This is a genomic window from Luteolibacter flavescens, assembly GCF_025950085.1.
GTDB classification, from domain to species: Bacteria; Verrucomicrobiota; Verrucomicrobiia; order Verrucomicrobiales; family Akkermansiaceae; genus Haloferula; species Haloferula flavescens.
The window spans coordinates 344,625-401,214 of sequence record NZ_JAPDDS010000001.1; the positions used below are offsets into that span (position 1 = coordinate 344,625).

Here is a 56,590-nt window from a genome sequence, read left to right on the forward strand (position 1 = left end):
TCCATCTAACTTTCCCACCCATGGCCGTCGTCAAAGTCACACGTCCGAAACTGAACGCGGGGGAGAAAATCTACCTCGGCGCGGTCATCAAGGGCTTCTTCATCACGATGAAGCACGCCGTCGATTCGCTGCGGGGCAAGTCCCGCGGCGCGAAGGACATGGAGTCCTCCGGACTCGGCGTGACCATGCAGTATCCAGAGCAGAAGTGGGACGAGCACCTGCCCGAGCATTACCGTGGCGCGCCCGCTCTGGTGACCGACGAGCAAGGCCGCGAACGCTGCGTTTCCTGCCAGCTTTGCGAATTCATCTGCCCGCCGAAGGCCATCAAGATCACCCCGAGCGAAATCCCGTCCGATGACCCTTGGGCGAAGGTCGAGAAGCGCCCGCTGGAATTCGACATCGACATGATCCGCTGCATCTACTGCGGCATGTGCGAGGAGGTCTGCCCGGAGCAGGCAATCTTCCTCCGCAAGGACTACGCGATCACCGGCCTGAAGCGCGCCGACATGGTGCACGACAAGGAGAAGCTCTACGAGATCGGCGGCAAGCGCGTCGGCCTCGTCAACAAGTGGAACGAGCTGAAGTAACCAACCGGCCAGTCCTCATTGGCCAACCGGCCCCAACTCTTCCCTTCCATGCCCGTTTACTTATTCTGGTTCTTCGCGCTCGTCATGCTGTTCGGCGGCGTGGCGGTTGTCGCGCTGCGGAATCCCGTCGCATCCGCCTTGTCGATGGTGGCCTCATTCGTCGGCCTTTCCGGTCTTTTCATCGGCCTGAATGCCTTCTTCGTCGGGATCATCCAGATCCTCGTCTATGCGGGCGCGATCATGGTGCTGTTCATCTTCATCATCATGCTCCTCGACCTGAAGACCGAGGAGAAGCGTGCGCCGAAGCTCGCACCGCTGCTTGGCGGGCTCGGCATCGTGCTGGCCTTCACCATTCAGCTCATCGGCATCCTCTCGAAGTCTCCGAACATCAAGGCCGAGCCGCTCGATCTCGCCGCCGGTGCCGCCTACTACGCCGAGCGTAGCCCGGGCATCTCCACCAAGCTCGCCGAGGGCCACCTGCCCGACGTGAACCTGATCGGCGAGACCCTCTTCCGCGGCTACAACCTGCCGCTCCAGATCGTCGGTGTGCTGCTGCTCGTTTCCACCGTCGGCGTCGTCGTCCTTTCCAAGCGCCAAACCACCTGAGCCATGGCTTCCCTGCACGATTACCTGCTCGTCTCCGGGCTGCTCTTCGCCATCGGCCTCGCCGGCGTGGTGCTCCGCCGGAACATCATCGTGGTCTTCATGTGCCTGGAGCTGATGCTCAGTGCCGCGAACTTGACCCTGGTGGCCTTCTCGCGCTTCAAGGGCTTGAACGGTCTGCCCGACTACAACGGACAAATGCTGGTCTTCTTCGTGATCACCGTGGCCGCCGCCGAGGTCGCCGTCGGCCTCGCGATCATCGTAGCCCTCTACCGCTCGCGGCAGACGATCAATACGGAAGACCTCACCAGCATGCGTGGCTAAGCCCGCGGCCTGCGCACCCATCGCCAACTTTTCCCGAACATGCTGCCCTGGCTCCTCCTGTTCCTCCCGCTGATCGCCGCCGCGGCGAACCAGCTCTTCCTCAAGCGGAATGCCTACGTCGCCTCGACGGTGTCGGTCATCTCCGTGGCCGTGACCTTCGGCATCTCGGTGATGCTGCTGCTCAGCAACGTCCAGGCACCCGAGCCCATCAAATGGATCTCCGTCGGTAGTTTCCACGTGGAGGTGGGCATCACCTTGGACCAGTTGTCCAAGGGCATGATGATCGTGGTCACAGGCATCGGCCTGCTGGTCCACATCTTCTCGCTGGCTTACATGGCCGACGACAGCGCGAAGGCACGCTTCTTCACCTGCCTCTCGCTCTTCATGTTTTCGATGACCGGCATCGTCCTGGCGTCGAATTTCATCATGACCTTCATGTTCTGGGAGCTGGTCGGCCTCAGCTCCTACCTGCTGATCGGCCACTGGTATCAGAAGGAATCCGCTGCCGATGCCGCGAAGAAGGCCTTCATCGTCAACAGGGTGGGGGACTTCGGCTTCATGATCGGCATTCTGATGCTCTGGGGCATCACTGGTCACCTCGGCTTTGTCGGGATGAAGGAATGGGCCGCTGGCGGTGGTCTCGCCACGGTTTCCACCGGTGTTCTCGGTGCCGCTCTCTTGTGTGTTTTCTGCGGAGCCATGGGCAAGTCCGCCCAGATGCCGCTTCACGTCTGGCTGCCGGATGCGATGGAAGGCCCGACCCCCGTGTCCGCCCTCATCCACGCCGCGACCATGGTGGCAGCCGGTGTCTACATGCTCTTCCGCGTGCAGCTCTCTATCGGAGCGGAAGCGTTCAACAACTTCTCCGGCGACACCATCGCCTGGATCGGCGGCATCACCTCGCTGTGCGCCGCGCTGATGGCCACGCAGCAGAATGACATCAAGAAGATCCTGGCCTACTCCACGCTCTCGCAGCTCGGTTACATGGTCATGGCCGTGGGTCTCATGGTCGGCGAGGCTGGCATGTTCCATCTCTTCACGCACGCTTGGTTCAAGGCTCTACTCTTCCTCGGCTCCGGCGCGATCATCTACGCCTGCCACCATGAGCAGGACATCTGGAAGATGGGTGGCCTTCTCAAGAAGATGCCGATCACCGGTTTCACCTTCCTGATTGGTACCGCGGCGCTGATCGCCGTTCCGTTCGTCACTTCCGGTTTCTGGTCAAAGGAAGAAATTCTTGCGGCCGCCTACGGTGGGAACAAGTGGCTCTTCGGGATCGCCGTTTTCGTCGCATTCCTCACGACCTTTTACATGACCCGCGCTTTCGTGGTGACCTTCCTCGGGAAGACCCGCTCGGATAATGCAAGCCATGCTCACGAGGTCGGACCTCTGATGTTTGTCCCGCTCCTGCTGCTTGCGGGATTGGCGCTGGGTGCTGGTTCTGAATTAGTATCCAACGCGTTGGGTGCTTACCGCCCGATCCACGAGCATGGCCATGCCGAGGGACACGGTCTCATTCTCGGTGCGTCCATCGGCACTCTGATCCTTGGTCTTCTCGCGGGCTTCACGCTCTACAACGGCAAGGACAAGGACCCGGTCTCCATCCCGTTCTTCCGGGACCGCCTGAAGATCGACGCCTTCTACGACAATGTCGTGGTGCGCTACTTCCAGGATGCCTTCGCGGCCATCGTCCACTTCTTCGACGAGTTCCTGATCAATGGCCTGATCGTCGGCGGCACCAGCCGTCTGGCCGAGAGCTTTGGCGGCCTCTTCCGCCGCGTCCAGTCGGGCAATCTCCAGGGCTACGCGTTCGCCTTCGGCATCGGCGTCATCCTCGTCATCTATTTCACCGCGTTCTGAGCCATGCTCCTTGTCCTCGTCCTACTCCCGCTGCTGGCTTTCGTCGCGATGATCGCCGGTGCGCCCGCGCGCAAGGCAGCCATTGCCGCCGGTGCGGCCAATCTCGTGCTCGGACTCTGGGCAGCCACCTCGTGGCAGTCCGACCGGTGGTCGATCTCGCTGCCGGTGCTTGAGAAGCCCGCGCTCCACATGGCGCTCGGCTTTTACGACGGCATGAGCGTGATCATGGTGCTGCTGTCGGTGATCGTCACCCTCGCCGCCGTGCTTTCCGGCAAGTCCCCGGAAGGCCGCGAGACGCTCTACTACGGCTCCTCCATGCTGATCTCGGCCGGTGCCATCGGTGCCTTTGCCGCCACGGATCTCTTCTTCTTCTATGCCTTCCACGAGCTCGCGCTGATCCCGACCTTCCTGATGATCGGGATCCTCGGACGCGGCGACCGGAAGGAAGCCGCCTGGAAGATCACCATCTATCTCGGTCTCGGCTCCATCATCCTGCTCGCCGGTCTCGTCTGGCTCGCGAATCTCGCCGGGACCTACGAAATTCCGAAGATGCTGGATGCCGTGAAGAACGGCACGCTGGCGATCGACGCCGCCTCGCAGAAGGGCATCGCCGCGCTACTCATCGTCGGCTTCGGCGTGCTGGTCTCGCTGTTCCCGTTCCACTCGTGGGCTGCTCCGGCCTACGCCAGCGCCCCGGCACCGACCGCGATGCTTCACGCCGGTGTGCTGAAGAAATTCGGCCTTTACGGTCTGCTCCGTCTCGCCATCCCGATGGTCCCCGAGGGCCTGAATGCCTGGCTCGTGCCGCTCTGCGTGCTGCTGCTTGGCAATATCCTCTGGGTCGGCTTCGTGACCATCAGCCAGAAGCGCCTCGATGGCATGCTCGGCCACTCGTCCGTGATGCACATGGGCTACATCTTCCTCGCCATCGCCGCTCTCGCCGCCGCGGAAGCGAACGGTGTGGTCAATGAAATCGCCCTGCCAGCCGCGGTCCTCCTGATGTTCGCCCACGGCGTCTCCATCGCCATGCTCTTCGGCCTGGCCGACCGCATCGAGCGGAATACCGGCACGCTGGAGCTTTCCGACCTCGGCGGCCTTGCCAAATCCGCTCCCGGCCTCGCCTTCCTCTTCGGCATGGTCGGCATGGCATCCATCGGCCTGCCTGGTCTCGCGAATTTCGCGGGTGAAGTGATGGTCTTCCTCTCCGCCTTCCGGAACTACGTTCCCGCAGACGGCCTCGGCCCGGTGCAGATCACCTGCATCATTGCCATCTGGGGTGTGGTCATCAGCGCCATCTACATGCTCCGCGCCTACCGCCGGATCTTCCAGGGCGAAAGCGTCCGCGCCACCGACGGTGCCGCCGACCTGACCTTCGCCGACCGCATCCCGGCGCTGATCCTCGCGGTCGCGCTGCTCGCCGTGGGCCTCTATCCAAACCTGCTGCTCCAACTTCTCAAGTGATTCCCTCTGATCGCCGATCACCGATCACTTCTCACCTCTTCCCATGCCCGCCTACTACCTAGAAGCCCTGACCGTTTTCCTCGGCCTGCTGTTGCTGATGGTCGAAGCCTTCGGTCCCAGCAACTCGAAGAAGTTCGTCGGCTTCACCGCCGCTGCAGGGCTGGCTTTCATCCTCGTGCTGTCGTTCTTCGCCTACGGGCCGGAGGCAAAGCCGGATGCCGCCTGGGCCAAGTGGTCGCTGTGGAATTTCTACGCCTTCGACGGTCTCGCCCGCTTCTACAAGGGCTTCGCGCTCGTCACCACCATCCTCGTGGTGCTGATGTCCATCGACTTCCGCTCGATCCTCTCGCGCTTCACCGATAATCCGGGCTCCGAGGCCGGCACCGGAGAATATTACGCGCTGCCCGTTTTCGCCTGTGCGGGCATGATGTGGATGGCCTCGGCGAAGGACCTCGCCGGCGCATTCGTAGCGCTCGAACTGGTCACCATTACCTTCTACATCCTCGTCGCCTTCCTCCGCCGGAATGTCGGCTCGCTTGAGGCCGGGGTGAAGTACCTCATCCTCGGTGCACTCAGCACCGGCTTCCTCGTCTATGGCATCGCCTGGATCTACGGTGCCACCGGCACGATGAGCCTTGAAGGCATCGGTGCCCAGGTCGGCACGCTGACCAATACCGCGCCGCTTCTTTTCGGCATCGCCCTCATCCTCATCGCCCTCGGCTTCAAGATCGGTGCCGTGCCGATGCAGGTCTGGATCCCGGATGTCTATCAGGGCGCGCCGACTCCCACGACCGCCTTCCTCTCCGTGGGGTCAAAGGCCGCGGGTTTCATCCTTCTCATCCGTTTCCTCGAGCCGCTCATGCAAGCAGGTTCGCCGGTCGCAGGAAAGGTGACGCTGATGCTCGCGGTCATGGCCGGAGCCACGCTGCTTTTCGGTAATCTTGCCGCGATCTCGCAGACGAACTTCAAGCGCCTGCTGGCCTATTCCTCGATCGCCCATGCCGGATTCCTCGTCCTCGCGCTGGCAGCTTGGAAGCCGGAGACGGTTGATAGCCTCGGCTCGATCGGCAGCGTCTCCTTCTACCTCGCCACCTACCTGCTCATGACGCTCGCCAGCTTCTTCGTGCTGGCGCAGGTCCGCATCCAGAGCGAGTCCGAGCAGATCGACGCCTTCAATGGTCTCGGCAAGCGCAACCCGACCCTCGCCATCGGCCTGACCATCATCATGGCCGCCCTCGCCGGTGTTCCGCTCACCGCCGGTTTCCTCGGCAAGTTCTTCGTCTTCGCGCTCGCCGTGGAGGCAAAGCTCTGGTGGGCCGTCGCGCTCGCCGTGGTGGGTGCCGCCGCTGGCTTCTACTACTACTTCAAGATCATCCGCGCCATCTGGTGGGAGGCTCCGGCCGCTGACTCGAAGCCGCTGGTTCTCTCCCAGATCACCCGCACCTGCGTCGTCGCCCTCACGCTGGCCGTGATCGTCCTCGGCGTCTGGCCGCAGCCTGTCCTCTGGCTGCTGAATTGATCCGCTTCAGGCACCCGGTCGCATTTCTCCGGCCGGGCATCGACGTTTCCGGCTGAGTTTCCTATCCTCCGGCATGTCCCGTCCTCATGCCCGGTGGATGAATGTCGCCGCGCTCTCGTTGCTGGTCACCGCGCTGATCGTCTTCGTGGCGTTTCATTTCATGGTGGTCGACTACGCATCGAGCCCGATGGGGAAAAATACCATGGGGTGGCACCTCTGGCCCGAGCTCTACCGGTTCGTTAGGATGGGGAATTTCTCCGATTCGGAATCGACCATTGCGGCCACCTGCTTCCTTTGTGCGACCCTGTTGGTAGCGCTCGCCCCGTTTTCGATTTCCTTTCTCCAGAAATCGCGACTGGCGTGGTGGGTGGTCGTTATTCCTGCGGGCGTGGCCACCTTTGGTTTCGGCGGGACCATCGGAATCGAGCTTCTCAACTCGCCCGCCTCATTCGGTCCCGGCATTCCCTGCCTCATCGCCAGCTTCGCCCTGAACTTCACCGGGCTCCTCCTCATCCGCCGCGAACCCACCCCGGAGCCAGTGGTCGATGCCCCGACGTGATCACAATCGTCCTCGGCGCTTGCCATGCACCCACAACTCCGCCAAACCATCTGCGCCAACTGCGGCACGGGCCTGTAGCTCAGCGGTTAGAGCAGGGGACTCATAATCCCTTGGTCGTGGGTTCGAACCCCACCGGGCCTATAGTCTTCTGGTAGCCGTCGCTGGATTCCGGCGGTGCAGGTGTTCCCGAGTGAGGTGCGCTCGATTGGCTCCGTTCTTCAATGGATTGGGCTGCTTTTCATTTCGGGATTTTGTGGAGCCCTCAATTTCGAAGTGGCCGCCGAAAGGCTGGAGTCACAAGCGAACCCAAGACCTCGTGTCCATCTGATCTGATACATCAGCATTCCTCGCGTCGGCTCCGGATCATCCTCCACGGCTCCGTGGAGGCAATGGATCCCAGGGCTGCGAATAAGGATTCCGAGTCGGCGAATATTGGCTCATCGGGTGATGAGGGTGAATGGCAGAGACAGATATTGGCTGAATGATTGGATCGTCTGGCTGCAATCTCTCACTGCATCCTGCTCCAAGGAGAATGATCGGGGAGGGCTGTAAAGATGAACTCCCTCAGAGGGATCGGACTTCGAGCAATACCCGTGAATCGACCAACGCCAGCTTCCCGGGCCTGAGCGTGTCACCACGTGTTGCACACTTGCCCGGAGCTCGATGATACAGCTCAAGTCTGTCCGATGGGCCCACCATTTGCCCCACTTGTAGCCACATTCGCGCCGGTGGGAATCGATGGTGAACTTGAACGGAAGTGCGGCGATTCGAGTTTCCCAAGCCAGTCGCAAGAAAACCGCCGCGAAAATCAGACCGACGAGGGAAGCGAGATATGCCCGCGAGTCGGGAGGGGCCGCGCTGAGAGGTGGCGATATCGATCTCACCGAGAGGAATGCGGTCGTTATCGCCATCACCAAGAACGCGGTTCCGAACCCTGCATATGCCACCCGCCGGGCGGTAGCTAGAGATGGTAGGACCAGTTGCGCGGACATCTTCGAAAGGGAAATCGGGAAAGAGCTGATCTGATCTAGCCGCATTCCTCACGTCGGCTCCGGGTCATTCATCCCGCCGGGGGAGGGGCTGGCTTCCTGGCGCTTTTCCACGGTCCGGATGAGGCCGAGGTAGGCGACGGTGCCGAAGAGGTAGAGGACGGCGGTAGTGATGAAAACCTGCCAGTAGGGGAGATCGTGCGAGCGGAGGATCTGGAAGGTGCGCGCGGCGAGCCACCAGGCTCCGCTCCAGATGGCGCCGTTGCAGGCGCTGATGAGTTCGCGGTTCCGCTCGCCGACGTAGCTCATGGTGAGCTCGCTGGTGGAGGGGCCGGCCATGCTCATCAGCGGCTGGCGGAGGATGAAGCAGCCGATGGCCAGCGGGAGCGCCCAACTCGCGGCTTGTTGCAGTTCGGTCAGGCCCATCGCGGCGAGCAGCACCACCGCGATCGATTGGACGCCGAGGATCGCGCCGCGCCAGCCAAAGCGGCGTTTCACCTCCGGGACGATGAGCCCGGCGAAAAGCACCAACACGTTGCTGATCGAGCCATAGGCGGAGTAGGCTTTCGAGCTGAGGTGATGGACGTGGCTGAAGAAGAGATTCAGGAACTGGATGCTCAGCCCCGCCCCGGTGGCGATGCAGAGCGTGGGCACCAGCGAGCGCAGCAGCACTGGCCAGTCTTCGCGATGGACGTGTAGCCAGTGACGGGCCGCGCTTTTCTCCGGCACGGGGTCGGGCAGCCTCGCATAGAGAAACGGGGCGGCGCAGGCGACGATGCTCATGAAAAGGAGGGTGGCGTGTTCGTCGAAGATCACCGTCGTCCCGGCGATCTGCACCGTGCCGATCGCCTGCAGCGCCGTGGAAAGCAGGCCGCCGCAGATGCTCGCCGCCGCCCAGGTCGCGAATTGCAGGCTGAGCGCCTCGCTGGATTGCTCTTCTGGCACCATCCGCATCGTCATCGGCAGGCTCGCCACATTCAGCAGCAGTCCCGCGAAGCCGGAGATGAGGAAGGAAATCGAAGCGGCATTCATCATGCCGAGCCGCACCGTTTCGAGCGATGCGAGGGCGGAAAGCGGGAAGAGGATGGACCCGATGAGCAGCGGCAGACGCAGCGGCTTCCCCCGCAGCCAGAGCCCGGCCGGAATGGCGAGGAAGAGCGTGGCGACAAACCGCTGCGAGCCGAGCGCCGCGATCTCCGGGTCATCCAGCCCGCGCTGCTTCAGGTAGAGATTCAGCAGCAGGAATTGCGCGGTGGTGATCAGATTGATCAGGAATTGCCCCGCGGCAAAGAGCACCACCGGCCGCGGCAGGGCACGATATCTCTCCAACCAGGCAGGCAAGCGCGGCATTGCGGCGCGTTGATGAGGCTGGCCGACGACCGACGCAAGGGATTTGCCGATTGTGGCGATCCCCGCGGCGGCTTTGCTCAAGGGGCCTTCTGGAAGGTCAGGTAAACCGGGCTGCCACTGACCATCGTCTCCACCGAGTCCGGTGTCGGCTGCAGGGGCAGCGCACCTTGTGGAGCATTCGCGGTAGTCGGCATCATCGTCGCGGCGATCAGCTTGCCCGGGGTTTCATCGATCACGGTCAGGGCACCCTTGCTCTCGCCGGTAGGAGCCCACACCGCCCAGATGATTTTTCCGTCGCTTTCGTGGCGATACTCCTGAATGCGCAGCGCTGGGGTATTCCTCACGATCTTCGCGAAGCGGTAGTCGCCGAGTGTCGCCTGCAGGTGGCTCACGGCGTGGTAGGAGGGCTTCGGTTTGAAATTCCGCGTGAGTCCGGAGCTGGCATGCAGGCTCGCCTTGTCCTCGTCATTGAAGAAATAGAGATAGGCCCGCTCCACCGGCATCGCGGAAAAGACCAGGAAGGAGCGCACGAGCCACTGCGCCTGCTGCTCATCGGTGACGCCTACCCACTTGGCGAAGTCGCCGGTCTTCTCCTGCGGCTGGGTGGTGCTGTCGTAGCCGAATTCGGTGATCCACACCGGCTTGCCCTTGGCGTGCTGGTCGCGCCAGCGGCAGAGGTCCTCCACGTCCTTCAGGTAGCGGGGCAGGGCGGGGTCCTCGGGAAAGCTGCGCTTCCACGTCGGCCAGCCTTCCATCTGGGCATAGGTGTGGATCGTGAGCACGTCGGTGAGATCGGTCAGGCCGGTGAGGCAGGAGACGCTCTTCTCGTAGTCGCCGCTCTTCCCGGTGGTCAGGTTGCAGGTGGCGATTTTCAGCCTGGGATCACCGGCGCGCAGACCCGTGGCCATGGCCTTGTACATGCGGGAGTAGTCAGCATCGCTCCACTTGCCCGGCTCGTTGCCGATCTCGACGGACTCCACCAGCTTGCGATTGCCGGAGGGGCCGAATTCCCTGGCGAATGCCTGGCCATAGGCTTCGGCGTCCTTCTCGATGTCCTTCCATTGGTCCCGCGGGATGGACTCGAACATCAGGCAGGCATTCGTCACCCAGCCGTGCTTTTGCCACGAGCCATACACGCCGCTCCAGTCCACCTTGTTCTTCGCGAAAGGGAACTCCGGCAGCACCGGGGTCTCCTTGCCCAGGTCCCACTCCACCGGATGATAGTCACGGACGAGCCGCGCGGCGGGTTGGTAGAGCTCCGGCTTGAATTGCACCGTGTGGCCATTGATGCCGATGAAATCCTTCATCAGCGGCGGCTGGGCGGCGGAGAAGCCGGAGAGGGCGAAGATGAGTGCGGGAGACAGGCGCATCATGGCAAATACGTGACCGCCGGGAAATTCTTCGCTCCCGGGTGATAAATCCAGCGCCGCGCTCCGCTGTCCGGGTGAAAGCATGGCATCTCCCACACAGGACTGGAACGACTGGCTCGCGGAAAACGCGGCTCGCTTCCTCCTTTTCGCCCGCCAGCAGACGCGCTGCGAGCACGATGCGGAGGACGTGTTGCAGGAGTCGCTTGTGGAGTCCTGGCAGCGCGCCGGTGGCAGGCCGGATGCCCCGCTCGTCTTCGCAACCATCCGCCGCCGGGCCATCGACCTCGGTCGTTCGAATGACCGGCGGGTGGTGCGCGAGCAGGAGAGCAGCGAGCTTTTCAGCCCGGCGGGCAGCGATCGTGAGGCGGCCGAGATGCTGGCCCACGAACTCCGCCGCCTGCCGCCGGAGCAGCGGGACGTGCTCACGCTGAAATTCTGGGGCGGGCTGACCTTTGCCGAGGTCGCCGCCACGCTCGAGATCCCGCAGGGTACCGCGGCCTCGCGCTACCGGCTGGCGCTCGAGTCCCTGCGCGAAACCCTGACCCCTTCACTGACATGAACTCCGACGAAGACATCGAAGCCCTGCTCGGCCGGGTGGCCCCGGCTTCGCCGTCCACCGACCTGATGGCCCGTCTTCAGGCGGCCCAGCCACCGGTGAGGAAGCCCGCACCGATCCTCCGGCTCTGGCTGCCGCTAGCGGCCGCGGCGGGCATGGCGGTCGCCTGGCTGTGGCCAGACCCTCCTGCTGCTCCGCAGACCATCGCGAAGTCACCGGAACTGCAGCCGGTCGGCAGCGTGCAGCACCTCATGGAAGTCGCCGACCTCGGGATCGTGGTTGGAGAAAATGACCAACCCGTCCGGCTGATCCGCACGCGCTGGATCGATGAAATTTTCTACGCCCCGGTGAATGGAGGAGAACCCGTGAAGGAAGGCCGCGTCCGCGAGGAGGTGCTGCCTGTATCCTTGGAAATCTACTGAAAAGACAAACAACAACCAAACCACTGCCATCATTATGAAGACCACGACATGTCTGTTCATCGCCGCGCTTTCCGCAGCTGCCTCGGCGCAGGAGCCCCTGCTCGCACCGGGTGGGAAGGCGGAGGCCCGGATCATCGGTATCCGCAGCGAACCCGCCGCGGACGTCACCATCCTCACGCCGGAGACGGCGGAACTTGCCGAGCCGCTGCGCTGGGCCTTCGGTCAAACCACTGCCATGGGCCATGAGGTCGTGCGCACGGGGCCTGTCGGCTTCCTCGGGCTGAATGCGGTGATCCTGCCCGGCGAGTTGTCCTCACATCTCTCCATCCCGCAGGACACCGGCCTGCTGGTCCAGCTCGTTGCAAAGGACAGCCCCGCCGAAAAGGCCGGCATTCAGGCCAATGACGTGATCGCGAAGCTGGACGACCAGATCCTCATCGACCCGCGACAGCTTTCCGTGCTCGTGGCGAACAAGAAGGAAGGCGACATGGTGAAGATCATCTACATCCGCAAGGGCGAGACGCACGAGGCAGACGCGGTCGTCGGCCAGCGCGAGGCGATTGCCGCTGAGAAGCGATTCGGCAAGACTGGGGCCGATGTCTTGCTGGAGCGTGCCGGTGGTGCTCCGCTCCGCACCTTCGTCCGCCGTTTTGAGATCCCCGGCGGCGGCGAGATGAAGGTCGAGGGCTCCGTGGCCGAAGACATCACCGTCGTCCCCGCGACTCCCGTGGCACCTCCGGCGGCGGAGAGCGAGGATGTGAAGAAGCAACTCGAGGAGATCCGCGCGATGCTGGAGGCGCTGCAGCAGAAGGTGAAGTGAGGTAGCGGCAGGGCTCCTGTTTTTCAGTAGGCGATCCGGCGTGGTGGGAATGGTTCCTGCCGCGCCGGATTCGTTAGGGCGGGTTTCCTGACGGTCTCATCCGTCGGAGGGCGGAAGGAATGAGTCGCCATGGGAGCGCGTCCATGACTATCTCGGCTTGCTGTTGAAGCATGGATACGATGGCGAGCATGGAAATGAACCCGAAGGTGGACGCCGTGTTGGAGAAGGCTCCGAAGTGGCAGGAGGAGTTTGCGAAGTTGAGGGCGATCGCGCTCGGCTTTCCGCTCAAGGAGGAGCTTAAATGGGGACAGCCGTGCTACTCGCTCGATGGGGCGAATGTCTTGCTGATCCATGGCTTCAAGGACTACTGCGCCCTGCTGTTTTTCAAAGGCGCGCTGCTGAAGGATGCGAAGGGACTTCTCGTCCAGCAGACCGGCAACGTGCAGGCGGCGCGGCAATTGCGCTTCAAGGATGCCGGTGAGATTTCAAAGCTGGAGGCCGTCGTGAAGGCCTATATCAAGGAAGCGATGGAGGTGGAAAAGGCCGGGCTGAAGGTCGAGCTCAAGAAGACGACGGAGTTCGAGGTGCCTGTCGAGTTTCAGGCGGCGATGGGCAAGGATGCCAAGTTGAAGGCCGCCTTTGAAGCGCTCACGCCGGGTCGGCAGCGGGGATACCTCCTGCACTTCGCCGCGGCCAAGCAGTCGAAGACGAGGGAAGCGCGCATCGACAAATGCATGTCGCAGATTCTGGCGGGCAAAGGCCTGACCGATCCGCCTGCCGAGAAGAAGGACAGGCCCGGGAAGTTGGAGAAGAACAGCGACGGCGTGGTCCTCCTGTCGGGAGGAAATCCGCAGATCGCGAAGGGCTATGGCGATGCTCCAGTGCAGGCTTACATCGAGGCAATGCCCGGCTGGAAGCGCGACATCGGCAGACAGCTCGACGACCTGGTCACGCGTACCGTGCCCGGCGTGAAGAAAGCGGTGAAATGGAATTCACCCTTCTACGGAGTCGAGGGGAAAGGGTGGTTTCTCAATGTCCACTGCCTCACCAAATATGTGAAAGTCACCTTCTTTGCAGGGAAATCACTCAAGCCCAATCCTCCGGGCAGCACCCCGAAGAGCGGGGAATCGAGCTGGATCGACATCCACGAAGGCAAATTCGACGAAGCCCAAATGACGAAGTGGCTGAAGCAGGCCGCCAAACTGCCGGGCTGGATTCCTTGACCTGAGCCGCCGATGACCGTGCTTTTCTTACGAGCAGCGAAGTTTACTGAACGTCTTGAATTTTTATCAAGAGTTTCAAGAAGCCGGTGTCCAAGGGTTTGATTTAGTGTTTTGACGTTCTGAGATGAGACTGGTCCATGGCTCAATTGACGGGTCGTGCAAAATACATCATCGAAAATTGGATAAATGTCTTGAGGCTAACAAAAGCCGCGCTTAGTTGCCCAATCGTCATGAGCGCAAAGAAAACAAAAGGAAAGCGATACACCGAAGAAGAGAAGGCTGAGATTCTCTCGTTTATCGAAAACTATGGTGGTCGCGGTGCGCAGAGCGCTGCTGCCAAGAAATTCAAAGTCAGTGTTCTGACGCTTTCGAATTGGCGGAAGAAGGATGATGGCGGCGCTCCTGTCAAAGGCTCGAAGAAGGGTGCCTCTGCAGGTGCTGTCTCCGGCTTGGATCTTGAGATCGCCACAGCCAAGTGGCTCACCAAGCAGGGCTTCGAATACGAGCTTTTCCAGAGCCTCAGCAGCGGCACGATCGATCGCAAGGCGAGCAAGGGCATCGAGGCACTCGGCCTGTTCTCGGGCGGAGACTATACCTTGGCCCGTATCGGCAAGGGTGGCGAGCCGGTGGTGGAGATCACGCTCTCCAAGCTTCTTGAGCTTACCAAGACGAAGGCCTGATGAATTATTAGTTTTGATTCACTAAACCGGGGGCGGAGGACTTTGATTCTCCGCCCCCTTTTCTGTTGCCGATGAGGAGAGTTGGCTCCTTCTGCGTTGGCTTTGATGATGATTTTCGCTAGTCGCGGACGGTTGGCATAGCTGAAGTTGTTCCTCCTGTTTGTCATGTAGACTAAACCTTATTGTTTTAAAAATTTAAAGCCGCTATCGCGGTGATTTTAAAAACACAGGAAGGCACAAGTATTCTGCAAGTTTTGCATGGATGAGCAGGTCGCTCATCCAAACGACCGTGATCCTGTGCGAATTCGTTGATGATATGTTTTCGGTGCCGATGTGATGGTCCGGATGGGGTAGGTGCTGGAATTCCCGGCGTGGAGTTTGGACTCTGGCCGAGTCTTGGCGGCGAAATGCGTTTGATTATCAATCGCGGCCCGGCTTCGTGCTGTGGTTCTTCCCATTCCCAAACGCCCGGTGCACGGAATCGTCAGGATACCCTCATCGCGTGGTGGCGGCCCGGCTTTGGCGCTTGGCAAGCAGGGGGGATCACCTAGTTTTCACGCCCCTCCCCAAGCCCTGTATGGAACCGCCTCGCCGCCAGCTCCCGTTTTACGTCATCGGACACAAGAACCCCGATACGGACGCGATTTGCTCCGCCATCGGAAACGCTGCGCTGCTGCGTGCCACGGGCGAGCCGAATGCCGTCGCGGCTCGTTGTGGCGAGGTGCCGGCCCGAACCGCGTGGGTGCTGGAGAAGGCGGGCATCGAGACTCCTCCGCTGGTCTCCGACGTGCGGACTTCCGCCGGCCTGATCTGCCGCCGGGACGTGGTGCAGGTTTCTCCCACGGACACATTCCTAGTCGCCTACCGCCGGATGCTCGCCAGCGGCGTCCGCTGCGTGCCAGTGGTCGGAGATGATGGCTCGGTGCAGGGGATTCTCCGCTACCTCGATCTTCTTGAGCTTCTGGTCCCCGGGGACGGCAGCGGGCTGCAGGCGCGGACGGTGAATGTCTCGCTCGGCAAGATCGCCACGACCCTGCAAGCGGAGAGTGTCGGCGCGGAGATGCCCCCGCCGGATGTGGAGGAAGAGCTGGTCCTGCTCGTCGGCGCATCCTCGCAGAGCACCGTCGACCGCCGCCTGAAGCAGGCGGCGAAGGAGGGGAACGTGAGCAATTTCTTCGTGATCTGCGGCGACCGTCCCGTCGTCCAGCACTACGCCATCGAGAATGGTGCCCGTGCGCTGCTCGTCACGGGCGGGAATGGCGTCGAATCCTCGCTGCGCGACATGGCCCGGAAGCGTGGCGTGGTCATCCTGATGTGCAATCAGGACACGGCGAGCTGCTCGACGCTCATCCGCTGCTCGCGGACCGTGCGCCACGTGATGGAGACGACTTACTCCACGGTCCCGGAGGATGAGCCGGTCTCGCGCGTGCGAAAGGGACTCGCTTCGTTGGAGCAGGATCTTTTCCCGGTGATCGACCATCACGGAGAGATGATCGGTGTCCTCTCGAAGTCCGACCTGATCGATCCGCCTCGGACCCGCTTGGCACTGGTCGATCACAATGAATTTGCCCAAGCCGTCACGGGCGTGGAGGAGTGCGAGATCGTCGAGGTGATCGACCATCACCGCCTCGCAGGCGACCTCGTGTCGCGTGAGCCGATCCGCTTCCTCAATGAGCCGGTTGGTTCCACTTCCACACTGGTCGCGCGGAAATTCCGCCACCGCTATCTGGAGCCGGACAAGGGGACCGCGCTTTGCCTGTGCGCCGGGATCATCGCGGACACGCTTTGCCTCACCTCGCCGACCACCACGGAGCTCGATCACGAGATGCTCGGATGGCTGAGCGGACTCGCGGACATCGATCCTGCGAGCTTCAAGGAAGAATTCTTCGCCGTGGGATCGCTGCTGGCCACCGGGACGGCGGACTCGATTCTCAATGCGGACCGCAAGGAGTTCGTGGACGAAGGCGCGAAGGTTACCATTGCGCAGGTCGAGGAACTCGGACTGCAGGGCTTTGAGCCCCGACGGGAGGAGCTTGAAAAAGCCCTGAAGGCCTTGGCCGCGGACAATGCCTACGAGTTGGCCGTCCTGGTGGTGACCGACATCGCGGAGCACCACAGCGTGGTACTTGCCGCGGGAAATCCGCGCTATGTCGCGAATCTCCCGTATGCCCGCATCGATGCCAGCCTCTACGATGCACCGGGCGTGGTCAGCCGGAAGAAGCAAATCTTCCCGGCTGTCTGCCAAGCGCTTCGCAAGTCGGGCTGAGCGGCGGTTGCTTCACTTGCCGCCCAGGCCCGCGACAATGGCGGTCACATTGTGACGCATCATTGCCTCGTAGCTCTCGGCGGTGGATCCGTCTGCGATCAATGCCTCACCGAGCTTGATGCCGGTGTCCTTGGTCAGGGCTTCGAGGATCTTGGGGTTCGACTCCTTTTCAGGGAAGATCGCGCCGACCTTGTGCTCCTTCAATTCTGCTACCAGTGCGGCGAGTCGCTTCGGGTCGGGCATTTGCTCGCGGTTTACGCCTTGGACGGAGATCGGCTCGAAGTTGTGATCCTTGCAGAAGTAACCGAAGGCAGCGTGAGCCGTGGCGAGATGCCGCTTGTCGCGGGGAACGCGGGCGATCTCCTTACGGGTCCAGCGCTCGAGTTCGTCGAGCTTGGTTCGGTAGTCGGCGGCGTTCTTCTTATAGGTCTCGGCGCCGGCCGGGTCGGCCTTGGCGAAGGTGTCGGCGGTGATCGTTGCCGCGCGGCGGAAGAGATCGATCGAGTGCCACCAGTGCGGGTCGATCTCATGCTCGTGGTGCGAGTGATCGTGCCCCTCATGATCGCATTCGCCCTCGATGGAAGGGAGATCCTTGCCGATTTCCACGACTTCTGCCTTCGCGCCGAGAATGCCGCGGAGTGACTTGAGATAGCTCTCCATTCCCATGCCGGATGCCAGATAGAGCTTTGCGTCACCGGCTTTCTGGAGATCCGCGGCGGCGGGCTCAAAGTGGTGGGGATCGCCATTTTTCCCGATGAGGTCTACGACCTCCACGCGTTCGCCGCCCACTTGCTTGGCGAGATCGCCGATGAGCGGATGAAGGCTGGCCACTTTCAATTCAGCGGCAGCCAAGGGCAGGGTGAGGAGTGCAGCGAGAAGAGCGGTCAGGCGCATGGGCGAAGAATCGACCGGAATGGATTTTTCGCAAGAAAATTGCGATAGCGAAAGGTGTGAACAACTAAGGTGATAATCAAACGATTGTTGCGGACGCCTGATTTCGATGGATCCTAAAGGCGCTATTAATCAATGATATACAATTGCGTCCAGCCTTTTTGAGATGGCAGCGAAAGGGTCGTCATCTTGTGAATAACCTGTGAATTGAGGTGAAAAGCAGCCTGTCGATTCATTTTTTCTCATCGACTTGGATGTCCACTTCGCCGGATTTCTTGTCGCGCTCGACCTCGATGCTCCCGCCGGGAGTCTTGATATCTAGGACCTTTTCCTTTCGGTTGCAGCTCATGCTGGAGAAAGCGGCGAGGGAGCCAAGAGCGAGGGCTGCGATTTTGATCGGGGTTTTCATATTCGGGATGGGGTTGTTCTCAGGATCGTGAGTCGATCCCACTTGGAAGTTAGACCCGTTCCGGAAATGTGCCAGTGAAGGGCGGGACTCGTGACAATGTCGTGAGCCACACTGACTTGGAAACCTGTCGCCGTCGTTGACGCCGCCCGGTTTCCCTCCTGAAATGCGCGGCCCGGCAGGGTCCGGGTTTGTATATGGACTATTCGCAGAAAATCGCCCGTCAGATCGCAGGCATTCCCCGCTCGGGAATCCGCGATTTCTTCGAGCTCGTCCAAGGCCGCGAGGGAGTCATCTCCCTCGGCGTTGGTGAGCCCGACTTCACGACTCCCTGGCATATTCGCGAAGCCGCCATCTACGCCTTGGAGAAGGGCCACACTTCTTACACCTCGAATCTGGGCCTGCCCGCGCTGCGCAAGGCCATCGCCCGCTACGTCTCGGATTTCTTCCACGTGGACTACGACGGTCTCACCGAGGTGCTCGTCACCGTCGGCGTTTCCGAGGCCATCGACATCGCCCTGCGCGCCCTGATCAATCCGGGCGACGAGGTGATCTACCACGAGCCTTGTTACGTGTCGTATTCGCCGAGCATTGTGATGGCCTATGGCAATGCGGTGGGTGTCCACACGAAGAAGAGCGATGGCTTCTCGCTGAAGCCGGAAGAGCTTGCCAAGGTCATCACCCCGAAGAGCCGGGTGCTGATGCTGAATTTCCCAACGAATCCCACCGGAGCCACCGCCAGCCGGGAGGATCTGGAAGGCATCGCGAAGCTCTGCATCGAGCACGACCTCTTCGTCCTGACGGACGAGATCTACAGCGAGCTGCGCTACGATGCTAATGAGGAGCACGTCTCCATCGCCTCGCTGCCTGGCATGAAGGAGCGGACGGTGCTGCTGCACGGCTTCTCGAAGGCTTTCGCGATGACCGGCTTCCGCCTCGGCTATGCCTGTGCGCCGCAGCCGATCACCGAGGCGATGATGAAGATCCACCAGTACTCGATGCTCTGCGCACCGATCATGAGCCAGATGGCCGCGATCGAGGCGCTGGAGAATGGAGCACCGGAAGTCGCCAAGATGCGCGACGCCTATCACCAGCGCCGCGACTTCCTCGTGAAGCGCCTGAACCAGATGGGGCTGAGCTGCCACTCGCCGGGTGGAGCCTTCTACGTTTTCCCGGACATCCGCGAGACGGGGCTTTCCTCGAAGGAATTCGCCATGCGTCTGCTGGAGGAGGAAGGCGTCGCCGCCGTTCCTGGCAGTGCCTTCGGCGAGTCCGGCGAGGGCTTCCTTCGCTGCTGCTATGCGACCGGCTTCGACGATCTGAAGCTGGCAATGGACAAGATGGAGCGCTTCGTCGGCCGTCTTTGATTCCGAGCTTTGAATGAGGGATGACCGGGGAACAACGAGATCCTGACTCGCTACGCCTCGGTCATTCCGATGCTTGGGCGCGCGCCCATATCATACCCTTCGCGGTATTCATGGGCTTCCTGCTGCTCTTGCAGGTGTTTGCCAATTTTTTCGGATGGGAGCACCCCGCCGCACCATGGTGGCGGCACTGGCCTGAGCAGTGGATCTATCCACTGCAAACCATCGTGACACTGGTCCTCGTGGCCAAGTGGTGGAAGTACTACGAATTCCGTTGGTCGTGGAAGTGGTCCGCGGTCGGCGTCGTCTTCGGTGCGGTCGGCATCGGCTTCTGGCTGCTGCCGACGGTGATGTATGACCGCCTCGGTCTCACCGGTGAGACCACCGGGTGGATGAAGTGGCTGGGACTGGCAGAGCGGGAGAAAGGCTTCAATCCCGCAGAGGCATTCGGCGATGGCACGCCTGCCTATTGGGCGGCGCTGGTCATGCGCTTCGTGCGGGCGGCGGTGGTCGTCGCGCTGGTGGAGGAGATCATGTGGCGCTCCTTCATGATGCGCTTCGTCAGCGATTGGGAAGGGGACTACTGGAAGCGGCCCTTTGGACAGGCGTCATGGAAATCCTACCTGCTCGTCACGGGGCTCTTCATGGTGGCGCACTCGCCCACCGACTATGCAGGGGCTTTCATCTATGGCTCGCTGACTTACGTGCTCTGCATCTGGAGCAAGAATCTCGGGGCCTGCGTGGTGATGCATGCCGTGGCCAATCTTCTGATGGGCCTTTTCGCGATCACCTACGGCAAATACGGCCTGTGGTGAGCCCCGGGGTGATGCCCGGAATTCGATTGGCGCGACCGCGGAACGTGGCGGAGAGTCGCGACACATGGACGAAAATGCGAGCGAGGAGACCCTGCCGGACCTGGTTCCAGTAGGTGCCTGGCATTCCCTGCGGGAGGCGCAGGAGCACGCGCTGGTGGTGCTGGCGATGAACCGCGAATGCTGGATCTTCCCTGCCTCCGGCCAATACGCACTGCTGGCCCCGTCCGCCGAAGAGCCGGGCATTCGCCATGAGTTCGCGCTCTATGAAAGCGAGCAATCCCAGAGGCGCGAAAGGATCGAGCCGCCGGTGTTTCCCGCCGGGCTCGGGCTCGCCTTTCTCTGGGCGCTCTCGCTGCTTGTCGTCTTCTTGTGGCAAGGCCGGGACCCGGGGTTGGTAGATCGTTTCCTGAATTCTAGCCAGGCGCTCGTCGAGCATGGCGAGTGGTGGCGGGCCTTCACGGCGCTCTTCCTCCATGCGGATGCCGGGCACCTGCTGTCGAATATCGGCATCGGCGGAATCTTCTGCGTGATGGTGGCCCATACCGTGGGTGCCTGGCGGGGCTGGGCTCTCATCCTCGCCGGCGGAACGTTGGGGAATCTGGCAAATGCCTGGGCCCGCTATCCCGATCACTTCAATTCGCTCGGGGCGTCCACCGCCACCTTTGCCGCGGTCGGCGTATTGACCGGCGTGGCGATGATGCGTGCGTGGCGGCTTCACTCGTGGCGGGAGTTGCGCCTGCTGACCGTGCCGCTGCTGACGGGCTTCATCGTGCTCGGCCTCTGGGGTTCCGGTGGCGGCGGGCCGGATGCCGGGCGGGTGGATGTGGCGGGGCACTTCTCCGGTTGGGCGAGCGGTCTGCTGTTAGGCGCGGTGGCGCAGAAATTCGAGCGGACGAAATCGGATGCGTCGGTCTAGGCTCCCGGCATGAGCATTATTACCGGCCGCGGCGACGATGGGGAAACCGACCTTCTCTTTGGCCGCCGCATTGCGAAGACATCCCTGCGCATCGAGGTGCTGGGCACGGTGGACGAGCTGAATGCCGCCCTCGGGCTCGCGCGCGCGGCTGGGGCGACCGATGAGGTGGAGGCGATCATTGACCGCGTGCAAGATCTCCTTGTGGGCCTCATGGGCCAATTCGCCTGCCTGTCCTGTGACGAGACCCGCTATGCCTCGGCGGGCTATGCCCAGGTCACGGAGGCGGATCTGGATTGGCTGGTCGCCACGGCGAAGGACTTCGAGGCGCGGGGGATCGTTTTCAAAGGATGGGCACGCCCCGGCGTGGAGCACTCGATGGCCCGGGCTGGCATGGACTTCGCGCGGACAATTGCCCGGCGGGCCGAGCGATCGGTGCTGAAGCACCACGAGGCGGGCGGGGAGGTGTCACTGCTCCTCAGGCTCTTCTTCAACCGTCTGTCGGATCTGCTGTGGATCCTGGCGCGGGCGGCGTGAGTGGTGCAGGTGGCTTGAGGATCACCCACGTGGCACCCCAGCCGCCCTCGGCCGCGGGATAGTGGAACTCCGCGACCTCCGGCAACCGGCGGAGCAGGGAATGCACGCCTTCCCGCAGGGCTCCTGTGCCCTTGCCATGGATCACCCGCACGCCGCGGATCCCGAGCCGCTGGCACTCCATGAAATACTCCGGCAGCAGCTCACCGATTTCCGAGGGGCGGAAGGTGTGCAGATCCAGCTCATTCGAGATCGGTATCTGGTGCGGCTCGTCGTCGGTTTCCATGGTCCCGGGCATCCTCCGGCACCGGTATTTCGCGGCCAAGGAAAGAAGGTTGGCATCAAATGCAATTTTTCCCTTTGCAAGCCGGGGTGCCTTCGAATACTTCTCCGGCCCGCCGGTGAAATGGTGGCCGTAGTTCAATGGTAGAGCCCCAGATTGTGATTCTGGTTGTTGCGGGTTCGAGTCCCGTCGGTCACCCCACCTCTTTTTTCGGGAGCTTGGTTGCTCCGGTTTGAGGAGGAGGAAACGGGTGGTTTAGCCGTATGGAAAGTCTCGAGAGCCGCCTCGGATACAAGTTTCGCAATTCGCTTCTGTTAGCAGAGGCGATGACTCATCCGAGCCTCGCCTACGAGTCCCAGCGGCCTCACTTCGACAATCAGCGTCTGGAGTTCCTTGGCGATGCCGTGCTCCAGCTGATCCTGACCGAGGACCTTTACCGGATGTTTCCGGATTTCCCGGAAGGCCGTCTTACCAAGCTGCGTTCGCAGCTTGTCTCCCGCAGGGCGCTCGCGCGGTTCGCGCTGAGCATCGACCTGGGAAGCTATGTTTTGTTGGGCAAAGGCGAAGAGGCCACGGGTGGCCGCCGCCGCATGTCCACGTTGGCCGATGGATTTGAAGCGCTGATCGGCGCGGTCTATCTGGATATCGGCTATACCGGTGCCCGCGATCTGGTGCTGCGTCTTTTCCAATCGGAGATCGAGGCGCTGGCCGGTAGCCCGGAAGAGCGCAATCCGAAAGGGGAGCTGCAGGAGTGCCTGCAGTCGATCCATCCCCAGGCTCCGAACTACCGCATGCTCGGCGAGAGCGGCCCCGATCACCGCAAGGTCTTCCAGGCTGAGGTCTCGTGGCGCGGTCTGGTCCTCGCGACGGGGAAGGGGAAGAGCAAGAAGGAAGCCGAAGCCCGCGCCGCCGGCGAGGCGCTGCGGACGCGGCTGTGGGAGAAGCAGTGAAGCTTGACTGAGGCCCTCTTGTTAAGCTCGGGCGGGTTTGAGAAAAAGCTCGTGGAAGCCAGAGGCTTTCATCAAGCATCCGAGGATGCTCGCTCTCTTCAAAGTATCAAATATCCTGTCGGCATGGGGATCCGTGTTGCTTTGCCTGACTTCGTTCGCGGCAGCTCATGAGGACACAATATTAGAGGTTTCGGGAGACAAGCTCACAGGGCTTCCTGAAAAGTACGTTTCGAGCTCGATCGATTTCGAGAAGAACGAGCTTCTGATTGGCGGCAATAGACTGAAGCTCCCCGCCATCTTTGCCCGAGTCCTCAAAAGCAAGAGAACCATCAACGAGGAGGGTCAGGTTCTCTTTGAAGCAGGAGTCGTCTGGAGGTTGGAGATCTCGGCGTCATGGTATCATGACAAGTCTTATGAGGGCTCCTTGCCGGATTACCTACTCCTGAGCTTTCACCCGCGAAACAAGGACTACCATTTCAAAGTATTCGTGAATCTTGAGAAGCCCGAGGTGGTGGGCACGGAGGTGATTTTGACCGTCTTCTCAAAGGATGACGGCGACGTTTGGGTTGGTTCCGAAGTGCCTGATGGCCTCAGGTCGGCTAAGGAGATATTGGTGGTCGATGACTCGACAAAATCTTTGCTGGATCGACTGGAGGACCGACGTCCTGACGAGAAGCAGGAGAAGTAGGTCAAATCAGGTTTGATTTCTCATGCCTCCATCTTCTCCGGCTTCTTCGAGAATCTCCCGATGATCACGAAGAACAGCGGGACGAAGAACACCGCCAGCACCGTCGCCGTGGTGATGCCGCCGAGCACGCCGGTCCCGATGGCATTCTGAGCGCCGGAACTCGCTCCGGAGGCGAAGGCGAGCGGAATGACCCCGATGCCGAAGGCGAGCGAAGTCATGATGATCGGCCGCAGGCGCAGGCGTGATGCTTCCACCGTCGCGTCGAAGAGGCTCTTGCCCTCCGCATACAGGTCCTTCGCCACTTCCACGATCAGGATGGCATTCTTCGCGGAGAGACCGATGATCGCGATGAGACCCACGCGGAAGTAGATGTCATTTGGCATGTCGCGCAGCGCCACGCCCGCCACCGCGCCCAGGATGCCGAGCGGCACGGCGAGGATCACGGAAAGCGGGATGGACCAGCTTTCATAGAGCGCCGCCAGCGAGAGGAAGACGATCAGGATGGAGAGCGCGTAGAGGACGATGGCCTGCGAGCCGGACATCTTTTCCTCGTAGGATTGGCCGGACCACTCGTAGCCGATGCCTTCCGGCAGCTTGTCCACCAGTGCTTCCATCGCGGCCATCGCCTCGCCGCTGCTGCGACCCGCCGCGGCCTCGCCTGCGAGCGAGAAGGACGGGTAGCCATTGTAGCGCGCCAGATTCGGCGGGCCGGTGATCCAACTTGTCTCGGCGAAGGCGCCGATCTGCACCATCTCGCCGTCGGCATTGCGGACGCGCAGCTTCTTCACGTCGTCAATGCCCACGCGGCTCGGTCCGTCCGCCTGCACGATGATGCGGCGCACTTGGCCGTTCAGGATGAAGTCGCCGACGTAGTCGGAGCCGAACATCACGGCGAGCGTCGAGTTGATCGAGTCGATGGTGACACCCATCGCCTGTGCCTTGGCGCGGTCGATGTCCAGCTTGAGCTGGGGCGTATCGGGCATGCCGGCGAACATCACGTTCGACAGCGCGGGATCCTGCGCCGCCATCTGGATGAGCTGGTCGCGTGCGGCAACGAATTCCGTGTAAGGAAGTCCGCCGCGGTTCTGCAGGCGGAAGTCAAAGCCCGCCGTGGACGAGCCCAGCTCCGGCAGCGGAGGCGTGGTCAGGCCGAAGATCATGCCATTCGGACGCGCGCCGAATTTCGCGTTGAAGCGCTTCACGATCTCGGTGACGTGCGACTCGGGGTCCTTGCGCTCGGCCCATGGCTTCAGCGTGGTGAAGACCATGCCGCTGTTCGGCCCGTTGCCGAAGATACTGAAGCCCGCGATGGAGAAGCTGTAGGCCACCGGCTCGTTTTCCAGCATGTGCTCGTTGATCTCCGCGAGCACCTTCCTCGTCTCCGTCTGCGTGGTGCCCTGCGGCAATCCCACGGTGACGATGAAGGATCCCTGGTCTTCATTCGGCAGGAAGGACGTGGGCAGGCGCATGTAGAGCAAGGCGGTGGCGGCCACCACCGCGAGGAAGGCCACGGAGTAGCGCAGCGGGCGGCGGATCAGCGAACCGACGATGCGGGCATAGCGGTTGCTCGCCTTGTCGAAGGTACGGTTGAACCATCCGAAGAATCCTTTCCGCTCGTGGTGGTCGTGATCCACCGGCTTCAGCAGCGTGGCGCAGAGCGCGGGCGTCAGCGAGAGCGCGAGGAAGGCGGAGAAGGCGATGGACACCGAGAGCGTCAGCGCGAACTGGCGATAGATGTTGCCCACCGCTCCCGAGAAGAACGCCATGGGGATGAAGACGGAGACCAGCACCACGGTGATGCCGATGATCGCGCCGCCGATCTGCTTCATCGCCTTCACGGTGGCCTCGCGAGGACCGAGGCCTTCCTCCTTCATGATGCGCTCCACGTTCTCCACCACGACGATGGCGTCGTCCACGAGGATACCGATCGCCAACACCATGCTGAACATGGTGAGCACGTTGATGGAGAAGCCCATCGCGAGCATCACTCCCAGCGTCCCAAGCAGCGCGATCGGCACCACCAGCGTGGGGATCAGCGTGGCGCGGAAATTCTGCATGAAGAGATACATCACGATGAAGACGAGGCCGATCGCCTCGAAGAGGGTCATCACCACTTTCTTGATCGATGCCGCAACGAAGGGGGACGTGTCGTAGGGGATCTCGTATTGGACGCCCGCCGGAAGGAATCGCTCCACCTCAGCCATCGCCTTCTTGATGCCTTCCACCACGTCCAGCGCGTTCGAGCCCGGCGCGAGCTTGATGCCCATGCCGCTCGCCGCGCGGTCATTCACGCCGGAGATGATCAGGTAATCGCTGCCGCCCAGCGCGATGCGCGCCACGTCCTTCAGCTTCACCGCGGAGCCATCGGCCCGCGTGCGCAGCAGGATCTCGCCGAAGTCCTCCGGCGTATCCAGCGTGTCGTCCGTGACGATCGTCGCGCTCAGCGGGGCATTCGCCGGCACCTCGTGGCTGCCGATATCGCCGACGATGACGCGCGCGTTGTTGCTGCGCACGGCATTCACCACGTCATCCGCAGTCAGGTCGAGCGAGGTGAGCTTCTCCGGGTCCGGCCAGATGCGCATCGCCTTTTCCGCGCCGAAGACCTGCACCTGGCCAACGCCGGGCACGCGCTTCAGCACATCGACCACGCGGGACGATGCGAGCTCGCCCAGCGCCACGGTGTCATACTTCGGATCGCTGGAGGAAAGGGAGACGAAGAGCTGGATATTGTCCGCCGCCTTCTCGATGCGGATGCCGCCGCGGCGAACCACTTCCGGCAGACGCTGCTCCACCACACTGAGGCGGTTTTGCACTTCCACGGCCGCGATGTCCGCATCGATGCCTTGGCGGAATGCGATCTTCAGCGAGACGGCTCCGGTGGAATCGCTGGTGCCGGACATGTAGAGCAGGCCCGGCGCACCATTCATCTCGCGCTCGATCACGGACGTCACCGTTTCCTCCACCACCTTTGCCGAGGCACCGGGGTAGCTGGTGGTGAGGCTGATGGTGGGCGGCGCGATCTCCGGATACTGCGCGACCGGCAGCGAACGCAGCGCGAGCAAGCCCGCGAGCATGATGAACATCGACACCACCCATGCGAAGATGGGCCGCTGGATGAAAAAGAAAGGCATGGCAGTGGTGCGTTATTCGGTCTTCGCCTCGGGCTTGGTAGCAGACTCGGTGGGGGCGACCACGGCACCCACGGGCGCGTAGGCCGCATTTTCGATGATGACCCGGTCCCCGCCTTTCAGGCCGGAGGTGACGTGCCATTGGCCATCGTGCATTTCCTTGGTCTGCACGGGAGTGGCGACCACCTCGTTCTTCTCGTTCACCACCATCACCATCGCGCCGTCATTCGTGCGCATCAGGGAGTCGCGGGGAATGAGGATGGCCTCCTTCTCCGTGGCCACGTCCATGTTCACGCGGACGTACATGCCGGGGAAAAGCTCGCGGTCCGGATTCGGCACCAGCGCGCGGAGTTGCACTGAGTCCGTGCCGGCATCGACGGCCAGGTCGGCGAAGATCAGCTTGCCTTTCCGCGGATAGACGGAGCCATCGCCGAGGGTGATCTCCACCTCAATCTCGTCCGTCTTGTGGCCGCTCATGCTGCCATCGCGCATCGCCTTCCGCAGCGCGATGACTTCGGAGACGGGCTGGGAAAAGTTCACATAGATGGGATCGATCTGCTCCACGGTGGTGAGCAGGGTGGGGGAATCCTCGCCGACCAGCGCTCCCTCGGTGACCTCCGCGCGGCGTGCCCGGCCATCGATGGGCGCGGTGACTGTGGCGTAGTCGAGCCGCAGCTTCGCCGTCTCGACATCGGCCTTCGCCGAGCCGATGCGGGCGAGCGCCTGCTTCTCCTCGGACTCCGCCTCGGTCATGTCGCGCGCGCTGATCGCATTGCCCGTGACCAATGCCGAGTAGCGCTGTTTCTTGTCCTGCGCGAGTGCCAGCGATGCCTCGCCTTCTTCGAGTGCTGCTGTGGCTGCATCCAGAGCGGCCTTGAAGGGTGCGGGATCGATGCGGAAAAGCGCGGTGCCCGCTTTCACTTCCTGCCCTTCTTCATACGTCCGCTCCATGACGATGCCGGGCACCCGGGCGCGGATCTCCGCTTGCCGGTAGGCTTCCAGTCGGCCAGGCTGGCTGGACTTCACGGTCACGCTCTGCGGCGTGATGGTCTTCACTGTCACCGGCATGGTCTGCGGCGCGGCCTCAGCGGCGGGCGCTTGCTCATCCTTCTTCCGGCAACTTGCCAAAGGCAGCCCGAGGGCGACGACGAGCGTGGTGAACAATAGCGGGTTCGAATTCATCGGTCAGGCGGACAGGGTTCGGGTGACGGGGCTTCTCGTAAGAGCGGCGAATTTCATCGTCAAATAATAATTCGTTTGCGAATGATTAAATTCGAATTAGGATCGCTGCGCTCACTCGCAACCACTTGCCGATGGCCCGTAAGACCAAAGAAGACACGCAGAAGACGATCACCGCCATCCTCGACGCCGCGGAGCAGGTCTTCTGCATTCATGGGGTGGCAAAGGCGACCATCGCGCAGATCGCCGATGCCGCGGGCGTGTCGAAGGGCGCGGTGTACGGTCACTTCGACGACAAGATCGAGGTCTGCATCGCCGTCTGCGAGCGTGGTGTCGCGGACCTGCGGCTCGCGATGTCATCGCCGGTGCCGGGCAAGCCGCTGGAGTCACTCTACCGATGGGGGATGGAGCACATGCGCCTCTTCAACGACTCGAAGTCCTACCGGAATGTCGGCGAGATCCTGTGGATGAAGTGCGAGCGCAGTCCGGAATTCGAACGCATTCACCGCATCCGTGAGATCTGGGAGGAGAAGGCTTTCCGCTTCGTGGAGAAGTGCATCCGCCGCGCCATCGCAACCGGCGACCTGCCGCCCGGCACGGATCCCGAGTTGAGCAATCTCTACCTCCACTCCGTGCTCGATGGTCTCATGGCGACCTGCTACTATACGGATCGTATTTCGCCGGACAAGATCATGGAGCACACCGGCAGGATGCTGAGGATGGGACTGCTCTCCATCTCGCGGCTCATGTGGGACGAAGTGAATATCCCCGAGGATCGATTTTTCCAGACCCTCCGCCGCGGGAACGTCGCGCTGAAGAAATAGACGCCTCGACGGCACGCGAGTGTGGAAGCTTGCTTTCAGTCAGCCACCGCGCTGGACGGACATGAAGAAAGGCTCCATTTCCACCCACTCCTCGAATTCATCCAGCGGGATGCGAACACGGCCTCGCAAGGGATCGATGTAATGGATCTCCTCATCCGTGATCTCGAGCACGGCGATGAAGTGGCCTGCCATCTTGGTGCCTGTGCCGAGGATGCCTGGCAGGTGCTCTCTTGAAGGCAGTCCGTCCGGAGCGAGGAATTTCACGTGGTAGCCTCGTTCCCGCAGCGCGCGGGCGAGGTGCCATGCTTCCGTGCTGCTCTGGGAACTCCACGCTTCGCGGGCGAGATCTTTTTCGGTGGCTCCTGTATCGCCGAGGAAGCGCAGGATGTTCGCAGCGCTCGCGGGGCCACAGGTGACCCCTGAACTCTGATAACAGACATCGCCATCCCAGCGCTCGTGCAGTCCTGCGAGATCGATGGGATGGACGATCGGCTTGAGGAAAGGAATGGCCAGCAAACACATGCCGCCGCTGGTCGGCAGCAGCTTGAGAAGCCCGGGCAGAACATTGCGCCAAGCCCCGGCAGCAGCACCGAAGAATGCGAGAAATCCCTCACCGAATGGCAGCGACCGGAGCTGATAGAGCAGGGGCGGCTCCGGCAGAATGTGGAGATAGTAGAATGCAAACCACGCGCCCGGCAGGCAGAGCATGGTCAGGAGCAACGCCACGGCCGTCTGGACGGTGCGGCGACGGTCCACCGTCAATTTCCAGGCCGCCACGTGCAGCGCCACGAAGAGCAGGATCACCAAACAGAGGGTGACCGCCGCGCTCATGCGTTGTTCAGGAAGCCTGTCAGCGGGCTGGTGGCAGAGGCCGCATCGTTGCGCTCGGGCAGGCCGAGCTCATAGGCCTCGCGACCGGCCTCGACGGCCTTCTTGAAAGCGATTGCCATGCGGACAGGGTCCGACGCGACGGCGATGGCAGTATTGATGAGCACGGCGTCGGCACCCAGTTCCATTGCCTCGGCAGCGTGGCTGGGTGCCCCGAGACCGGCATCCACGACCACAGGCACGGTCGCCTGCTCGACGATGATGCGGATCTGATCGCGGGTGGCCACGCCCTTGTTCGATCCGATGGGTGCGCCCAGCGGCATCACGGTGGCTGTGCCCGCTTCCTGCAGGCGCTTCGCCAGCACCGGGTCGGCATTGATGTAAGGCAGCACGGTGAAGCCCTCTTTCACGAGGATCTCGGCGGCCCTCAGAGTCTCGATGGGGTCCGGAAGGAGGTAGGTCGGGTCGGGGTGGATCTCCAGCTTCACCCACTTCGGCAGGCCCGCGGCGGCGGCGAGACGGGCCAGGCGCACGGCCTCCTCTGCGTTCATCGCGCCGCTGGTATTTGGCAGTAGCAGGTATTTTTCCGCGTCGATGTATTCCAGGATATTCGCATACGGGTCGGCCTTGCCGGTGAGGTCGGCGCGGCGCAGCGCCACGGTCACGATCTGCGTGCCGGATGCTTCCAATGCGTCGCGCATCGATTCATTCGAAGAAAATTTTCCGGTACCCGTGAAGAGGCGGGAGGAAAACTCGCGACCGGCAATGACAAGCGGCTGGGACATCGGCGGCGGACTGTAGGAGGGCGGCCCCGGCATGCAAGCCCCGTGGGATGCCGCCCTGTGTCACGCGGGCACCGCGATCCGGCGGCCCTCCATCCCATGCCACTCGTGCGGGATGTCGCGCATGATGAGGGCGTGGTCGAAGACGGCGCTCCCAGCCGGGAAGAGCGCGGGATCGTCGAAGTAGGAAGACTTCACGGTGGAGACGGCCAGCGGGCGGACCTTCCAATCGTGAGTCTCCAGACGAATGGCATCAAGGCGGCAGCAATCCTTGGTGGAGGAATAGCCGACGCTGCCATTTTCAAAAAATGCCGACGATTCCTCCAGCGAACGAAAGCAGGATGAGACGGGAAAATCTTCGGTCTCCGTAGCGCTCAGCGAAAGTGTCATGCCGCCATCGCGGGCGCGGCTCTTGATCTCGATCATCCCGCCGTCATCGCAGACGATGAAGTCCGCGAGATGATGCTCGCCTGGGAAAACCCGGCCGCCCGCAAGGTGATTCGCCAGCGAACTGGTGTCGCGCCTGGGGATATAGACGCCTTCACGAGTCGTGCCATCTTCCTCATCCCACAGCACGGCGATGCGATACGCCACATTCTCACTGGTGATGCCAGCCCATGCCGGGAGTATCTTCGGACGTATGTCTTCCAGACGGATCAGGCAGATGCCCGCGATGGAATGTCCATCATGCAGCTTCGGGCGAAAGCCCTCCGGCAGCAGGGGCGCTACCACCCCGGGATCGACCCGGTAGTTGACCAGCAGTCGGCGACGGATCAGACCGGTGATTGAGGGCAGGGGCGGCATGCATCTCCAGATAAACAAAAAGCCGTGGGAAATCCCACGGCTTTTGTATGAATTTTTTGTGATTCCGGAGTTAGGCAGGGATGAGGTCTTTGACCGCCTCGCGTTCCTCAAGCAGCTCGTTGATCGTGGCGTCGATCTTGCCTTGGCTGAACTCACTGACCGGCACGCCGTCGACAACCTCCCAGGTGCCATTCGAGATCGTGCGGATCGGCATCGAGGCCATGATCCCCTTGGCAATGCCGTAGTGGCTGCCGTCCGAGTAAACCGCCACGCTATGCCAGTCGCCGGCCGGGGTCGGGTTGACCAAGCTGACCACGGTGTCGATCGCGGCATTTGCGGCGGAAGCGGCGGAGGATGCGCCGCGTGCGGCGATGATGGCGGCTCCGCGTTGCTGCACGGTCTTGATGAAGTCGCCCTTTAGCCATTCCTCGTCGGAGATCACGTCGGTCACGGCCTTGCCCGCGATCTTCGCATTGGTGAAATCGGGATACTGGGTAGCAGAGTGATTGCCCCAGATGCAGAGATTCGAGACCTCTGAATGATGCACGCCGGCCTTCTGGGCAAGTTGACTCTTCGCGCGATTCTCATCGAGGCGGGTCATCGCGAAGAAGCGGTCCTTCGGAACGCCATCGGCATTCGCGGCGCAGATCAGGGCGTTGGTGTTGCAAGGGTTTCCGACGACCAGCGTGCGGACATCAGCGGCGGCATTGCGGGCGATCGCCTGGCCTTGGCCGGTGAAGATCTTGCCATTGATGCCGAGCAGGTCGCCACGCTCCATACCGGCCTTGCGCGGCACGGAGCCGACGAGCAGGGCCCAGTTCGTGCCGCGGAATCCCTCGTCGAGATCCGAAGTCGGCACCACCTCGCGCAGCAGCGGGAAGGCGCAGTCATCCAGCTCCATCACCACGCCCTTGAGCGCGGCCATGCCCGGCTCGATTTCGATGAGCCGTAGGTTCACGGGCTGGTCGGGTCCGAAAAGGGCGCCGGATGCGATGCGGAAGAGCAGGGCATAGCCAATCTGGCCTGCCGCGCCGGTCACGGATACGGTGATAGGGGTATTCATGGATTTGAGCGGACGTTGACAGGGAACTAAGCGGGCTGATCCCGATGGGTCAACGACCATCGGCCTTGGTAGCGTCAGCGATGACACCCCCGATAAAATCGAGGATTCGTCCGATTTTCCTCTAGGCTGGATGCTTCGGGAATGCTAACCATCTGCCAGCCAATGGCTGCACGGCGGAAAACTGTAACGGGAGCGAAATTGAAGCGTCTGGAAGCCCAGACGCGCATGATTTCCACGGCGAATCGTATCATCTTCGCGGTGATGGGTTTGATCCTCGGCCTGGCAGTGGTGGCGACCGCACTGCCGCAGCAGCGGAGGCTGAAGAATCTCGAATACAAGCTCGCCCGGACGCTGGAAGCAGAGGAACGGGTGCTGGCCGAAAAGGAGTATCACGAGATCGAATATCGTGCCCTGAAGGACGATCCGGAGTTTCTGGAACTGAAGGCCACCGACCGCCTGAACCTTCATCAGGATGGCGGGAAGGTGTATCGCTTCAAGCGCCTGCCGGACTGATCGCCCTTGATCCACCGTGCCGCCTTCGCGGATGGTCCCGGCCATGGAGAACGATATCGAGCGCGTGCTGGTGGATGAGGATGTGATCCTCAAGCGGCTCGACGTGATGGCGCTGGAGATCCGCAAGGACTTCCCCGGTGAAGTGCTCGTGGTCGTGGTGCTCCTGAAAGGTGCCCTTGTTTTCGCCGCGGACCTCCTGCGACGGGTCCCCCGCATGCTGGAGATGGAGTGCATCAATGTGGCCAGCTACCACGGCGGCACCGAGAGCAGCGGCGTGGTCAGCTTCCTGGATCACAAGCTGCCGGATGTGAAGGGACGCAAGGTGCTGGTGCTCGATGACATCCTCGACACCGGCCGCACACTGAAAGCCGTGGTGGACCGCCTCTATGTGGAAGGCGCCTCCGTCGTGAAAACTGGCGTGCTTTTGTCGAAAGACAAGCCACACGCGGAAAACATCTCGGCAGATTATGTAGGCTTCCTGATCGGGGATGAATTCGTCGTCGGCTACGGGCTCGATTATCAAGGGAGATACCGCAATCTGCCCTATGTAGGAGTGCTGAAGGCAGAAGCACAGTAAGCGGGAATTCTTTGCCTGAAGGCTGTCGTCGGCGTTGCCGAAGGAGGCACGGGATGGCTGCGTTTCATTAAAGGCCCCGCTGGGAGCGCGGTGCCACTGGCCCGCTTGGATAGAAGGCGCACCGGTCCGACTTTTTGCTGCGCTCTGCCATGCGGAGAGTCGCGTTCGATTCGTTCCTTCGCCGATCTATCCAAGCCGGCTGAAGCCAGCGCTCCCGGCTCCGCCGATCCATGGAAAAACTCACTCCCTTGCTTCGGCTAGCTTCGGGTCATCGAGGTCCAGGCGGTAGAGCATCTGATTGTAGTTGTAGCGCGGGGTCGGCTGGGCGTGGTTTGCGAATTCCGCGGTGTAGGTCCCTTCGAAGACGATGAAGCCCGCGTCATCCGGAGTGAGCTCCGGATGGATGCGGGGGTTGTAGAAAGTATAGTTGTCGTGCGTCAGGATCTTAACGGCCTTGCCCCACGGGCCCATGGGCGATTCCGCCTCGGCATACCAGATTTCGCCAAAGGCGGAGGGCTTGCCAAAGGTCTGCGTGAAGACGGAGATCCAGCGCTTGCGTGAGGCATTCCACGCGACCGATCCGCGATGCGGCTTCACCTCCGAGCCATCCTCGGCCGAGCGCGGGGCAGGGGGCTCGGCGATCTTTTCCCATCGCTCTCGATTCCCCCAATCACCGAGGTTCGCCGGGCATCGCATGGTGGGAAAGGGATCTCCGAAAAGCACCCACTCCTTGCCGAGGTCATCCTTCCAGACAAAGGGATGCCCGCGCGGGATGACGCCTTTTTCCCCGTCGCCCTCTTTCCACAGGATGGTGTGGCGCACGAAGCTGTTCTTCGTGGCATCCCATTTGCACAGGCCGATCTCGTATTCGTCGAGGTGACCCTTGATCTTCGAGTAGGTCGCCACGAGGTGCCTGCTGCCATCGGCGTCGGGCAGCTCGATCATCCCGGAGAGCCATGTGGGGCCTTCGCCGGGCATCGGCGCGACGCCTCTCGGCTTGTCCTTCTCATCGCGGAAGAGTTCGTAGGGGATCGCGAGCGGCGGCTTGAAATCCGCGACGGGCTGCCCGGATGTGAGCGCTGCGGTTGATTGGAAGACCCCCAGCGGATAGCCGGGCAGGGTGGTGTCGCCCCATAGCCAAAATAGCTTCCCGCCTTGCCGCGCCAGCAGCACCGAGTCGCAGCCATACACGCCGGACTCGGGAAGCCGCTCTTTGCCGCCAAGTTTCAATTCTTCCGCAAATAGTCCCGCGCCGGTCAACCGTCCGAGGCGCTTGGCGACATTCCGGCGCTCCACCTCGACTCGGATGGTTTCACCCGCCTTCGGAGTGACGCGGACACCCTCATAGCCAAAGCCATCCTTTTTCACCCCGTAGCCGTGGCCCTTCACATGAAACCACACTTCGCGGCCGAGCAGGTCGGGGTCATCCAGCGCGATCAGCCCGGCATTGTCGCTGACGTAGCGGGCTTCGTGCGTGGTCCGCAGTTCCACGAGCGGGACAGGCCAGCCGTTCTCCTTGTCCACGATTTCCACGCGGCAGGGATCGGCGGCAAAAACGACTCCGCCGGATAGGAGGGCGAGCAGGGTGAAGGGCTTCATGGCCCTCCCGTTACTTCGCCACGTCGAGATCCCTTACACACCGAAAGCCCGCATGATTCGTCGGAGACTCGATGTCCTGGGAATGCCGGGCCGCAGGGCGATAGCGCATGCAGTAGCTAACGTGGCAGAGGAAGGAGCCGCCCTTGATGACACGACGAATCTTGCCATCGCCCTTCACGCCGTTGTCGTGCACCCAGGTCGCGGGACCCTGTGGATTGTCCGGATCGCAGTCGGTATAATAGGCGGGGTCGTAGAGATCGCTGCAAAACTCCCACACGTTGCCCGCCATGTCATACAGTCCGTAGGCGTTCGCGGGGAAGGACCTCACCGGGGCGCTGGCCGTGAAGCCGTCGTCGCCGCTGTTCTTGTTGGGAAACTCGCCCTGCCAGGTATTCGCCATCCACCGGTCGCCGGGCTTCAGCTCGTCACCCCAGGTGTAAATCTTTCCCTCCATTCCGCCACGCGCGGCGAATTCCCACTCCGCTTCGGTGGGCATGCGCTTGTTCGCCCACTTCGCATAGGCAGCGGCGTCGTCGAAGTTCACGCAGACCACGGGGTGATTCTCCTTGCCCACGATGCTGCTGCCTTCGCCGGTCGGGTGCTGCCAGTTTGCCTTCGGGTCCCAGCGCCACCACTCGATCGAGCGGCCTGGCAGGTTCGGATTGCCCTCGATGTGGGCGTCCTCGCGGAAGACGATCGCGCCATTGGTGAATTTCCCCTCCGGCAGGCTGGAGCGGTCTCCCTCGGGGAAATCCTCCGCTTTCACCTCGCGCTCGGCGAAGGTGACGTAGTTCGTCGCCTTCACGAATTCCGCGAACTGGGCATTCGTCACCTCGGTCTCGTCGATCCAGAAGCCCTTGACCGTCGTCTTGTGCGCTGGGCCTTCCTCGGGGAAGCTCTTCGTGCCATAGGGCGTTTCAAATGACCCGTCGTGCCCCATCATGAAAGTTCCGCCGGAAAGCCGGACCATCCCATCTTTCTTTTCCAACCCCGGGACTTCCACCGTGACCCCGGGAGAAGAGGATGAGGTGGACGCTGCCGTCTCCTTCTTGCAGGACGGCAGCAGGGCGAGCAGCAGGAGCAATCGCTTCATGTCGGATGATTTCGGCAAACGGTGGCGTGTTCCTCCCGAATCGGCACGGACAAAAATCAGGCCCCACCTTTCGCGCGGGATCGGGCAGGTGGCAGAGACGGCAAACCACTTTTATTGCAATGCCGCCTGAACCGTCGAGGATGCGGCAGCCATCATGAGTGATCGAAGCCTCTATCCGCTCCGCGACCTGCCGAAGCAACGCCAGATCTGGAGCTGGATCTCCTATGACGTGGCAAACCAGTCCTTCACGCTGATCATCAACACGCTGCTCTTCTCCATCTTCTTCGGCAAGGTGGTGGTGCAGGACGACACGAAGGACGACACCCTGTGGGCCATCGGCTTCGGCGGCAGCATGCTGCTGGCCGCCATCCTGTCTCCCATCTTCGGGGCGGCTGCCGACGAGCGGGGATGGAAAAAGAGCGGGCTGATCGTCACCGGAACGATCTGCGGTGTCTTCACCTGCCTGCTGGCGCTCATCCAGCCCGGCCAGATCTGGCTCGCGCTGCTGCTTTATATCCCGGCAAATTGCGCCTTCGCCCTGGGGGAGAATTTCCTCGCTAGCTTCCTTCCTGCGCTGGCATCGGAAAAGGATATCGGGCGTCTCAGCGGCTTTTCGTGGGGCCTCGCTTATCTGGCCGCGCTGCTGCTGCTGGCGCTGACGGCGGGGAGCATGCTGCTCTTCAAGGTCGAGAGCGTGGAAAATTGGCGACCTTATTTCGTCTTCGCGGGGCTGTGGTTCCTCGCGTTCATGATCCCCACGATTCGCGGGCTGAAGGAGCCGGCCATCACGCAGGTGGAGCATCCGGGCCGGAACTTCGTCGTCGATGGCTTCCAGCGCCTCGCCGAGAGCATCAGGCACTTGAAAGGCTACCGCGATCTGGGCCTGCTGATGCTCGCATCGTTCTTCTACGGCACCGGCATGAGCGTGGTGGTCTCCTTTGCCAGCAAGCTCGCCGAGGAATATGGCTTCGACCAGGTGAAGCTGGTGCTCTTCCTCGCGGTGATCACGGTGTCCGGCATTATCGGAACCTTCATCCCGATGAAGTTCCAGGACCGCATCGGCCACCGGCGTATCACGGTCATGCTGCTCTTCGTCTGGATCCTCGCGGCGACGGGATTTGCCGCCTACGCCTACCTGCATGACTCCCACACCGCAGCGGGCGGCACCGATTACCCGACCTGGCCGCTGTGGATCATCGGGAACCTGTTAGGCTTCGGTCTCGGCTCCCTCGGTTCGGCCAACCGCGCGTTCGTCGGCTATCTCTCCCCGCCGGAAAAGGCGGCCGAGATGTTCGGCGTCTGGGGCTTCATGTTCAAGCTGGCGGCGGTGATGACGATCCCCTTCGCGTGGATGAAAGACAAGTCGGGCACTCCGCCCGCGCTGCTGCTGCTGGCGGGATTCATCATCATCGGCATCGTTTTCACCCTCATGGTGGATGAAAAGCGGGGCTACGCCGCTGCCCAAAGGGGTTCCAAGTGAGCGAAATGCGCCCCGAAGAGGGGGCTTAAATTGTCGCAAGGCGAGTTTGTCATTTCCCGTGGGATCGTTAGTCTCCGCGTCGTGAGCGACCCTTCCGATGAGCTGGCCAAGCGCCTGCTGTCCGCATTCGAGCTGGGCCCGTCTTGGGCACGGAGCGATGCACCGGCGAAAAAACAACCCGAGTATCGAGACGAAGAAGCCCCGCGCGAGCGACGGGATCGTGGCGACCGCGACTTCCGCGGACGCCGTGATGACCGTGGCGGCGACCGTCGTGACCACCGCGGAGGTGGTGGTGGCGGAGGCGGTGGAGGCCGTCGTGACGACCGCCAGCGACGCGATGGCGGAGGCGGCGACCGTCGATTCCAAGGCCAGGGACAGGGTCACGGCCATGGCCGCGATCATGGGCCGCGCGATTTCCCGCAACCGGCGGAAGGCGTGCGCGTCTCGATCGCCCCGGCAGCCGAGGCGGTGCATCTCGTGGTGAAGGAAATCCACCACGTGGCGCGTGTTTACTCGCTCTACGATGTCGCCCAGATCCTGCTCGCCGGTCGCGAACGCTATCACCTGCAGTTCGCGGTCTCGGACAAGGTCAGCCCGATTTTCAAGAGCAAGCTCGACTCGTCCCTCTGGCTGACGAAGGAAGAGGCGATCTCGCACTTCTGGCACTCCGCCGCGTCGAAGGAACTCTACGAGTCCGAGGAAGTGGAGACCGAGCCGCCGGCCGGGAATTTCCAGGTCGTGGCGCGCTGCGGCATGAGCGGCGAGTGGCTTGGGCCACCGAATTTCCACGGCTACCAGACCGCGCTGCGCCGCATCCACCGCGAGCAATTCGCGACCATGCCTTTCGAGGTGTATTCGTCGCGCGTTCGCACCGAGCGTGGCGAGGAAGCGGTGAATGCCTGGCTGGAGACGATGAAGAAGCGCGTGCGCTGGCGTCTCAAGGATGGCGGCGACGATGCCTGGAGCTTCGACCGCGGCGAGATCGAGCGTGACTTCACGACGAAGCGCTTCGCCGAAGTCTTCGAGGAAGTCCGCAGTGCGGAAATCCCGGGGAACATCCCGGCACGCGATCTTTCGCCCGGTCTGCTCGCCTGTGTCCGCATTGCCAGTTCGCATGCACGCAAGCACGCGGCCATCCTGATTCCCGCGATCTGCCGACTTCTGGAAAACGAGCACCTCTCCGTCTTCAAGCGCGAGGGCAAGCTCTTCACCGGTCCGGCACGCCCGCATCCGCTGACCACCGATGCGATCCTCGCCGAGCGCCCGTCCGCTATCGTCGAGTGGCTGGAAAAGAATCCGACCACGAAGCTGGCCGATCTCTGGAAGGGCGTGCTGCCCGAAGGCGAGACCGAACCGAGCAAGGAATGGTTCGCCGATCTCTTCTGGCTGCTCACGCAAGGACACGTGCTGCTCTTCGCCGATGACTCGCTGGTGCTGCCGCGCCGCCGCGCGCCGCAAGGCACCAAGCAGTCCGGCACTGCCACCGCCAAAGCCCCGGCCACCAAGTCCGCGAAGAAGAAGCGCAAGAAGCGGAAGCGGAAAGCCCGTGCCCCGATGGTCGCCGTGCCGACACATGCGAAGACGGTCCGCACCATTTCCCGCATGTCCGTGGGCAAGGTCCGCATGCTGCGCGGGCCGGAGATGCTGTGGCGTCGCCGCCTCGTGAAGCGCGGGAAAATCGCCTCGCTTGTGGAGGAGGAATAAGGTCTCCGGTTAACTTCGCGACTTCTATCTTATCAAAGCAAATGCTCACCCGGATAGCGGGTGAGCATTTGTGTTTTTCAGAGAGTGTAAGGAGTGCCTCGCCCCGGCGAGCCCGGATTCTCCCCCCAGATCACCCGGGTTCTAACCCGGGACGAAGCACCTGAACTATCGCAATTCTTCCGGCCGGGGCAATACCGATCCATGCCGGTGACGGGTTTCTGAGACAGCTTGTTCCCGGAAAAACGCAGGAAGTTCGAGCTTCCCTGACCATACAGGATCATGGGTAACGATTCTGACGCCCGCTTCGATCGCTGCTGCGATAAGCTTCTTCGAAGGTGACGGCGCCCGGAGGACTCCGTATTTGGAGGCTCCCAGACGGCTGGCAAGTGCCTCATCCGTCTCATGGGTAATGGAGATTCCCTTCACCGGAAAATCCGTCCCCGGCGGGAGCGAGAGTTCCGAATCGAGACCCGCAGCACGCGCCGCGATGAGCAGACGCGCGATCGTGACAGCATCCATCGATGCATTCGCGCGAATCAGGCACTGCGAGAAACGGCGGTAGCGGAAGACATTCGCCTCGCACGCGAGTGCGGACGGGTCGTGCTCGATGCCGAATTCGTGCTTCATCCACCAGGCATCGCTGCCGGCGGCGGCTTCCAATTCCGCAGACGAGGCAACCGGGGCCAGGGTCTTCAGAAGGTCGAGCACTTCCGCCGAAGGCGATTCGAGCAGTTGCGGGAGTCCGTCATTCTGCCACACGGCGAAGAGAGGGACGTAGTTCGGCCCGCCGGCCTTTGCTCCCGGGCCGAAGCAGGAACGCTTCCAACCGCCGAAAGGCTGGCGCTGCACGATCGCACCGGTGATCGGGCGATTGATGTAGGCATTGCCGACCTCGGCCTGGTCGCGCCACGCATCGATCTCCGCGGGATCGAGTGCATGAATGCCGCCCGTGAGACCGAATTCGGAGTCATTCTGGATGCGGATCGCGTGGTCAATATCGTTCGCCCGGACGAGGCCGAGCACGGGGCCGAAGCACTCGGTGCTGCGGAACCAACTGTCCGGCGTGACGCCCAGCTTGATGCCCGGCGACCAGAGGCAAGGATTCCCGTCCAGCATCTGCGGTTCCAGCAGCCATTCCTCGCCGGGATCCAGCGTGGTGAGTGCGCGCTGCAGGGCTTCGCCAGGCTCGCGAATGATGGTCGTCACCACCGAATCGTATTCCCAAGAGACACCTGCCTTCAGCGACGCTGCGGCATCACGCAGGCGGCGGCGGAAGCCCTCGTCGTCGTAGAGTTCGGCTTCCACGATGGCGAGCGAGGCGGCGGAGCACTTCTGGCCCGCGTGGCCGAAGGCGCTCTTCACGAGGTCTTTCACCGCGAGGTCCGGATCGGCGGACGCCGTGATCACCAGCGCGTTCTTGCCCGATGTTTCGGCGAAGAGGCGCAGGTCCGGCTTCCACGAGAGGAACATTCGCGCGGTCTCATAGGCACCCGTGAGGACCACCGCGCCGATGCGCTCGTCGGTCACCAGCGAGCGACCGATGTGGTTGTCAGGGCAGGGGAGGAATTGCAGCACGTCGCGCGGGACGCCGGCATCCCACAGGCAGCTCACCATTTCCCAAGCGGTCAGCACGGTCTCCGGCGCGGGCTTCAGGATGACGGTGTTTCCCGCTGCGAGCGCAGCGAGGATGCCACCACAGGGGATGGCGTAGGGGAAGTTCCAGGGAGGCGTCACCAGCACCGTGCCGATCGGCTCGGAGTTCACGCCGTCGAAAGCACCCTGGCGCGAAAAACTACGGGCATAGTAGTCGGCGAAGTCGATGGCTTCGCTCAACTCGGCATCGGCCTCCATGACCGCCTTGCCAGCGTCCATTACCATGGTGGCGATGGCCTCGCCACGGCGTGATGCGATGACGGACGCGACTTTCGCGAGGATAATGGCGCGATTCGGCCAGCCGAGATTCCGCCACGGCGAGCGCGCGGAAACGGCGACCTCCAGCGCGCGCTCGATGTCCTCCGGGCCACCCAGCGCATGGCGATAGGCGACGTGGCCAGGGCGGGCCGGGTCGGTGCCGTCGGCCGTCGCGGTTCCGGATGAGGTCATGCCTCCGATCTGGAGCGGGACGAAAGGCGGCTCGGCCTTGCGCATCGCATCCACCTTCTCGCGAGCCCAGCGGACATTGTGCGGCAGGGACCAATCGGTGTCGGCTTCGTTGTGGAAAGGTGTGTCGAGCGGCAGTGGGACGCGGTTTTCCGTGGTGCGATCCTGCACGCGCTGCGGCCCGTAGATGGCAGTCGGGACCATGGCGCACGCATCGAGGAAGCGCTTCTTCTGGCGATCCCAGGCTGCATCGCCCGGCTTCATGCCGAAGAGATCGTGGAGGAAATTTTCCGGAGACGTATTCTCATCCAAGCGGCGGACGAGGTAGGCGATCGCGCTGTGGAAGTCCTCGCGGTTCACCACCGGGGCGTAGAGCAGCAGGCCCTTCGCGGCATCGCGGACGGTGCGTGCCTGATGGTTCGCCATGCCTTCCAGCATCTCGAATTCCACCCGATCCTCAACGCCCTCGCGGGCGCGCAGGAGCAGGCCGTAGGCGATGTCGAAGAGATTGTGGCTGGCCACGCCGAGACGCACGGCCCGGGCGACTTCCTTGCGGCATCCTTCATGGAGCATGCGCTTGAAATTCGCGTCCACTTCCACCTTCGAGCCGTAGGGCGCGAGCGGCCAGTCGTGGATCTCGGCATCCACCTTCTCCATCGCGAGATTGGCACCCTTCACGATGCGGATCTTGATGCTGGCACCACCCGCATCCACGCGCTTCAGCGCCCATATATTGAGCTCCTTTTGCACCGGCCACGCATCCGGCAGGTAGGCCTGCAGCACGATGCCTGCTTCCAGCTTCTGGAACTCCGGCTCATCGAGCACGTCGCGGAAGGCGGCGCAGGTGAGGCGAAGATCGCGATACTCCTCCATGTCGAGGTTCACGAACTTCGCGGGCGAAGACTTCATCGCGGCGCGGTAGAGTTCGCGCAGGCGCCGCTTGATCTCGATCAGCGTTTCGTCCACGGCCACGAGGTGGATCTGGCTGAAGATCGCGGAAATCTTCACCGAGATGTAGTCGGTGTCCGGATCGGCCAGGCGGGTGAGATTCGCTTCCAGGCGGTGGTTCGCTTCCTCTTCGCCGAGCACGGCCTCGCCGAGCTGGTTGAGGTTCATCCGCATGCCCGCGTCGCGTCGGCGGCGGAGGTGCTTGCGCAGCTTCGCCTCCTCTGCGGGCAGGATGACGGAAGAGCTTTCCTGGCGCATCTTTTCCGCCACCAGCGGCATGACGATCTCCGGAGCGGCCGCGGATGCGATCTCCCCGGCGCGCATCGCCACCCGGGCAACGAGCGGGAGATACTGCGGCACGCCGTAGTCCTCGACGAGGTCGCGGAAGCGCTTTGCCTCGCGGGCAGCGGTCGGCGGGCGGAAAACCTGGTCCGCCATCGCGAAGGTGAATGCCTTGCCCGGTGCATCGTCCATCATGGCCGCCATTTGGCGGGCTTGGAGCTTCTCGCCGAGACGCTGGCCGCGGGTGGCTTCCAGCAGGAGTTCGGCGGCCAAGGCGATCGCCTCTTCAGGCAATTCCGCGTCTGAAGGTGGGAACTGGCGGCTCCGGTCGATGCGATCGCATACACGAGTCATACCCATCACGTTAACTCAGGCGTCTTGACTGAATAAGACAAGAGCCCCGCGACCGGTGGCCAATTCAGGGCGTGCCCGTATTCGCTCCCGGCACGCGGTAGGAAACCTTGTAGAAGCCCCGATCCGCCTTGGTATCAACGTAGATGGACAGGCTTCCTTCCGCAGTGGCCACGTGCTTGTGACGGTCGATGGTGCCGGTCTGCGTGACCGAAAAGGGCAGTGCCTTCCAGTCCAGATCCGCCAGCGTGGGGTTCCCGTAGATCTCGTAGCAGTAGCCGGCGTAAACGGGGATGGTCAGCTTGAAGCGCACGGTATTGTTCGGCCCGGCGACCGGGGTGCCCGTCGCCACGAATCCGCCCGGCGCAGGGTAGGTGGGCTCGACGGGAGTGAAGCCGCTGACGAAATCCCAGTTCGTGTAAACCTCGCCGGTGGTGGCGCCCTCCAGGGGGAGGAAGTCCAGGAGGATGGCCGCCTTTTGCGCAGCGGTCAGCGATGCGAAGACGTTGTCGTTCGAGTTCTGCGTCGCCCAGCGGCTGCCATTGTTGGCATAGGCCACCTCGTTCCATCCCGTCTGGGTGCAGGCACGGGTCGTCCTGCCCGGCAAGGTGACGCCCCAGTGGAAATGGCGGGTGCGTCCATTGTAGAGCCCGGCCTTGATGGTGCGGAATTTGAAGTAGCCCGTGGAGCTGGTTAGGAATTGGCCGAAGCCCGCGAAATTCGCATCGCACGCGGCATTCCGGCCAACGCCAGTCGAGTAAACGTAGTCGCCCTCGTGGTCGGCATGCCAGCACTCGACCAGCGCGTTCTTCACCGGATTCCCCGATGAGTCCAGCACGCGCCCGGTGATGTAGGTCACGATGCCCGTGGCGATGTTCAGATTGTCCGAGAGCAGGACGAGGTCGTTGTCCTTATCCAGCGGGATGTCATCGGCGAGCGGGTAGTAGGGGCCCTGGGTGACGATCGGCGATTGGGTCAAGGCCTCGGCCAAGAAGCCGGGCAAGGTGAATCCGGCGGAGGCGGCGGCCATGCTCTTGAAGAAGCGGCGGCGGCTCACGGGAATGTAAACGGGCAGGGGTTTTCTCTCGTTCATGGCACGGGCGGGTTGGGATGTGCGCGAGGAGAATGGAGGGGGGATTGGGGGCCGCCCGCTCCTCCGCCAGGGCACACGGTGCCATGGCCGGGCGGACCCCCGCTTTACCTGGAAATCCTATCTAACAAGTGGCTCCGGGGACTGGAGGCCCGCCTGCTCCTCCGCCGGGCAAGCCCGGCCAGGCGGACCTCCGGAATTCCCGGATGTCATTCCGATGGACCCGGCATCCGCGCCCGATCCCATGGCCGCGAGAAAGCCGGCGAGGCTTGCGGGAGCGGGATGTGTGGTGCGCTTCATGGATGCCGTATCGATGTGCCCACCGTAGCCGATGCCCGATTAAGGGTGCGTTAAGCGCGGGGAAATCTGCGGAAATTTCGCGCGGCGGCTTTCATCGTGGCTTAATCCACGCTGTGATAGCCTGCCCCCGGCACTGGGTGTGCCGCCTTCAATCATGCGATTGCTAGTCATCGAGGACGAACCACGGCTGCAGCGCGCGCTCGCCAAGGCGCTGCGCGAGGAAGGCTATGCGGTGGACACCGCGGAGGAGGGCGAGGACGGGCTCTACAAGGCCACCGCCTTCAACTACGATGCCGTCGTGCTGGATGTGATGCTGCCGGGAATGGATGGCTGGGAGATCCTACGCCGCCTGCGCGCGACGAAGGCCACACCGGTGCTGATGCTCACGGCGCGTGATGCGACCTCCGACCGGGTGAAAGGTCTCGATGGCGGTGCCGACGATTATCTGGTGAAGCCCTTCGAGTTGGATGAACTCTTCGCGCGGATCCGCGCCATCATCCGCCGGCACGCGGGGCGACCGCATTCCACCGTGGTCATCGGTGACGTGGAGATCGACACGCGCGGCAGGAAGGTGGACTTCGGGGGAAAGGCAGTCGTTCTAACAGCCCGCGAATACGCCATCCTGGAATACCTCGCACTGCATCGCGGGGAGGTGATCAGCCGCACGGAACTCTACGAGCATCTCTTCGACGAGAACGAGGACACGCTGTCGAACCTGCTGGACGTGCACGTCCACGGCATCCGGCGGAAATTGCGCGCGGATCTCATCGTCACCCGTCGCGGCGAAGGCTATCTCATCGAGTGATCCGACATGTTCACGCACTCCATCCGCTGGCGGTTGCAGATTTGGCTGGGCATTCTCTTGCTCGGCCTGCTGGTCGCATTCGGCGTGACATCGTGGCAGCTCGAGCGCGCACAGCGAGTCCAGCGCCTCGATGATGAATTGGCGCGGCGGGCCGTGGCCCTGGGTGTGAGCATCCGTCCACCCGATCCGCCGTCGATGGGAAACCGTGGACCATCGAACGGGCAAGGAGGCCCTCGCCCGCGAGATCCGGGAGAGCGCGAAAGACGGCCACCCCGCGAGGAGGACAGCGACCGCTATCCCTTTGGGAACGATGGCAAGTCGGGCGAGTTCGGCCCGGGTCCTCCGCCGATGTTCCGGACGCGAAATGTCTCGGACGATGTGAAGGCGATGTTCCCGGGGCTGGCCGGGGAGGGATACTACTACGTGGTGTGGACCGGCCGACAGTCGCGGGTCCAGAATTCCGACAACGCACCGGTTGCTGTTCCTCTGCCTGTGCGAGAGGCCCGGGATACCCAGACAAGATTTCGTGATCGCGACGGCATGCGCGAGGCTTTCCACTTCACGGAGATGGGAGAGTGCGTGCTCGCCGGTCGGCCCGTCGGGGATGATCTGGCCGGCATGAAGCACTACGCTACACGCCTGTCATTCATCGGCGTGGGGGTGCTGGTCATCGGACTCGGTGGAGGCTGGTGGCTGACCGCTCGCTCGATTCGCCCCATCGAACAGATCGCCGGTGCGGCGAAGCGCATTTCCGAAGGAAAACTCTCCGAACGAATTCCCGTCGATCAACCGGACAGCGAACTCGGGCAACTCGCCACGGTGCTGAATTCCACCTTCGAGCGTCTTGAGGACACCTTCGCGCAGCAGCGTCGCTTCACCTCGGATGCTTCCCATGAACTGCGCACGCCGCTTTCGGTGCTGATCGCCGAGACGCAGACCGCGCTCTCCCGTGAGCGTCCGGTGGAAGAGTATCGTGAGGTGCTGGCCGGGAACCTGGACACGGCCCGGCAGATGAAGCGCCTCGCGGAGGCACTTCTGGAGCTGGCTCGCCTCGATGCCGGCGAAACGCGCGCGCCGGGATTACCGGTGGGCCTCGCGGCATTGGCAGGAGACGTCTTGGGGCGGCTTGGCGTGCTGGCGAAGGCGCGCGACGTGACACTCTTGCTCGAAGGAGAAACCGCGATGCTGACAGGAAGCCCTGATCGACTGGCGCTGATCATTTCAAATCTGGTCGAGAATGCGATCCACCACGGTCGGCACGACGGCACCGTCGTGGTGTCATGTCGGGCCGATGACGATGGCGTCGAGCTACAGGTCCGCGACGATGGCCCGGGAATCTCCGCGGAAGACTTGCCTCATGTCTTCGAGCGCTTCTACCGGGCGGACAAATCGCGCACCGGCTCCGAGGGGCGCTACGGGCTGGGCCTCGCGATCTGCCGCGGCCTTGTCGAGGCAGAGGGAGGCAACATCCGAGTGGAGAGCGTGGCAGGGCAGGGCGCGCGCTTCATCGTCCGGTGGGCCGCGACGCCGGGCTAGTCGCGGATACCCCGGTAGCGCCATGGCTGGTAGCCACGCTCCAGCAGGTAGTCCTTCTGGATCTCCGCCGCATTGACCCGCCAAACGGGCAGTGGGCCGGCTTCGTAGATATACATCGAGGCTCCACTTTTCGCCCACTTTGCGAAGAGCAGGACGTGTCGGTCATTGAGCAGGATGTCGCCGGGTTTCAGCTCATCCCAGCTTCCGAGCCGGTCGCAAATGGAAGGCAATTCCTTCGTGGAATAAGGGCGCGACAGCCGCCAGCAGCGAGAGACGAATCCGGAGCAATCGATACCACAGGCTTCCTTGCTCGTGCCATCATCACCCAACTTCCGCTTCAAGGCGGTAGATATGTCACCGGCCGCTTCGCCTTTCGCGACTGAGGTGAGGAATTCCTCGGGTGTATCAAAGCCACCCCATTGATAAGCCATGCCCCGAGAGACTTGTCCGATTTTCCACCATCCATTGGAAAACCCGTGGTCGGAAAGCGTGGTGTCCGGGGTGTGGACGAGGATACCATTACTGTCGCGTCCGTGTTTCCGATTTTGCTCCCGCGGCGTCCACTCGAGTCGGCTGTATGTGTAGGCGGTGCTGATTGCATCGGCTCGTCGAACCGTCATCGAAGGACTCGGAATGGAGAGATCCGGGGTGCTGGAGCATTGGCAAAAAAAGAGGAGAGCAGGGCAGAAAAACAGTCGTCGGAACACGGCTGGAGCTAATGTCCGATTTTGCCCCAATGCAAATCCCTAAGCAGTAACGAAAGGCTCAATGTTTATTATCCCATAAGGTTTTGGTTCACCCGTGACGTTGTTCAAAACTCGGAAAGTTCGATATAACTCTATTAATCACTTTCCCTGACAACTCCGGCCCACCGGAAACACACGCCCACACCCTGCGGCACACACCGCAACACGCAAAATCGGACAGAAAGTCGCCAAAGGCTTCGTCGCCCGGAGTCCCACCTCCTGACGAAGCCTCTCTCCCCGGCCGACGCGACACACCACGTCGGTCGGGATCACCCTCACATCGAAATGAATCTCCGGATTCCGCTTTTCGCGGCCGCGCTTCTCGCGGCTACAGCCAGCTTGTCCACCTCCGTGGCACAGGTCGAATGCTGGGCTCCCGGCATGACCGCTCCGGTGACTCTTACCGAGACCACCCGCAGTCGCAGCGTCTCATTTCACCGGCCGTATCGCTACGATGTCTTTGGCATCGCCGGCCGGTTGGACCTTGGAAATCGCGCCACCAATGCGGCGGTGGTTGGCAACCAATTCTACCACCGCGTGCTCGGCATCACGGGCGGGGTCGTGGAGTCCACTTCATACGTCCGGTTGCAGTCGGGAACCCAGTTCTACCCGATCGACCTCGCGGTGAAGAGCCGCGTGCCCGCGACGCGGGTCGGCCCGATCCACCAATACGGCCCGAACTGGACTCTCTGCGATCCGAAGAATCCCCGCGACGTCGGTCTCACCTTCCACCTTTCCGGTTCCGGCTTGCTCGGGGCCTTGTTGGCACCCGCCTACAATAACCTCAATCCGATCGGATACTTTTACGTCCTCGGCGAATACCACTCGGCACCACCGGTGATGACCGGTGACGTCTCCGTGCCGTCGAATTCCATCCTGTATGGTGCCTCGGTCCCGATCACCTATTTGATCGGACGTGCGCCACAGCGCCCGGTCTATCGTCCGCCCTTCCTCGGGCTCGACCTGGGGGATGTGAATCTTGCGGTGATCGGTTCGCCACCGCCACCCGCCACCAGTAGCTCTGGTGGCTTGATCAATCTGCCGGATATCCAACCGGCGGATCTCGTGAGCGTGACTCTCGACCTGAGCGGCACGCAGGGAAATGGCTGGCTCAAGATCCGCCGTAGTCCATGAAGCGGGCACTTCTGCCACTGGTCGTCCTCGGCCTTTTCGTCAGCCTCTCGGTGAGAGGCGAGGAGCCCCGCCGCAGTGGCAAGGGGCTGGAAGTCTTGCCTGCCGACCTGAAGGCACCCAATGCCGAGGTGACCAATGATGCGGCATTCATCGCGCGCCGCAACGCCGCGGGTGCAGGCGATCCCAAACCGGTGCCAAAGCAGGCAAAGGGATATGGCCTCGCCGAACTGTCGGTATTCCTCAGCAAGGGGGACACCCACACGATCCTGCCGAAAGGCTCGATCATCTACTGCCCGGATAAATTCTCATCGCTGATCGCAAACCGGGCTGCGGGCAAGCCTGTCGCTTGGCCGGATTTCCTGATCGCCAACCGAAACTGGGTCTCCACCCACGAGGTGACGCTTGCCCAGGTTCGGGGAGAGGCCCCGCTTTCCGAAGAAGACCGCAAGGCCTTCGCCACCGCCGGACATCTCGTCGTCGCCACCTTGCGTGGCAATCCGATCACCGTCCTACCCGTTCCTGCAACCAAGCCATGAAAGTCGCCGTTCTTGCGCTCATTGCCGTGACCGCCATGCCCGCATTGGGCGTGGACTTCGTCCGCCAGATCCAACTCGTCCAAGGGCAGACCGTCGTTTACGACATGCCGGTCTCGGGCCTCAATGGCCAGATCCTGTCGAAGCCGCTGGAAGGGGACGGAGCAGTGATCCAGCTCTATGCGTATCAGGACGAAACCTACGATCCATTCAGTCTCTTGAACGTCGGCGTGGGCGGACTCGCCAACGTGAATGTGGCGCTGGATTCACACCTCGTGAACGTCAACCTGCTCGGTATTCACCTGAACGTGATCCTCGGCGGCTCCGGGGACTATCAACCGCTGCCACAGCTAATCGACGAGGTGACCGTCGGCGCGCACTTGCCCGAAGCGACACTGACGCTTCGCTCCGAGGATACCTACAATCCGCCGCGGACCCGTGCCGACCGGCCATTCTCGATGAACCTCTCGATCCGAAAGCTTGCCGAACCGGGAGACCCGCGCGGCGGCATCGGGAAGGTGACGCTGGAGCGTGATTTCAAATTCTACCACCCGGATCTGCACGTCCCGTATCCGAATGGCTCGGGGCAAGGCAGCTATGAGGAAGCTTACGAATTCACGAAGAACGGGAACTTCGCCGATGCGGAGATCTATCAGGCGCTGCCTGCACAGAGTCCTACCAAAGCCTGCGGCGAAGAGACCTTCAGCGCCGTCGTGAAGATCAGCAACAACCGCGAGGCGGCCATCGCATCCTCCACCATTCAGATCTGGCCGGTATGCGATGCCACGATCGAGGGCCTGCAATCCGGCAAGCGATATCCCGGCATCCCTCCGCAGGCCCGCGTGCTGTGCAATGATCTTTACCCGGACAGCGTGACCTACGCCCAAATCTACAAGGGTCAGCCGAATCTCGGCACCACCGGCAAGATTATCGGATCGTCTGTGGTGTCATTCAATACCTACGCACCACAGGATGCCGTGGTTCCGCTCACGGTGACCGAAAACGAAATCGGCGAAGATGGCACATACACCATCGAGGTCCTGACCGTGACGCCCTTCAATGGCAGACATCCCGAGCGTGTGACTTACGTCACCTTCGAGATCGACCGCACCATCAAGGTGAACGGCTCGATCGCCACATCGGAAAAGTGAAGCGTCAGGAGATCAGGCGCTTTGCGAGGCGATAGGTTTCCGCATCGTGTTTGTCGGATCTCTCCGCAAAGAGCGCCTTCACGCGTTGCTCGCCGCGGTGACAAATGTAGCGCGCGGTCTGGATCGATGTTTCATCGCCGAGAGCGTGCGCTCGTGCTGCGGATACACTCATTGCGAGGAGTTCGGAGCCCGCATCGACCAGCCTGCCGAGAAGAAGTTGCCTGCGCTCCAGCTTAGGACCGTTCCGCGCCATGGAGTGGAAGAGGGTCCGAGCCAGCTTGCGGCTGAGCGATGCGGTCGCGGACAGTCCGCGGCGAAGCTGGGGATCGAGGTCCGAGGGGATGCCATGCGAAAACGGAAGCCACCGCTTTGGATACCAGCCGGTGTAGAAGAGGCCGGCCCGCATCGCGGTCTCGAGCCGTTCGGAGATCGGCTTTCGCGTATCCAAGGCGGCCGCACCGCGCCGCAGATGTGGGTCGAGAGCCTCGCGGGCGATGAAGAGATGCATGATCTCCGTCGAGCCTTCGAAGATGGTGTTGATACGGCTATCCCTCATAAGACGCTCGATGGGGTCGGGACGTTCGCCGCGATTCCGGAGCGAGTCAGCGGTCTCGTAACCGCGTCCCCCTTTGATCTGCATGGTAGAGTCCGCGCCCTTCCATCCAGCCTCTGTGCCCCACAGCTTCGCGATGGCGGCCTCCAAGCGGATGTCCGCCTTCTTGTCCGCATCCACCATGGAGGACGTATAAAGTACGAGAGCTTCCGTAGCAAAGGCGTCCGCCTTGAGATCCGCGAGCTTTCCGGCGATGGCCTCGTGCTTGCCAATGACCTGTCCCCACTGCTCACGCTCGCGCGACCATGTGACGGCGATGTCCAAGCATCGGTCCAGTAGGCCCACACAAGCGGCGGGCAGGGTCAGGCGGCCGGTATTGAGCGTGGTCAGCGCCACCTTGAGTCCTTTGCCCTCGCCCAGGACGACATTCTCCCGCGGGACCTTCACACCGGTGAAGCGGATCACGCCGTTGTAAAGCGCCTTCAGGCCCATGAAGTGGCAGCGCGTGATGATCTCCACGCCCGGCCATGCGACCTCCACAATGAAAGCGCTGATCGCGTTCGGCTTGTCCGGCAGGGGCGTGCGCGCCATGACGATCATGTGCTTCGCCTTGAGGCCGTTGGTGCACCACAGCTTCTCGCCGTCGAGTATCCAGTGGGTGCCATCGTCCGAGAGACATCCGGTGGTTTTCATCCGCGCGGGATCCGAACCGACTTCCGTCTCGGTCAGTGCGAAGGCGGAGACGGCACCAGCGGCGCACTGGGGCAGATATTTCTTCTTCTGCTCTTCTGTGCCGAAAGTCAGCAGTGGCTGAGGAATGCCGATGGACTGATGGGCCGAAAGCAGAGCCGTGAGGTTCCCGCAGTGTCCGCCCAGCAGCATGGCCGCGCGTGAATAGTTCGTCTGCGACAAGCCGAGGCCGCCATACTCCTTCGGGATCTTGATGCCAAAGGCACCCAGCTTCGCCAGACCCTCCAAGACTTCGTCGGGGATCTCGCCGTCACGGTCGATCGCATCGGGATCGGTGTGCTCGCGCAGGAAATCTCCGAGCTTCTCGATGAAGGCATCCCCATCCGCCTTGTCGGACCCCGACTGGATGGGGAAAGGGAAGATGAGCGAGAAGTCAGGCGAACCGTCGAAGATGGAAGCGGCGAAGCCCGTCAGTTCGCGGGTGTCGCGGGAAGACTCCGCGAGCTCCAGGGCCGCCCTCTGACCGGCGGACATCTTGCTGGTGTCGATGAGTGTGTCGTGCATGGCTCAAGTGGGGTTGTTGAGTTCATTCTGAAGAGGTCCACCGCGGAAGGGCGCGTATCCGGTGCCGAGCGCCATCGCGAGGTCGATATCGTCGGCCGTCTCCGCGATGCCTTCGTCCAGGCAACGCCGGGCTTCCTCGCTCATGGCATGGGAGAGCTTGCTTGCCACGTCGGAGGGAGTGGATTCGCCGCCGGCGCGAAGTTCCAGGGCGACGGGATTCGGAGTGTTACTATGATTCTCGTAAATGTAGAAGCCGGAGCCGGACTTCTTCCCGAGATGTCCTTTTGCGATCAGCGTTTCCAGCAGATCCGGAACGGACATGCGGTTTGGAAAAGCTTCCGCCAACGTGCGGGCGACGTGAGCGGCGACATCCAGTCCGACTTCATCGAGGAGGCGCAGGGGCCCCATCGGCATGCCGAAGTCGAGCATGGCGTCATCGATCACCTTCGGATCACCGCCGCGCTCAAAGATTCGCGACGCCTCGACGAGGTAGGGCATGAGAATACGGTTCACGAGGAAGCCGGGAGCATCCTTCACCACGACGGGAAGCTTTCCAATCGACCGGACGAAGGCCACGGCGGTCGCAAGCGTCTCGTCAGAAGTGGTGGAGGTGCGCACCACCTCGACCAATGGCATCCGGTGGACGGGATTGAAGAAGTGCAGGCCAACCAGGCGATCCGGGTGACTGATTGAATCGGCCAGTTCGTGGATCGGGAGGGCCGAGGTATTCGTCGCAAGGATGGTGTCCGGTCTCACCCTCGCGGAAAGATCGGCGAATACCTTGCGCTTGATGTCGAGTCGCTCGACAGCTGCCTCGATGACGAGGTCGCAGCGATCAAGGGGGACGGGCACGGACGAAGGAAGGATGCGATCCATGCCTCGAGCCGCCTCGATGGGCGTGAGGATTCTCCTTTTACGAGATTCATCGTAGCTTTTGGAAATCGATTTCATCCCCTTGGCCAAGGCATCGTCGTCCAGATCGCGGAGGATCACCTCGTGCCTGCGGGTGCTGAGCCAGTAGGCGATGCCCGCGCCCATCACACCGGCGCCAACCACCGCACATCGCCCGATCTTGCGAGGCTCTGCATCGGCCACACGATGCTTCTTAGCTCTCTCCTGGAGGAAGAAGAGTCGCAGGAGTTGTCGGGTCTCGGGCCTTGCCGCGAGCTTCAGGATCGCCTCCCGCTCGCGGCGGAATCCTTCCTCCACCGGGCTTGTGCAGGAAGCTAGTGCGATATCGAGCGCGGCTTCCGGTCCGGGATAGAGGCCGCGGGATTTCTGCCGAAGCGACTTCTTGGCCTTGGCCCCGATAACGGCGACTGAGACCGGATTGTGGAGGTGGAAGAACGACTTGGCCCGACGTTTGCCGCGCGCGATGCAGGTCAGCGCATGTGCCTCCAGATTCTCGCGAGGGATGACAGCATCGACGAGGCCCTTCGCTTTCGCGGCTCCTGCTGACAAAATCTTGCCGCCAAGGATGAGCGGAAGTGCGGCAGGCAGACCAATCAACCGGGGCAGGCGAGTGGTGCCGCCCCATGCGGGAACGATGCCGAGACTCGTCTCGGGCAGGCCGATCTTGGTAACAGAAGCATCGCTCGCGATTCTCCAGTCGCAGGCGAGGGCCAGCTCATAGCCTCCGCCGACACAGGCACCGTGGATCGCCGCGACGGTCGGATAGGGGAGTCGTGCCAGCTTCTCGAAGGTAGCTTGGCCCAGCTCGATCAAGTCACGCAGTTTGTCGCCTTGGAGCTTTGAGAGGACATTCAGGTCGGCACCCGCGATGAAGATCGCCGGCTTTGCCGAACGAATGATCAAGCCTTCGAGTTCGGGATGGGCGGAAAGAGCATCAAGCTTCTCATTCAACTCGATCAGCGCAGGGCGATCGAAAATGTTCGCGGATGAATTCTCGCGATCAAAGGTGAGGACTCCATGCGTGCCATCGAGGTGGAAATGTAAATGATGAGAATTCATGGCTTCAGGGGCGTTCCAGCCATAGCGCGGCACCTTGGCCGCCACCGACGCAGAGCGTTGCGAGGGCTTGGCGTCCGCCGGTTTCGCGGAGTTGATGGAGGGCAGTGAGGATCAGACGGGCACCACTTGCTCCGACCGGATGGCCGAGCGCGATGGCACCGCCGCGGCGGTTGATTCTCTCAGGGGAAATCTCGACCGGAGACATGCCAGCGCCGCACTTGTCGGGCTGCTTCAATGCCGCGAGGACGGCGAGCACCTGAGCGGCGAACGCTTCGTTGATCTCGATGACATCAGCGGACTCCGGCGAACGGCCGAGCTTTGCGATGGCATGCACGGGGCCCAGCCCCATGCGCCTGGGGTCGCAACCGGTGTAGGCGTAGCTGGTGAGGCGTCCGAGCGGTTCAATGCCGAGCTTCTTCGCTGCCTGCTCGCTACCCACGAGAAGCGCCACGGCACCGTCGGTCACCTGGGAACTGTTGCCCGCCGTCACGCTGCCACTCTGGCGGTCAAAGATGGGGCGCAGTTTTGCCAGCTTCTCCGGTGTCGAGTCGGTGCGGACACCGTTGTCACGGGTCACTGCCTTGCCGGGCAGATGGACCGGCGCAATCTCATCTAACAGATGATCCGATGCCCCAAGCGCCTTGCGATGCGATGACGCGGCGAAGGCATCTTGAAGGTCGCGCGTGAGATGGAATTCCCGTGCCAAGGTTTCCGCGGTGTCGCCCATGATCTCGCCGCTCACCGGATCGGTGAGGCCGAGTTGCAGGCCGATGCGCGGCTTGAAATCCTTGGGGCGAAAGTCGGCGATGGCGGTGATCTTTTCACCGGTCTCCTTTGCCTTCGAGAGCGCCGCGAATTTCGCGACCGTCCCGTGTGGATAAAAGAAGGGAATGCGCGACATGCTCTCCGCACCGCCGACGAGGAAAAGCTCGCCCTGCCCGGTGGCCAGCCTCTGGTGCGCGGTGGTAATCGCCTCCATCCCTGACGCGCAGTTTCGATGGACGGTCATCGCCGGCGTCTTCTCGGGAATACCGGAGCGAAGGGCGATGACGCGGGCGAGATTCGCGGCTTCCGCGGGTTGGGCGACGCAGCCGAAGATGACCTCGTCGATCAGTGCCGGATCGATGCCGGTGCGAAGCAAGAGCGAGGTGCATGCATGCCGCCCCAGGTCATCCGCTGTCAGCGCATCGAAGTCCGTGCCCGAACGAATGAACGGGGTGCGAATGCCTGCGATGATGAAGAGGTCATTCATGGTGCTTCGGGGTTCGGCCGGTTGTCGACGACCTTCTTTTCCTTCAGTTCCTTGCCCACGCCCTGCATGCGGCGCATCTCGTCCCATGAGTGGAAGACGATGTCGTTCGGTGCGAATTCCACCGCCTGGCCGAAGCGCTGGCTGATCTGTTCGCGCAGGGCCTCGCTGCCGGATCCTTCGGCAGGCACGGCATGGACAACCACTTGGTCCGTCTCCAACGGATCGTCATTGCGCTTGCGCAGTTCGATCTGCCACGCGCCGAGACCATCGGTGTCATCGAGCAGGTTTTCCAGCGCGTTAAAATCGACCAGCGTGCCCTTGAGCTTGTTCACGTTCAGTTCGCGGATGTCGGACACACGTGAGATTTTTCCGATGAGCCGCGGGCAGGTCCTACCGCAGTGCGGGCAGGGCTCGTAGGTGATACCGCCCTCGATCAGGTCGCCGGTGCGATAACGCACCACGACCGTGCCGCGGGCGTCCAGTGGTGTGCAGACAATCTCGCCGGGCTGTCCGTCGGGGACTCGCTTGCCGGTTTCCGGATCGACGATCTCCAGGAACATCTGGTCCGGATAGACGTGGAGGCCGGACACCTCCTCACCCTTCGGCGGCATGCACTCGGTCCATGCAAGCTTCGCTTCGGTGAATCCATAGGTGGACATGATCGCCACGTCCTCCGCTCCCATTTGCTCACAGAGCGCGCGCAGCTTCCTCCGCATGCCGAGTGGGACTTTCTCCCCGCCCAGCACGATGCGCTTCAGCTTTGTCCACCGCAGGCCGTCTTGAGTCGCCTGTTGCAGCAGGTGATACAGGAAGGTCGGCATCGCGATGATCGCGTCGGGATCGATCTTCGTGATCAGGTTCAGATTGCCCTCGGTGCCCAGCGTCTTGCCACCGCCCGTGGACATCATGAAGGTATTGAATCCCGTGCCCGCATGATGCGCGAGCCAGAAGGCAAGGTGAGGCGCGAAGGGGAAAGCATTGATGTGCCGCCACGAGGCATCGGACTGGCAAAGCTCCATCATCCGTCGCCCGCATTCCTCCAGATTCGCCAGATCGTGCTTCGTGTAGAGGAATGGCACGGGGGCTGAGGACCGGCCAGTGGTGCTCGTGAGAAGAATGGGACGCAGCTCTTCCTCGAGTGCCTGCTTCGTCGCGGACGGCCCGTGGGTGATCGCGTATTTCAGAGTGGACCACTGATGTCGCAGCACCTTCTCATCCGGGATGATGACGAAGTCCCGCGGGTTCGCGAGATCGGCCTTGGACGTGAAGGGCAGCTTCTCAAGGTCATCCGTGCCGCGGATGTCGCCGGCCTCGATGCCGAGTTCCTTGAAGAGCTTTCCGTAGTAGGCGGTGAATGGGACCACTCGATCCTTCAGGAGGCGCCGTAGCAGCACATCCTGGCGTTGATGGATCTCGTCATGCGACGTCGTGGCCCACCATGGGTTGGACGGACGGGGTTTCATGGACTTGAAGGGTTGGCCGCACGAGCGCGCGGATTTCTTCGAGATGTTGCAGCGTGGCCGCGCGACCGGCCTCGATGTAGCGGCGGAAGCCGGCATAGTCGTGCCAGGGGGCGA

General features: G+C 62.3%; 51 protein-coding genes, 2 tRNA genes and 1 pseudogene (2 of these 54 only partly in view). 33 read left to right on the forward strand and 21 right to left on the reverse strand.

Annotated features, from left to right (window positions below):
* The 9 genes from OKA04_RS01460 to OKA04_RS01500 all read left to right on the forward strand — a co-directional run.
* On the forward strand, positions 1-9 hold the end of the coding sequence (locus tag OKA04_RS01460) for a complex I subunit 1/NuoH family protein (RefSeq protein ID WP_264499339.1). It extends 1,251 nt beyond the left edge of the window; 9 of the gene's 1,260 nt are visible here — the last part of the coding sequence; its start codon lies off the left edge, out of view; it ends in the stop codon at positions 7-9.
* Between the two features lie 11 nt (positions 10-20).
* Positions 21-587, forward strand: coding sequence for a NuoI/complex I 23 kDa subunit family protein (locus OKA04_RS01465; RefSeq protein ID WP_264499340.1), 567 nt, complete (start codon positions 21-23; stop codon positions 585-587).
* A gap of 48 nt (positions 588-635) precedes the next feature.
* Positions 636-1,193, forward strand: a complete 558-nt coding sequence (locus tag OKA04_RS01470; RefSeq protein ID WP_264499341.1) for an NADH-quinone oxidoreductase subunit J family protein — start codon at positions 636-638, stop codon at positions 1,191-1,193.
* A 3-nt stretch (positions 1,194-1,196) separates the two neighbouring features.
* Complete coding sequence (nuoK, locus tag OKA04_RS01475; RefSeq protein ID WP_264499342.1) at positions 1,197-1,514, forward strand: NADH-quinone oxidoreductase subunit NuoK; 318 nt, start codon at positions 1,197-1,199, stop codon at positions 1,512-1,514.
* Positions 1,515-1,553: 39 nt separating this feature from the next.
* Positions 1,554-3,374: an NADH-quinone oxidoreductase subunit L gene (gene nuoL / locus OKA04_RS01480; RefSeq protein ID WP_264499343.1), complete on the forward strand. Its 1,821-nt coding sequence runs from the start codon at positions 1,554-1,556 to the stop codon at positions 3,372-3,374.
* 3 nt (positions 3,375-3,377) lie between these two features.
* Complete coding sequence (locus OKA04_RS01485; protein ID WP_264499344.1) at positions 3,378-4,835, forward strand: complex I subunit 4 family protein; 1,458 nt, start codon at positions 3,378-3,380, stop codon at positions 4,833-4,835.
* A gap of 43 nt (positions 4,836-4,878) precedes the next feature.
* On the forward strand, positions 4,879-6,354 hold the full coding sequence (locus OKA04_RS01490; RefSeq protein WP_264499345.1) for an NADH-quinone oxidoreductase subunit N: 1,476 nt from the start codon (positions 4,879-4,881) through the stop codon (positions 6,352-6,354).
* Positions 6,355-6,427: 73 nt separating this feature from the next.
* Positions 6,428-6,913 carry a hypothetical protein gene (locus OKA04_RS01495; protein WP_264499346.1) on the forward strand — a complete coding sequence of 162 codons (486 nt, stop codon included), beginning with the start codon at positions 6,428-6,430 and terminating at the stop codon, positions 6,911-6,913.
* Between the two features lie 68 nt (positions 6,914-6,981).
* Positions 6,982-7,054 (forward strand) — tRNA-Ile (locus OKA04_RS01500).
* Positions 7,055-7,953: 899 nt separating this feature from the next.
* Here OKA04_RS01500 and OKA04_RS01505 read toward each other — a convergent pair.
* Positions 7,954-9,252, reverse strand: coding sequence for an MFS transporter (locus tag OKA04_RS01505; RefSeq protein ID WP_264499347.1), 1,299 nt, complete (start codon positions 9,250-9,252; stop codon positions 7,954-7,956).
* A gap of 77 nt (positions 9,253-9,329) precedes the next feature.
* Complete coding sequence (locus OKA04_RS01510; RefSeq protein ID WP_264499348.1) at positions 9,330-10,625, reverse strand: cellulase family glycosylhydrolase; 1,296 nt, start codon at positions 10,623-10,625, stop codon at positions 9,330-9,332.
* Between the two features lie 79 nt (positions 10,626-10,704).
* On the opposite strand from OKA04_RS01510, the gene OKA04_RS01515 reads away from it, so the two are divergent.
* The 7 genes and pseudogenes from OKA04_RS01515 (at position 10,705) to OKA04_RS01540 (ending at position 16,589) form a co-directional block, all read left to right on the forward strand.
* Positions 10,705-11,181: an RNA polymerase sigma factor gene (locus OKA04_RS01515; protein WP_264499349.1), complete on the forward strand. Its 477-nt coding sequence runs from the start codon at positions 10,705-10,707 to the stop codon at positions 11,179-11,181.
* On the forward strand, positions 11,178-11,600 hold the full coding sequence (locus OKA04_RS01520; RefSeq protein WP_264499350.1) for a hypothetical protein: 423 nt from the start codon (positions 11,178-11,180) through the stop codon (positions 11,598-11,600). The genes OKA04_RS01515 and OKA04_RS01520 overlap by 4 nt, the downstream gene beginning before the upstream one ends.
* Positions 11,601-11,634: 34 nt before the next feature.
* Entirely contained in the window at positions 11,635-12,420 is a 786-nt protein-coding gene (locus OKA04_RS01525) for a PDZ domain-containing protein (protein WP_264499351.1), read from the forward strand.
* Positions 12,421-12,614: 194 nt separating this feature from the next.
* A pseudogene (locus OKA04_RS24605) lies at positions 12,615-13,190 on the forward strand (YdeI/OmpD-associated family protein); the annotation flags it as partial.
* Positions 13,182-13,643 (forward strand): DUF1801 domain-containing protein, encoded by a 462-nt coding sequence (locus OKA04_RS24705; RefSeq protein ID WP_425503650.1) that lies wholly within the window; start codon positions 13,182-13,184, stop codon positions 13,641-13,643. The pseudogene OKA04_RS24605 and the gene OKA04_RS24705, both read left to right, overlap by 9 nt.
* A 230-nt stretch (positions 13,644-13,873) precedes the next feature.
* Entirely contained in the window at positions 13,874-14,323 is a 450-nt protein-coding gene (locus tag OKA04_RS01535) for a hypothetical protein (RefSeq protein ID WP_264499353.1), read from the forward strand.
* Between the two features lie 577 nt (positions 14,324-14,900).
* Positions 14,901-16,589 (forward strand): putative manganese-dependent inorganic diphosphatase, encoded by a 1,689-nt coding sequence (locus OKA04_RS01540; protein ID WP_264499354.1) that lies wholly within the window; start codon positions 14,901-14,903, stop codon positions 16,587-16,589.
* Between the two features lie 12 nt (positions 16,590-16,601).
* Here OKA04_RS01540 and OKA04_RS01545 read toward each other — a convergent pair whose 3' ends face one another.
* On the reverse strand, positions 16,602-17,483 hold the full coding sequence (locus OKA04_RS01545; protein WP_264499355.1) for a metal ABC transporter substrate-binding protein: 882 nt from the start codon (positions 17,481-17,483) through the stop codon (positions 16,602-16,604).
* 229 nt (positions 17,484-17,712) lie between these two features.
* Complete coding sequence (locus OKA04_RS01550) at positions 17,713-17,889, reverse strand: hypothetical protein (RefSeq protein WP_264499356.1); 177 nt, start codon at positions 17,887-17,889, stop codon at positions 17,713-17,715.
* A 194-nt stretch (positions 17,890-18,083) separates the two neighbouring features.
* On the opposite strand from OKA04_RS01550, the gene OKA04_RS01555 reads away from it, so the two are divergent.
* From OKA04_RS01555 to OKA04_RS01570, 4 genes are all read left to right on the forward strand, one after another.
* The gene (locus tag OKA04_RS01555) at positions 18,084-19,253 is read left to right on the forward strand and encodes an aminotransferase class I/II-fold pyridoxal phosphate-dependent enzyme (protein WP_264499357.1); all 1,170 of its coding nucleotides are present in this window, start codon (positions 18,084-18,086) and stop codon (positions 19,251-19,253) included.
* A 20-nt stretch (positions 19,254-19,273) separates the two neighbouring features.
* Complete coding sequence (locus OKA04_RS01560) at positions 19,274-20,065, forward strand: CAAX prenyl protease-related protein (protein ID WP_264499358.1); 792 nt, start codon at positions 19,274-19,276, stop codon at positions 20,063-20,065.
* A 64-nt stretch (positions 20,066-20,129) separates the two neighbouring features.
* Positions 20,130-20,981: a rhomboid family intramembrane serine protease gene (locus OKA04_RS01565; RefSeq protein ID WP_264499359.1), complete on the forward strand. Its 852-nt coding sequence runs from the start codon at positions 20,130-20,132 to the stop codon at positions 20,979-20,981.
* A gap of 9 nt (positions 20,982-20,990) precedes the next feature.
* Positions 20,991-21,515 carry a cob(I)yrinic acid a,c-diamide adenosyltransferase gene (locus tag OKA04_RS01570; RefSeq protein ID WP_264499360.1) on the forward strand — a complete coding sequence of 175 codons (525 nt, stop codon included), beginning with the start codon at positions 20,991-20,993 and terminating at the stop codon, positions 21,513-21,515.
* Here the strand turns inward: OKA04_RS01570 and OKA04_RS01575 are convergent.
* The gene (locus tag OKA04_RS01575) at positions 21,469-21,798 is read right to left on the reverse strand and encodes a Smr/MutS family protein (RefSeq protein ID WP_264499361.1); all 330 of its coding nucleotides are present in this window, start codon (positions 21,796-21,798) and stop codon (positions 21,469-21,471) included. The genes OKA04_RS01570 and OKA04_RS01575 overlap by 47 nt on opposite strands.
* Before the next feature lie 123 nt (positions 21,799-21,921).
* Here OKA04_RS01575 and OKA04_RS01580 point away from each other — a divergent pair.
* From OKA04_RS01580 to OKA04_RS01590, 3 genes are all read left to right on the forward strand, one after another.
* A tRNA-His gene (locus tag OKA04_RS01580) sits at positions 21,922-21,996 on the forward strand.
* A gap of 62 nt (positions 21,997-22,058) precedes the next feature.
* Entirely contained in the window at positions 22,059-22,745 is a 687-nt protein-coding gene (rnc, locus tag OKA04_RS01585; RefSeq protein ID WP_264499362.1) for a ribonuclease III, read from the forward strand.
* Positions 22,746-22,830: 85 nt separating this feature from the next.
* Positions 22,831-23,433 (forward strand): hypothetical protein, encoded by a 603-nt coding sequence (locus OKA04_RS01590; RefSeq protein WP_264499363.1) that lies wholly within the window; start codon positions 22,831-22,833, stop codon positions 23,431-23,433.
* Positions 23,434-23,453: 20 nt separating this feature from the next.
* Here the strand turns inward: OKA04_RS01590 and OKA04_RS01595 are convergent, their stop codons facing one another.
* Positions 23,454-26,564: a multidrug efflux RND transporter permease subunit gene (locus OKA04_RS01595; protein ID WP_264499364.1), complete on the reverse strand. Its 3,111-nt coding sequence runs from the start codon at positions 26,562-26,564 to the stop codon at positions 23,454-23,456.
* A 12-nt stretch (positions 26,565-26,576) separates the two neighbouring features.
* Positions 26,577-27,743, reverse strand: a complete 1,167-nt coding sequence (locus OKA04_RS01600) for an efflux RND transporter periplasmic adaptor subunit (RefSeq protein WP_264499365.1) — start codon at positions 27,741-27,743, stop codon at positions 26,577-26,579.
* Positions 27,744-27,874: 131 nt separating this feature from the next.
* On the opposite strand from OKA04_RS01600, the gene OKA04_RS01605 reads away from it, so the two are divergent.
* Positions 27,875-28,564, forward strand: coding sequence for a TetR family transcriptional regulator (locus OKA04_RS01605; RefSeq protein WP_264499366.1), 690 nt, complete (start codon positions 27,875-27,877; stop codon positions 28,562-28,564).
* Positions 28,565-28,603: 39 nt separating this feature from the next.
* Here the strand turns inward: OKA04_RS01605 and OKA04_RS01610 are convergent, their stop codons facing one another.
* The 4 genes from OKA04_RS01610 to OKA04_RS01625 all read right to left on the reverse strand — a co-directional run bounded on the left by OKA04_RS01610 (position 28,604) and on the right by OKA04_RS01625 (position 32,041).
* Positions 28,604-29,395, reverse strand: coding sequence for a cysteine peptidase family C39 domain-containing protein (locus tag OKA04_RS01610; RefSeq protein WP_264499367.1), 792 nt, complete (start codon positions 29,393-29,395; stop codon positions 28,604-28,606).
* Positions 29,392-30,177 (reverse strand): thiazole synthase, encoded by a 786-nt coding sequence (locus OKA04_RS01615; RefSeq protein ID WP_264499368.1) that lies wholly within the window; start codon positions 30,175-30,177, stop codon positions 29,392-29,394. Before OKA04_RS01615 ends, OKA04_RS01610 begins: the two co-directional genes overlap by 4 nt.
* Positions 30,178-30,237: 60 nt before the next feature.
* Positions 30,238-30,978 (reverse strand): DUF2071 domain-containing protein, encoded by a 741-nt coding sequence (locus tag OKA04_RS01620; protein ID WP_264499369.1) that lies wholly within the window; start codon positions 30,976-30,978, stop codon positions 30,238-30,240.
* A 70-nt stretch (positions 30,979-31,048) separates the two neighbouring features.
* Complete coding sequence (locus OKA04_RS01625) at positions 31,049-32,041, reverse strand: malate dehydrogenase (RefSeq protein WP_264499370.1); 993 nt, start codon at positions 32,039-32,041, stop codon at positions 31,049-31,051.
* 198 nt (positions 32,042-32,239) lie between these two features.
* Here OKA04_RS01625 and OKA04_RS01630 point away from each other — a divergent pair, with 198 nt between their 5' ends.
* Both OKA04_RS01630 and hpt read left to right on the forward strand, forming a co-directional pair.
* A complete protein-coding gene (locus tag OKA04_RS01630; RefSeq protein WP_264499371.1) occupies positions 32,240-32,554 on the forward strand; it encodes a hypothetical protein in 315 nt (104 codons plus the stop codon).
* A gap of 43 nt (positions 32,555-32,597) precedes the next feature.
* Positions 32,598-33,131 carry a hypoxanthine phosphoribosyltransferase gene (hpt, locus tag OKA04_RS01635; protein WP_264499372.1) on the forward strand — a complete coding sequence of 178 codons (534 nt, stop codon included), beginning with the start codon at positions 32,598-32,600 and terminating at the stop codon, positions 33,129-33,131.
* Between the two features lie 240 nt (positions 33,132-33,371).
* Here hpt and OKA04_RS01640 read toward each other — a convergent pair whose 3' ends face one another.
* Together OKA04_RS01640 and OKA04_RS01645 are read right to left on the reverse strand one after the other, a co-directional pair.
* Positions 33,372-34,730 carry a glycoside hydrolase family 183 protein gene (locus tag OKA04_RS01640; protein WP_264499373.1) on the reverse strand — a complete coding sequence of 453 codons (1,359 nt, stop codon included), beginning with the start codon at positions 34,728-34,730 and terminating at the stop codon, positions 33,372-33,374.
* A gap of 10 nt (positions 34,731-34,740) precedes the next feature.
* Positions 34,741-35,823, reverse strand: coding sequence for a formylglycine-generating enzyme family protein (locus tag OKA04_RS01645; RefSeq protein WP_264499374.1), 1,083 nt, complete (start codon positions 35,821-35,823; stop codon positions 34,741-34,743).
* 154 nt (positions 35,824-35,977) lie between these two features.
* On the opposite strand from OKA04_RS01645, the gene OKA04_RS01650 reads away from it, so the two are divergent.
* Both OKA04_RS01650 and OKA04_RS01655 read left to right on the forward strand, forming a co-directional pair.
* Entirely contained in the window at positions 35,978-37,303 is a 1,326-nt protein-coding gene (locus OKA04_RS01650) for an MFS transporter (RefSeq protein ID WP_264499375.1), read from the forward strand.
* Positions 37,304-37,384: 81 nt separating this feature from the next.
* Positions 37,385-39,007 carry a hypothetical protein gene (locus OKA04_RS01655; RefSeq protein ID WP_264499376.1) on the forward strand — a complete coding sequence of 541 codons (1,623 nt, stop codon included), beginning with the start codon at positions 37,385-37,387 and terminating at the stop codon, positions 39,005-39,007.
* Between the two features lie 165 nt (positions 39,008-39,172).
* On the opposite strand, the gene OKA04_RS01660 is transcribed toward OKA04_RS01655, so the two are convergent.
* Positions 39,173-42,631 carry a bifunctional proline dehydrogenase/L-glutamate gamma-semialdehyde dehydrogenase gene (locus OKA04_RS01660; RefSeq protein ID WP_264499377.1) on the reverse strand — a complete coding sequence of 1,153 codons (3,459 nt, stop codon included), beginning with the start codon at positions 42,629-42,631 and terminating at the stop codon, positions 39,173-39,175.
* Between the two features lie 124 nt (positions 42,632-42,755).
* Positions 42,756-43,781, reverse strand: a complete 1,026-nt coding sequence (locus OKA04_RS01665; protein ID WP_264499378.1) for a dioxygenase family protein — start codon at positions 43,779-43,781, stop codon at positions 42,756-42,758.
* A gap of 451 nt (positions 43,782-44,232) precedes the next feature.
* On the opposite strand from OKA04_RS01665, the gene OKA04_RS01670 reads away from it, so the two are divergent.
* Both OKA04_RS01670 and OKA04_RS01675 read left to right on the forward strand, forming a co-directional pair.
* Entirely contained in the window at positions 44,233-44,883 is a 651-nt protein-coding gene (locus tag OKA04_RS01670) for a response regulator transcription factor (RefSeq protein ID WP_264499379.1), read from the forward strand.
* A gap of 6 nt (positions 44,884-44,889) precedes the next feature.
* The gene (locus OKA04_RS01675) at positions 44,890-46,419 is read left to right on the forward strand and encodes a HAMP domain-containing sensor histidine kinase (RefSeq protein ID WP_264499380.1); all 1,530 of its coding nucleotides are present in this window, start codon (positions 44,890-44,892) and stop codon (positions 46,417-46,419) included.
* Here the strand turns inward: OKA04_RS01675 and OKA04_RS01680 are convergent.
* Positions 46,416-46,850: an NlpC/P60 family protein gene (locus OKA04_RS01680; protein ID WP_264499381.1), complete on the reverse strand. Its 435-nt coding sequence runs from the start codon at positions 46,848-46,850 to the stop codon at positions 46,416-46,418. The two genes, OKA04_RS01675 and OKA04_RS01680, sit on opposite strands and share 4 nt — an antisense overlap.
* 600 nt (positions 46,851-47,450) lie before the next feature.
* Here OKA04_RS01680 and OKA04_RS01685 point away from each other — a divergent pair.
* From OKA04_RS01685 to OKA04_RS01695, 3 genes are read left to right on the forward strand one after another with little or no spacing between them, the layout of a single operon-like run.
* Positions 47,451-48,299 (forward strand): hypothetical protein, encoded by an 849-nt coding sequence (locus OKA04_RS01685; RefSeq protein ID WP_264499382.1) that lies wholly within the window; start codon positions 47,451-47,453, stop codon positions 48,297-48,299.
* Positions 48,296-48,835, forward strand: a complete 540-nt coding sequence (locus OKA04_RS01690) for a hypothetical protein (protein ID WP_264499383.1) — start codon at positions 48,296-48,298, stop codon at positions 48,833-48,835. The genes OKA04_RS01685 and OKA04_RS01690 overlap by 4 nt, the downstream gene beginning before the upstream one ends.
* Positions 48,832-49,983, forward strand: a complete 1,152-nt coding sequence (locus OKA04_RS01695) for a hypothetical protein (RefSeq protein WP_264499384.1) — start codon at positions 48,832-48,834, stop codon at positions 49,981-49,983. Before OKA04_RS01690 ends, OKA04_RS01695 begins: the two co-directional genes overlap by 4 nt.
* 4 nt (positions 49,984-49,987) lie before the next feature.
* On the opposite strand, the gene OKA04_RS01700 is transcribed toward OKA04_RS01695, so the two are convergent.
* The 5 genes in view from OKA04_RS01700 to OKA04_RS01720 are tightly spaced (at most 4 nt apart) and all read right to left on the reverse strand, a layout consistent with a single transcriptional unit that may run on beyond the window.
* Positions 49,988-51,790, reverse strand: coding sequence for an acyl-CoA dehydrogenase family protein (locus OKA04_RS01700; protein WP_264499385.1), 1,803 nt, complete (start codon positions 51,788-51,790; stop codon positions 49,988-49,990).
* A gap of 3 nt (positions 51,791-51,793) precedes the next feature.
* Positions 51,794-53,761 (reverse strand): 3-hydroxyacyl-CoA dehydrogenase NAD-binding domain-containing protein, encoded by a 1,968-nt coding sequence (locus tag OKA04_RS01705; protein ID WP_264499386.1) that lies wholly within the window; start codon positions 53,759-53,761, stop codon positions 51,794-51,796.
* A gap of 4 nt (positions 53,762-53,765) precedes the next feature.
* The gene (locus OKA04_RS01710) at positions 53,766-55,013 is read right to left on the reverse strand and encodes a thiolase family protein (RefSeq protein ID WP_264499387.1); all 1,248 of its coding nucleotides are present in this window, start codon (positions 55,011-55,013) and stop codon (positions 53,766-53,768) included.
* Positions 55,010-56,476, reverse strand: coding sequence for a phenylacetate--CoA ligase family protein (locus OKA04_RS01715; protein ID WP_264499388.1), 1,467 nt, complete (start codon positions 56,474-56,476; stop codon positions 55,010-55,012). Before OKA04_RS01715 ends, OKA04_RS01710 begins: the two co-directional genes overlap by 4 nt.
* A protein-coding gene (locus OKA04_RS01720) for a patatin-like phospholipase family protein (RefSeq protein ID WP_264499389.1) crosses the window boundary here: on the reverse strand, positions 56,430-56,590 show its final stretch. It continues 847 nt past the right edge of the window; 161 of the gene's 1,008 nt are visible here — the last part of the coding sequence; its start codon lies off the right edge, out of view; it ends in the stop codon at positions 56,430-56,432. The genes OKA04_RS01715 and OKA04_RS01720 overlap by 47 nt, the downstream gene beginning before the upstream one ends.

Coding starts and splice junctions, on each gene's coding strand:
- OKA04_RS01465 (WP_264499340.1), top strand. CDS start 21: ATGGCCGTCGTCAAAGTCACACGTCCGAAACTGAACGCGGGGGAGAAA.
- OKA04_RS01470 (WP_264499341.1), top strand. CDS start 636: ATGCCCGTTTACTTATTCTGGTTCTTCGCGCTCGTCATGCTGTTCGGC.
- nuoK (WP_264499342.1), top strand. CDS start 1,197: ATGGCTTCCCTGCACGATTACCTGCTCGTCTCCGGGCTGCTCTTCGCC.
- nuoL (WP_264499343.1), top strand. CDS start 1,554: ATGCTGCCCTGGCTCCTCCTGTTCCTCCCGCTGATCGCCGCCGCGGCG.
- OKA04_RS01485 (WP_264499344.1), top strand. CDS start 3,378: ATGCTCCTTGTCCTCGTCCTACTCCCGCTGCTGGCTTTCGTCGCGATG.
- OKA04_RS01490 (WP_264499345.1), top strand. CDS start 4,879: ATGCCCGCCTACTACCTAGAAGCCCTGACCGTTTTCCTCGGCCTGCTG.
- OKA04_RS01495 (WP_264499346.1), top strand. CDS start 6,428: ATGTCCCGTCCTCATGCCCGGTGGATGAATGTCGCCGCGCTCTCGTTG.
- OKA04_RS01505 (WP_264499347.1), bottom strand. CDS start 9,252: ATGCCGCGCTTGCCTGCCTGGTTGGAGAGATATCGTGCCCTGCCGCGG.
- OKA04_RS01510 (WP_264499348.1), bottom strand. CDS start 10,625: ATGATGCGCCTGTCTCCCGCACTCATCTTCGCCCTCTCCGGCTTCTCC.
- OKA04_RS01515 (WP_264499349.1), top strand. CDS start 10,705: ATGGCATCTCCCACACAGGACTGGAACGACTGGCTCGCGGAAAACGCG.
- OKA04_RS01520 (WP_264499350.1), top strand. CDS start 11,178: ATGAACTCCGACGAAGACATCGAAGCCCTGCTCGGCCGGGTGGCCCCG.
- OKA04_RS01525 (WP_264499351.1), top strand. CDS start 11,635: ATGAAGACCACGACATGTCTGTTCATCGCCGCGCTTTCCGCAGCTGCC.
- OKA04_RS01535 (WP_264499353.1), top strand. CDS start 13,874: ATGAGCGCAAAGAAAACAAAAGGAAAGCGATACACCGAAGAAGAGAAG.
- OKA04_RS01540 (WP_264499354.1), top strand. CDS start 14,901: ATGGAACCGCCTCGCCGCCAGCTCCCGTTTTACGTCATCGGACACAAG.
- OKA04_RS01545 (WP_264499355.1), bottom strand. CDS start 17,483: ATGCGCCTGACCGCTCTTCTCGCTGCACTCCTCACCCTGCCCTTGGCT.
- OKA04_RS01550 (WP_264499356.1), bottom strand. CDS start 17,889: ATGAAAACCCCGATCAAAATCGCAGCCCTCGCTCTTGGCTCCCTCGCC.
- OKA04_RS01555 (WP_264499357.1), top strand. CDS start 18,084: ATGGACTATTCGCAGAAAATCGCCCGTCAGATCGCAGGCATTCCCCGC.
- OKA04_RS01560 (WP_264499358.1), top strand. CDS start 19,274: ATGACCGGGGAACAACGAGATCCTGACTCGCTACGCCTCGGTCATTCC.
- OKA04_RS01565 (WP_264499359.1), top strand. CDS start 20,130: ATGGACGAAAATGCGAGCGAGGAGACCCTGCCGGACCTGGTTCCAGTA.
- OKA04_RS01570 (WP_264499360.1), top strand. CDS start 20,991: ATGAGCATTATTACCGGCCGCGGCGACGATGGGGAAACCGACCTTCTC.
- OKA04_RS01575 (WP_264499361.1), bottom strand. CDS start 21,798: ATGGAAACCGACGACGAGCCGCACCAGATACCGATCTCGAATGAGCTG.
- rnc (WP_264499362.1), top strand. CDS start 22,059: ATGGAAAGTCTCGAGAGCCGCCTCGGATACAAGTTTCGCAATTCGCTT.
- OKA04_RS01590 (WP_264499363.1), top strand. CDS start 22,831: ATGCTCGCTCTCTTCAAAGTATCAAATATCCTGTCGGCATGGGGATCC.
- OKA04_RS01595 (WP_264499364.1), bottom strand. CDS start 26,564: ATGCCTTTCTTTTTCATCCAGCGGCCCATCTTCGCATGGGTGGTGTCG.
- OKA04_RS01600 (WP_264499365.1), bottom strand. CDS start 27,743: ATGAATTCGAACCCGCTATTGTTCACCACGCTCGTCGTCGCCCTCGGG.
- OKA04_RS01605 (WP_264499366.1), top strand. CDS start 27,875: ATGGCCCGTAAGACCAAAGAAGACACGCAGAAGACGATCACCGCCATC.
- OKA04_RS01610 (WP_264499367.1), bottom strand. CDS start 29,395: ATGAGCGCGGCGGTCACCCTCTGTTTGGTGATCCTGCTCTTCGTGGCG.
- OKA04_RS01615 (WP_264499368.1), bottom strand. CDS start 30,177: ATGTCCCAGCCGCTTGTCATTGCCGGTCGCGAGTTTTCCTCCCGCCTC.
- OKA04_RS01620 (WP_264499369.1), bottom strand. CDS start 30,978: ATGCCGCCCCTGCCCTCAATCACCGGTCTGATCCGTCGCCGACTGCTG.
- OKA04_RS01625 (WP_264499370.1), bottom strand. CDS start 32,041: ATGAATACCCCTATCACCGTATCCGTGACCGGCGCGGCAGGCCAGATT.
- hpt (WP_264499372.1), top strand. CDS start 32,598: ATGGAGAACGATATCGAGCGCGTGCTGGTGGATGAGGATGTGATCCTC.
- OKA04_RS01640 (WP_264499373.1), bottom strand. CDS start 34,730: ATGAAGCCCTTCACCCTGCTCGCCCTCCTATCCGGCGGAGTCGTTTTT.
- OKA04_RS01645 (WP_264499374.1), bottom strand. CDS start 35,823: ATGAAGCGATTGCTCCTGCTGCTCGCCCTGCTGCCGTCCTGCAAGAAG.
- OKA04_RS01650 (WP_264499375.1), top strand. CDS start 35,978: ATGAGTGATCGAAGCCTCTATCCGCTCCGCGACCTGCCGAAGCAACGC.
- OKA04_RS01665 (WP_264499378.1), bottom strand. CDS start 43,781: ATGAACGAGAGAAAACCCCTGCCCGTTTACATTCCCGTGAGCCGCCGC.
- OKA04_RS01670 (WP_264499379.1), top strand. CDS start 44,233: ATGCGATTGCTAGTCATCGAGGACGAACCACGGCTGCAGCGCGCGCTC.
- OKA04_RS01675 (WP_264499380.1), top strand. CDS start 44,890: ATGTTCACGCACTCCATCCGCTGGCGGTTGCAGATTTGGCTGGGCATT.
- OKA04_RS01680 (WP_264499381.1), bottom strand. CDS start 46,850: ATGGCTTATCAATGGGGTGGCTTTGATACACCCGAGGAATTCCTCACC.
- OKA04_RS01685 (WP_264499382.1), top strand. CDS start 47,451: ATGAATCTCCGGATTCCGCTTTTCGCGGCCGCGCTTCTCGCGGCTACA.
- OKA04_RS01690 (WP_264499383.1), top strand. CDS start 48,296: ATGAAGCGGGCACTTCTGCCACTGGTCGTCCTCGGCCTTTTCGTCAGC.
- OKA04_RS01695 (WP_264499384.1), top strand. CDS start 48,832: ATGAAAGTCGCCGTTCTTGCGCTCATTGCCGTGACCGCCATGCCCGCA.
- OKA04_RS01700 (WP_264499385.1), bottom strand. CDS start 51,790: ATGCACGACACACTCATCGACACCAGCAAGATGTCCGCCGGTCAGAGG.
- OKA04_RS01705 (WP_264499386.1), bottom strand. CDS start 53,761: ATGAATTCTCATCATTTACATTTCCACCTCGATGGCACGCATGGAGTC.
- OKA04_RS01710 (WP_264499387.1), bottom strand. CDS start 55,013: ATGAATGACCTCTTCATCATCGCAGGCATTCGCACCCCGTTCATTCGT.
- OKA04_RS01715 (WP_264499388.1), bottom strand. CDS start 56,476: ATGAAACCCCGTCCGTCCAACCCATGGTGGGCCACGACGTCGCATGAC.